Source organism: Mesorhizobium sp. Arg314 (genome assembly GCF_053714275.1).
On record NZ_JBSKBP010000042.1, the window covers coordinates 1 to 42,497 of the forward strand.

General features: G+C 58.0%; 31 protein-coding genes and 4 pseudogenes. 14 read left to right on the forward strand and 21 right to left on the reverse strand.

Annotation, left to right across the window (positions count from 1 at the left end; genetic code table 11):
- Nucleotides 1–26: 26 nt before the first annotated feature.
- From ACWGS9_RS28485 to ACWGS9_RS28515, 7 genes are all read right to left on the reverse strand, one after another.
- Nucleotides 27–1,154 (reverse strand): S-(hydroxymethyl)glutathione dehydrogenase/class III alcohol dehydrogenase, encoded by a 1,128-nt coding sequence (locus tag ACWGS9_RS28485; RefSeq protein ID WP_454508370.1) that lies wholly within the window; start codon nucleotides 1,152–1,154, stop codon nucleotides 27–29.
- 61 nt (nucleotides 1,155–1,215) lie between these two features.
- The gene (locus ACWGS9_RS28490) at nucleotides 1,216–2,031 is read right to left on the reverse strand and encodes an ABC transporter permease (RefSeq protein ID WP_454508371.1); all 816 of its coding nucleotides are present in this window, start codon (nucleotides 2,029–2,031) and stop codon (nucleotides 1,216–1,218) included.
- Nucleotides 2,024–2,872, reverse strand: a complete 849-nt coding sequence (locus ACWGS9_RS28495) for an ABC transporter permease (protein ID WP_454508399.1) — start codon at nucleotides 2,870–2,872, stop codon at nucleotides 2,024–2,026. The genes ACWGS9_RS28490 and ACWGS9_RS28495 overlap by 8 nt, the downstream gene beginning before the upstream one ends.
- Nucleotides 2,873–2,925: 53 nt before the next feature.
- Nucleotides 2,926–4,035: an ABC transporter ATP-binding protein gene (locus ACWGS9_RS28500; protein WP_454508372.1), complete on the reverse strand. Its 1,110-nt coding sequence runs from the start codon at nucleotides 4,033–4,035 to the stop codon at nucleotides 2,926–2,928.
- A 274-nt stretch (nucleotides 4,036–4,309) separates the two neighbouring features.
- A complete protein-coding gene (locus tag ACWGS9_RS28505) occupies nucleotides 4,310–4,726 on the reverse strand; it encodes an amidohydrolase family protein (protein ID WP_454508373.1) in 417 nt (138 codons plus the stop codon).
- Nucleotides 4,727–4,770: 44 nt separating this feature from the next.
- Nucleotides 4,771–5,676, reverse strand: coding sequence for an amidohydrolase family protein (locus ACWGS9_RS28510; RefSeq protein WP_454508374.1), 906 nt, complete (start codon nucleotides 5,674–5,676; stop codon nucleotides 4,771–4,773).
- 238 nt (nucleotides 5,677–5,914) lie between these two features.
- On the reverse strand, nucleotides 5,915–7,012 hold the full coding sequence (locus ACWGS9_RS28515; protein ID WP_454508375.1) for an ABC transporter substrate-binding protein: 1,098 nt from the start codon (nucleotides 7,010–7,012) through the stop codon (nucleotides 5,915–5,917).
- A gap of 252 nt (nucleotides 7,013–7,264) precedes the next feature.
- On the opposite strand from ACWGS9_RS28515, the gene ACWGS9_RS28520 reads away from it, so the two are divergent.
- The 6 genes from ACWGS9_RS28520 (at nucleotide 7,265) to ACWGS9_RS28545 (ending at nucleotide 14,134) form a co-directional block, all read left to right on the forward strand.
- On the forward strand, nucleotides 7,265–8,707 hold the full coding sequence (locus tag ACWGS9_RS28520) for an amidase (protein ID WP_454508376.1): 1,443 nt from the start codon (nucleotides 7,265–7,267) through the stop codon (nucleotides 8,705–8,707).
- A complete protein-coding gene (locus ACWGS9_RS28525; RefSeq protein ID WP_454508377.1) occupies nucleotides 8,668–9,933 on the forward strand; it encodes an ABC transporter substrate-binding protein in 1,266 nt (421 codons plus the stop codon). Before ACWGS9_RS28520 ends, ACWGS9_RS28525 begins: the two co-directional genes overlap by 40 nt.
- Nucleotides 9,934–10,073: 140 nt before the next feature.
- Nucleotides 10,074–11,459: an amidohydrolase family protein gene (locus ACWGS9_RS28530; protein ID WP_454508378.1), complete on the forward strand. Its 1,386-nt coding sequence runs from the start codon at nucleotides 10,074–10,076 to the stop codon at nucleotides 11,457–11,459.
- 187 nt (nucleotides 11,460–11,646) lie between these two features.
- The gene (locus ACWGS9_RS28535; RefSeq protein WP_454508379.1) at nucleotides 11,647–12,624 is read left to right on the forward strand and encodes a helix-turn-helix transcriptional regulator; all 978 of its coding nucleotides are present in this window, start codon (nucleotides 11,647–11,649) and stop codon (nucleotides 12,622–12,624) included.
- Between the two features lie 110 nt (nucleotides 12,625–12,734).
- The gene (locus ACWGS9_RS28540) at nucleotides 12,735–13,658 is read left to right on the forward strand and encodes a beta-keto acid cleavage family enzyme (protein WP_454508380.1); all 924 of its coding nucleotides are present in this window, start codon (nucleotides 12,735–12,737) and stop codon (nucleotides 13,656–13,658) included.
- A 92-nt stretch (nucleotides 13,659–13,750) separates the two neighbouring features.
- Complete coding sequence (locus ACWGS9_RS28545) at nucleotides 13,751–14,134, forward strand: PaaI family thioesterase (RefSeq protein WP_454508400.1); 384 nt, start codon at nucleotides 13,751–13,753, stop codon at nucleotides 14,132–14,134.
- On the opposite strand, the gene ACWGS9_RS28550 is transcribed toward ACWGS9_RS28545, so the two are convergent.
- Genes ACWGS9_RS28550 through ACWGS9_RS28560 form a run of 3 tightly spaced genes read right to left on the reverse strand, consistent with a single transcriptional unit; the run spans nucleotide 14,131 to nucleotide 18,087 of the window.
- Nucleotides 14,131–15,282, reverse strand: a complete 1,152-nt coding sequence (locus tag ACWGS9_RS28550; RefSeq protein WP_454508381.1) for a M20 aminoacylase family protein — start codon at nucleotides 15,280–15,282, stop codon at nucleotides 14,131–14,133. The genes ACWGS9_RS28545 and ACWGS9_RS28550 overlap by 4 nt on opposite strands.
- A gap of 30 nt (nucleotides 15,283–15,312) precedes the next feature.
- Complete coding sequence (locus ACWGS9_RS28555) at nucleotides 15,313–16,674, reverse strand: aminotransferase family protein (RefSeq protein ID WP_454508382.1); 1,362 nt, start codon at nucleotides 16,672–16,674, stop codon at nucleotides 15,313–15,315.
- Between the two features lie 39 nt (nucleotides 16,675–16,713).
- Nucleotides 16,714–18,087 (reverse strand): MmgE/PrpD family protein, encoded by a 1,374-nt coding sequence (locus ACWGS9_RS28560; RefSeq protein WP_454508383.1) that lies wholly within the window; start codon nucleotides 18,085–18,087, stop codon nucleotides 16,714–16,716.
- A gap of 268 nt (nucleotides 18,088–18,355) precedes the next feature.
- Between ACWGS9_RS28560 and ACWGS9_RS28565 the strand changes: the two genes are divergently transcribed.
- Nucleotides 18,356–18,808, forward strand: coding sequence for a tyrosine-type recombinase/integrase (locus ACWGS9_RS28565; protein ID WP_454508384.1), 453 nt, complete (start codon nucleotides 18,356–18,358; stop codon nucleotides 18,806–18,808).
- Nucleotides 18,809–18,812: 4 nt separating this feature from the next.
- Nucleotides 18,813–18,956, forward strand: a pseudogene (locus tag ACWGS9_RS28570) (IS630 family transposase); the annotation flags it as partial.
- A gap of 16 nt (nucleotides 18,957–18,972) precedes the next feature.
- Here ACWGS9_RS28570 and ACWGS9_RS28575 read toward each other — a convergent pair.
- Nucleotides 18,973–20,571 (reverse strand): phytoene desaturase family protein, encoded by a 1,599-nt coding sequence (locus ACWGS9_RS28575; protein ID WP_454508385.1) that lies wholly within the window; start codon nucleotides 20,569–20,571, stop codon nucleotides 18,973–18,975.
- Nucleotides 20,572–20,874: 303 nt separating this feature from the next.
- Nucleotides 20,875–21,555: a LuxR C-terminal-related transcriptional regulator gene (locus ACWGS9_RS28580; protein WP_454508386.1), complete on the reverse strand. Its 681-nt coding sequence runs from the start codon at nucleotides 21,553–21,555 to the stop codon at nucleotides 20,875–20,877.
- A gap of 127 nt (nucleotides 21,556–21,682) precedes the next feature.
- On the opposite strand from ACWGS9_RS28580, the pseudogene ACWGS9_RS28585 reads away from it, so the two are divergent.
- From ACWGS9_RS28585 to ACWGS9_RS28610, 6 genes and pseudogenes are all read left to right on the forward strand, one after another.
- Nucleotides 21,683–22,247: pseudogene (locus tag ACWGS9_RS28585) on the forward strand (CoA transferase subunit A); the annotation flags it as partial.
- A gap of 188 nt (nucleotides 22,248–22,435) precedes the next feature.
- A complete protein-coding gene (locus tag ACWGS9_RS28590) occupies nucleotides 22,436–22,813 on the forward strand; it encodes a transposase family protein (RefSeq protein WP_454508387.1) in 378 nt (125 codons plus the stop codon).
- A 25-nt stretch (nucleotides 22,814–22,838) separates the two neighbouring features.
- Entirely contained in the window at nucleotides 22,839–22,991 is a 153-nt protein-coding gene (locus ACWGS9_RS28595; protein WP_454508388.1) for a hypothetical protein, read from the forward strand.
- 97 nt (nucleotides 22,992–23,088) lie between these two features.
- Nucleotides 23,089–23,451 carry a site-specific integrase gene (locus ACWGS9_RS28600; protein ID WP_454508389.1) on the forward strand — a complete coding sequence of 121 codons (363 nt, stop codon included), beginning with the start codon at nucleotides 23,089–23,091 and terminating at the stop codon, nucleotides 23,449–23,451.
- A pseudogene (locus ACWGS9_RS28605) lies at nucleotides 23,400–24,167 on the forward strand (IS110 family RNA-guided transposase); the annotation flags it as partial. The gene ACWGS9_RS28600 and the pseudogene ACWGS9_RS28605, both read left to right, overlap by 52 nt.
- A 172-nt stretch (nucleotides 24,168–24,339) precedes the next feature.
- Nucleotides 24,340–24,815 (forward strand): annotated as a pseudogene (locus ACWGS9_RS28610) (IS5 family transposase); the annotation flags it as partial.
- Nucleotides 24,816–24,884: 69 nt separating this feature from the next.
- On the opposite strand, the gene ACWGS9_RS28615 reads toward ACWGS9_RS28610, so the two are convergent.
- From ACWGS9_RS28615 to ACWGS9_RS28655, 9 genes are all read right to left on the reverse strand, one after another.
- Nucleotides 24,885–31,952: an amino acid adenylation domain-containing protein gene (locus ACWGS9_RS28615; RefSeq protein WP_454508390.1), complete on the reverse strand. Its 7,068-nt coding sequence runs from the start codon at nucleotides 31,950–31,952 to the stop codon at nucleotides 24,885–24,887.
- A gap of 754 nt (nucleotides 31,953–32,706) precedes the next feature.
- Entirely contained in the window at nucleotides 32,707–34,080 is a 1,374-nt protein-coding gene (locus ACWGS9_RS28620) for an aminotransferase family protein (protein ID WP_454508391.1), read from the reverse strand.
- A gap of 80 nt (nucleotides 34,081–34,160) precedes the next feature.
- On the reverse strand, nucleotides 34,161–35,531 hold the full coding sequence (locus ACWGS9_RS28625; protein WP_454508392.1) for an MmgE/PrpD family protein: 1,371 nt from the start codon (nucleotides 35,529–35,531) through the stop codon (nucleotides 34,161–34,163).
- Nucleotides 35,522–36,442: an extracellular solute-binding protein gene (locus tag ACWGS9_RS28630; RefSeq protein ID WP_454508393.1), complete on the reverse strand. Its 921-nt coding sequence runs from the start codon at nucleotides 36,440–36,442 to the stop codon at nucleotides 35,522–35,524. The genes ACWGS9_RS28625 and ACWGS9_RS28630 overlap by 10 nt, the downstream gene beginning before the upstream one ends.
- Before the next feature lie 110 nt (nucleotides 36,443–36,552).
- Entirely contained in the window at nucleotides 36,553–37,140 is a 588-nt protein-coding gene (locus ACWGS9_RS28635; RefSeq protein ID WP_454508394.1) for a hypothetical protein, read from the reverse strand.
- Between the two features lie 54 nt (nucleotides 37,141–37,194).
- A complete protein-coding gene (gene asnB / locus ACWGS9_RS28640; protein WP_454508395.1) occupies nucleotides 37,195–39,027 on the reverse strand; it encodes an asparagine synthase (glutamine-hydrolyzing) in 1,833 nt (610 codons plus the stop codon).
- A 690-nt stretch (nucleotides 39,028–39,717) separates the two neighbouring features.
- Nucleotides 39,718–39,852 carry a hypothetical protein gene (locus ACWGS9_RS28645; RefSeq protein ID WP_454508396.1) on the reverse strand — a complete coding sequence of 45 codons (135 nt, stop codon included), beginning with the start codon at nucleotides 39,850–39,852 and terminating at the stop codon, nucleotides 39,718–39,720.
- A gap of 1,130 nt (nucleotides 39,853–40,982) precedes the next feature.
- Nucleotides 40,983–41,744, reverse strand: coding sequence for a class I SAM-dependent methyltransferase (locus ACWGS9_RS28650; protein ID WP_454508397.1), 762 nt, complete (start codon nucleotides 41,742–41,744; stop codon nucleotides 40,983–40,985).
- 438 nt (nucleotides 41,745–42,182) lie between these two features.
- Complete coding sequence (locus ACWGS9_RS28655; RefSeq protein ID WP_454508398.1) at nucleotides 42,183–42,335, reverse strand: hypothetical protein; 153 nt, start codon at nucleotides 42,333–42,335, stop codon at nucleotides 42,183–42,185.
- Nucleotides 42,336–42,497: the final 162 nt, after the last annotated feature.

Sequence of the window (42,497 nt, forward strand, 5' to 3'; positions counted from 1 at the left end):
TGGGTTCCTCTACCAGTGGTTTTGCTTCAGTAAACCACCACGCTGCGGATCGACTTGCCCTCATGCATGAGGTCAAAGCCCTTGTTGATGTCTTCGAGCTTCAGCGTGTGCGTGATCATCGGGTCGATCTGGATCTTGCCCTCCATGTACCAGTCGACGATCCTCGGCACGTCGGTGCGGCCGCGCGCGCCGCCGAAGGCGGTGCCCATCCAGCTACGGCCGGTGACCAACTGGAACGGGCGCGTCGAGATCTCCTGGCCAGCGCCGGCGACGCCGATGACGACGGACTTGCCCCAGCCGCGATGCGAGGCTTCCAGCGCCTGGCGCATCACCTTGGTGTTGCCGGTGCAGTCGAAGGTGTAGTCGGCGCCGCCGATCTGGTCGGCGCCGCGCTTGGTCATGTTGACGAGGTAAGGCACGATGTCGCCGTCGATCTCCTTCGGATTGACGAAATGCGTCATGCCGAATCTTTCGCCCCAGGGCTTCTTGTCGTTGTTGACGTCGACGCCGATGATCATGTCGGCGCCGGCAAGGCGAAGGCCCTGGATGACGTTCAAGCCAATGCCGCCGAGGCCGAAGACGACGGCAGTGGCGCCTTGCTCGACCTTGGCGGTGTTGATCACCGCGCCGATGCCGGTGGTGACGCCGCAGCCGATGTAGCAGATCTTGTCGAAAGGCGCGTCTGGGTTGACCTTGGCCAGCGCGATCTCGGGCAGCACGGTGAAGTTGGAGAAGGTCGAGCAGCCCATATAGTGGAACAGCTTGTCCTTCCCCATCGAGAAGCGCGAGGAACCATCCGGCATCAACCCCTGGCCCTGCGTGGCGCGGATGGCGGTGCACAGGTTGGTCTTGCGCGACAGGCAGGACGGGCACTGCCGGCATTCCGGCGTATAGAGCGGGATGACATGGTCGCCCTTCCTGACCGAGGTCACGCCCTTGCCGACATCGATCACCACGCCGGCGCCCTCATGGCCGAGGATCGCCGGGAACAGCCCTTCCGGATCGGCACCCGACAAGGTGAACTCGTCGGTGTGGCAGATGCCGGTCGCCTTCACCTCGACCAGCACCTCGCCTTCGCGCGGCCCTTCGAGGTCCACCTCCATGATCTCGAGCGGCTTTCCGGCTGCGACGGCAACGGCGGCACGCGTTTTCATCGTTTAGGTCCTTGATCTCGCTATGTTGAATGAGTTCGCCACTACCTCGTCATCATGACGGTCAACTGTTGCTTTCTGCTCTCTGGGATAACCGGACCGCACTCATCAAGAGGATCGAGATGCCGACGATCAGCGTTGAGACGACCGCAATTACTGGGGTAAGGTTATAATCGATGTCTTCAAACAGCTTTCGGGTGATGGTTTTGCCCTCTATGCCCGAGATGAAGAACGAGACGGTCGCCTCGTCAAAGGATGAGACAAACGCGAACACTGCACCTGTAACAATGGCTGGCGCAATCTGGGGCAGGATCACTGCGAAAAAGGCTCGCCAGCGTGATGCTCCGCAACTCAGGGCCGCCATCTCGAAGATAGGGTCGAACCTCTGTAAGGCCGCCGAGACGGTCAGCACCACGTACGGGACTGTCAGCATGGTGTGCGCCAAAAGGAAGGCGATGAAGCTGCCGGTCAGCTTGAGGGGCGCGAAAAACAGGTACAAAGCGATCGCGATGATAATGTGGGGAACAATCAGCGGGCTGAGGGCAAGTCCCAAAACAAGTGACTTGCCCGGCAGATCACCGCGGACAAGCGCGACGGAAGCGAGCGTTCCAATGATTGTCGCCGTGATAGTCGTGAACAGGGCTATACGCAGGCTGAAAAAGGTCGCAGCAAGCCAATCCGGATCAGTGAAAAACTCAGCATACCAGTGCAGCGTAAGCCCCTTAGGCGGAAACTCGATGTAAGGGGCATTCCCAAACGAAATCGGGATAACGATCAGCGTCGGTAGTAGCAGGAAGAAGAGGATCAGCGCGACGACGATCGCGAAGAGTGCCTTCCCGACCAAAAGCGACGGTTGCGCAGAATGACTTGTGTCAGACATTCCCGAAGCCTCCGGTGCGCGCAAGAACCCTGCGGAATGTGAACGTTAGCAGCAATGTCGCCGCAAGAAGCACTGTGGCGAGAGCCCCGGCAAACGGCCAATCAAGCACTACCGTGGTCTGCTGGGCAATCAGCGTCGCCATCGTCATCGTCTGTGGCCCGCCGACAAGGGCAGGGGTGACGTAGAACCCAAGGGCGAGGATAAACGTCATGAGCGAGCCCGCGAAAACACCGGGCAGGCTCAATGGCAGGGTGATCTGGTAGAAGGTGGTGGCTCGTCCGGCACCAAGGTTCGCAGCGGCCTGACCGAGCTCCTTAGGTATCGTCCGCAGGGTGCTGTAGATGGGCAAGATCATGAACGGCAGTAAGACGTGGGACATCGCCACGATTACGGCTCCTTCGGTATAGATCAATCGCAAGGGCTGTTCGAGAATACCGGTTTTCAGAAGTAGTTGGTTGACTACCCCCTGCCGCTGCAGAAGCAGGATCCACGCATACGATCGCACCAGGACGGAGGTCCACAACGGGATGAGTACACACGCGGCGATCCACAGAGTGTAGCGGCCTCGGGTATAAGCCATGGCATAGGCCACGGGATAACCGAGCAGGAACCCCACAACTGTTGCGACGAACGCCACCCAAAATGTCCGCAAGAGGATTTTGGCATAGATTGGCTCGGCAAACAGCCGCGCATAGTGTTTTAAGGTGAAATCGGGATCGACGAGGCTTCCCGCCAACATCTTGCCTACCGGGTAAAGAAAAGAGAATACCAGCAGCAGTAGTAGAGGCAGCAGAAGCAGAGCCGTCAGGCTGGCCGAATATTTGCCGCCACTGCCGATCATGAGGCGATTTTTCAGGCTGGGCATATGCGGAGGGAGAGGTCCAGAGGTGGCGCTCACTGATCGGTCCCCCGGGCGAAGAGATGGATAGCTTCTGGTCTAAACGAAAGGTCAACGCTCTCACCCCGCGCAAATGTTTGGCTCCCATGGCTGACTGGCAACTGGACATGGATCGGGGGACCTTCCCGGCCGTCAAGGTCAACAAGAAGGGTCTGGTGCGTACCAAGGTAAATCGAGGTGGCAACTTTGCCGGATACCCCGTCACCCGTGCCAGTACCCCGTTTTTGAACAGTGATGCTTTCAGGGCGCACGGCCGCGACTAACCGGGTACCTTCTGGGAACCTTCCTGTTTCGCTCGGCCGTCGCGCCACGGTAAAGCGCGCGGTGTCGAGAAGGCGGACTTCCGAGCCAGCGGCGCTTGCGCCAAGATAGTCGACCTCAAGGAAGTTCATCTTTCCGATGAATTCGGCGACGAACGGGGTCGACGGGTTCGCGTAAAGGTCTGACGGTGAGCCAATCTGGGCGATCCGGCCGTCATCCATGACGGCAATACGGTCTGACAGGGTCAGGGCTTCTTCCTGATCATGCGTAACGAAAATGACGGTTACGCCCAGGCGCTGCTGTAGTGTTTTTATTTCAATCTGAAGTTGTTCGCGGAGCTTCTTGTCAAGGGCGCCGAGCGGTTCATCCATCAAAAGCACCGGAGGTTCAAAAACGAGCGCTCGGGCCAAGGCGACGCGCTGCTGCTGACCACCCGACAGCTGCGATGGCCTTCGATCGCCATAAGAGCCCAAGTGGACCAGATCGAGGGCCTCACTCACACGGCGGTGAATCTCAGCTTTGGGCGTTTTCCGCATGCGAAGCGGGAAAGAGATGTTTTCCCGTACCGACATATGCGGGAACAGCGCGTATTTCTGAAAAACCATACCAACGTTGCGCTTGTTTGGCGCAACGCGCGTGACATCGGTCGCGCCGACCCGAATGACTCCCGATGTGGGTAACTCGAAACCCGCGATCATCATCAGCAACGTGGTCTTGCCCGAACCCGATGGGCCGAGCAGAGACAAGAACTCACCCGGCTGAACGTCGACCGAGACCCCGTCCACTGCCGTGACGGCCCCGTATTGCTTGACGATCTCGCTGACCGTCACACTCGAACCTTTCATGGAATTCCCCATTCCTTTTTGTTGTGGTGCCCATCCTTCCATACCGAGGGAACACTTATAAGGGATATTGGGGGCTGTGTGCCGGCTGGGAAAGCCTTTTCCGCGCGCGACGGATTATGAAGCCGGACTATTGGTTATGGCTGATGAGGTTGGAAGCGATCGGCCTGTGTGTTTCATCAATTGCGTGCTTTCGATAACATCGAATATCGTTGCCGTACTCGGGAGGCACTCGTTTTAATGGGTCGAGAGCACGGCTTCCACAGGGGCCTCATCTTCAGTTATACAATCTGTCAGTTAGAGTATCACGCTGCCGGAGTGCTTCGGCGAGGATCGCGTCTTGGTCCATGGTCGTGAGCCGACCTTTCTCCAGAACAATCCTTCCATCAATCATGACGGTATCAACCGGGATCATGGACGATGAAAGCGCCAATAGGATGCCCGTGTCATCACGCCAGGAGTGATGGGTTATGTCGCGGGCCTCTCGGATCACGACGTCCGCCCGCTTTCCGACCGTTAAGCTTCCAAGCCGATCGCCAAGGCCAAGATTGTTCGCCGCGTCGATCGTTTGCATGTAAAATGGATCTGCATCGTTCAGCCGTTCTCCGGAGGATGCAGAAAGGTAAAGACTGACGAGGCCTGCGATACCAATCGGATCACTTCCAATCGTATCGACGCCCAGCGAGACACTCACTCCATTTCGATAAAGATAGGGAAACCAGCATTTGTGCGGGGGCGTTACCCTAAACCGCAGAGATTATTTGGGCACCATGAAATGCCGGGCTTTTCGGAAATGATGAGCGCCACATCGGCTTCATCAAGAACGTTCATGTGGCCCAGCAAGGTACTAGGCCCCAATGCACCTAGTCTATGCATTCGGACAGCGCCGGTGTCTCCCCGCTTTTTTCTCTCGTCTGCAACGGCTTCTGGCAAAAATGACTGGTGTTGCCAAAGAATGACATTTGAGTCGGCAGCCAGTCTAACGGCTTCACGCGTCAAATCATCGGTTGCGGTCCCTTCGCCATAAAGACCAACGTATCCGCGCACCAGAGCGTCTTTGTCATTGTTGCGACCAATCTCACGCTTGCATTGGTCTATGACGCGTTTGGCATCAACCGGCGCTCGGCTCAACAGTGCGCCATTTACCAGCTCGGGCAAAATATCGGCAAATGACGACATATCATCCCAGCCGTACGGCGCCGATACCATAGCGCGAACCCCGCACGTCGTCATTGCCTCGGCAAAGGCATCCGTTTCAAACACCGTTCCCGGCTCGAAGAGCAGGGTGAAGCCGCGTTGGAGCATGGAGCAGGCAGCTGCTGCTGAGTAGGCCGCCGTAATCGATGGATCGGTTGCAGCCTTGAGTGTTGAGTAGTCGAGCTTCGTTGGCGAGAACGGCGCGCCATGATACGCCATGGCCGTCATATGCAAATGCGTTTCTATAAAGCCGGGATGTACTAAGTTTCCGGCGGCGTCGATTGACCTGTGACCCTGGTATGCGGACAGGATTTCAACCTCGGGGCCGACAGCAACAATGACGCCGTCTTTGACGGCAATTGCTCCCGGGCGGTAGTGGGGCTGATTGCGATCTCCTGTGAAGACATCGCCGTTGTAAATAATTGTGCCGACTATGATTTTTTGCACTTAATTGCTCCTGATGGCCGTCTATAAGACCCGCGCCCGCGGCTATTGGCGTGTCATGTGGGCTTTTGAGCATGGCGTGATGCCGCAACCTTAAACCGACTGTTCATCACAGTGGCCCGCCCTACACGGGGTCGCTCGGTCCGGTCGATAACGAATTGACAGGTGTGCGACCGTGGCTCAGAGGTTCCCGGAACGCGGCTCCTAGAAGGAGCCGCGCCTGCGGCTTGCACTACCTCGCTCACTGGGCGAGCCAGCTATTCCATCGTTCAAGGATTTTGGCGCGCGTGTCGCTATCCTGGGCAAGTTGATCCGCATCGACCATGCTTACCCAGTTCTCTGGATACGTCGCCCGCTGGATCCGTTCTGCCGGGGGAAGCGGATCATTCGCAAACCTGTTCGCTGAGTCAGCACCCACTTGCTTGTTATGAGCAAAATGTGCTTCGGGCCGAGTGATGAAGAAGTTGAGGAACGCCTTGGCCGCCTCGGGATGCGGAGCGTCTTTAAGTATTGACCAGTAGCCCACGTCTTTCGGTGCGCCTTTCCATACGATGTCAATCGGAAGCCCCTCATTTTTTAGGGGGATAGCGCGACTAACGTACATCATGGACATTACGACTTCGGAATTTCTCCATAGCTGCTGGCTCTGGTCACCGCTCGTCCACCAAACTTCAACATAGGGCTTGATCTGATCAAGCTTACGGAACGCACGATCCAGGTCGAGAGGCAGGAAATTTTCTGAAGTGACACCATCAGCGTACAGAGCGACTGCGAGTACCCAAAACGGGTCATTTGGTAGGGCCCGTCGACCCGGAAATTTTTTCAAGTCCCAGAAGTCGGCCCAAGTTTTTGGTGCGCTATCTGACGGAAACAGTTTGCTGTTGTAAGCGAGCACACCTCCGCCGATCCCCCTTAGAATGCCGTACTTGTGACAAGTGCCGGGAATTCCGTCGGTCAGGACATTGGGTAGTTCGCCGCAGTCGCCGAAGTCGTGGAGGTATTGGCTCTCTGAATAAAAATCAGACGGGTTTGCCGAGACGATATCCCAATCCATAGTTCCAGATTGAGTCATGGCCTTTACTTTGGTCCATTGTTCGCCTTGGCTGATTGCTACCGATCGGATTTTTACCCTAGTCAATTCTGTAAATGGATCATAAAAATTTTTCTTGAGCGACTTTTCGAATGACCCGCCTGACGCAACAATCACAAGTTCTTTTTGGAGTGATTGTGAGCCCCCCGGGGTCTGGGCGGCCGAATGGGCCGGTGATCGTGCGCTTTGTGCCAAAAGCAAGGCTGATGTCCCTGCAAGAAAGACACGGCGGGTAGTTTTCACCTTCATAAAAGTTCCCCCTGGTTATTAGGCACGCATCATATTCGGCCAAATAGCGCCCTTTAACTCTTGTGATTCGTTATGCTCGGCACGCAACTGTTATTGTTATGATCGAGCGCCGCCCCAATCCGAAGGCTCGAGAGGGGCACAAAACCTGCGGTGGAGATAACAATCGAAGGTGCCCCATAATAAATGAGACTTGGCCGCCGGATGGTGAGTTGGGAGTGTTAGAGGGTTCGCCCCAGTCGTAAAGAGCTTCCCTTGAGAATCGATGAATACGTCACTCTCGACGCCGTCGAGTTAGCCTCCCTGGTCAAGGTGGGGGACATTACACCCCGCGAGCTGGCGCAGTTGGCGCGCCGAGCGTGTGAACAGGTCAATCCCACCCTAAATGCCGTAGTCGAGTTTTATGAAGATGCGGAAACGGTTGCCGGGGCCGATGCAGGACATTTCCAGGGCGTCCCTTTTCTGCGCAAGGATATTGGCCCGGCAGAGGCGAACCGCCTCCAGGAAAAAGGATCCCGATTGTTTCAAGGTCATCGGCCGGTAGCTGACGGGTTCTTCTTTCAGCAGGCACGGAAAGTCGGTCTGCGAACGGTGGGCAGAACCGCTATATCTGAGCTCGCAATGTCCGGAGCGACCGAAACCCTCCTTCACGGCATCACACGCAACCCGTGGAACCCAGATCTTACCGCCGGTGGTTCTTCCGGTGGGGCAGCAGCAGCTGTCGCTGCGGGGATCGTTCCCATAGCGCACGCCAGCGATGGTGGTGGCTCGATCCGTGGACCTGCGTCTTGGTGCGGCCTGGTTGGGTTGCTCCCCTCCCGAGGGCGTATTTCCTCGGATGGGAATGAAGACCAAAGGGGAGGCCGGTCTCGCGATTTTGTTCTGTGCCGGAGTGTTCGCGACATGGCCGCCGCCCTTGACGCCTTTTCCGGATACCACGCGGGCGATGCTTTCGTGATCGTGAAACCGGAACGACCCTACATAGACGAGCTTGAGCGTCCTACCGGACCCCTAAAGATTGGAGTAGCCCGCAGGACCTGGGGACATTTGCCCGTTGAGCCCGAGGTTGTCCAGGCAGTCGATGATGTGGCAAAGCTGCTTGAAGGTATGGGGCATCAACTGACGGGAATCCCGGCACCCTTTGATTTTGAAGAGTTCCTTGGCCTCGCCCTGTCAGAGGCGGGAACTTACATGCTCTGGGTTGAAAATGTGGCGAAGGAAATGGGGCGTAGGCTTGATCTTGACGGCCTCGAGCCGATCAATCTTCGATATTATGAATATGGTCAGAGAGAACTCGCCGCCAGTCCAAATGTTCTTGCAATACTGGCACGGCAGGATGCAACGGTTCGCCGCATTCGCAGGCAAGTGGCTGCGGCAACCGGCGCCTTTGATGTTCTTCTGACGCCCACGCAACCGTTCGTCGCACACTCTCACGGAGTTCACAGTTTGTTGGACGCGGAAAGTTCCGCCGAAGAGTGGACAGCACAAGGTTACAAGGGCTGCCATCTGCCGATCTTCAACGTCACCGGGCAACCGGCGGTCTCGCTCCCGCTTGCGACTAGCTCGAGCGGCATGCCAATTGGCGTTCAGCTTGTAGCTCACTTCGGCGACGAAGCCACACTAGTGAGGATCGCGCGCGACTTGGAAGAGGCGTTGCCGTGGAATGGACGGCGCCCGCCGGTTCTTGCGACTGGCTGAAAATTGGCAAATTCCTGGGAGCCCATAACAAACCCAGCATCCGCATAACGTTTCGCCCATTAACAAAATTAGCCGTGTGGCAGAGCTTTCAACCGGAAAAGAAAAGCAAAAGGGGAATATGCATGTTTAGCAGACGCGATATTCTAACAATCGGGGCGGCAGCGGCAACGTCGGTTATCATGCCCCGGATCTCCCTTGCGCAGTCGACAGCGTCGCTGGTCGAGACAGCCAAGGCGGCCGGCGAAGACCAGGTTATCATTTCGATGGGAAGCGGGGTCTATCTCGACCTGATGAACGAACTGTTCTTCGCGCCCTTCACCAAAGAATCTGGCATCAAGGTCGTTCCGACCGGAGGCGGTCAGTCAGAAGGATTGGCTCAACTCAAAGCAATGACGGCAGCCAATACGGTCGAATGGGACCTGATCGGCTTGAGCTATGAAGTGGCACAATCGAAAGAGTTCAAGCCATTCCTCGAAGACTTGGGTGACCACTGCAGCAAGCTCCCCAATGTCGTCTCCAATGGCATTAAAGGGTCATGCTTCGGTACGGCTGTCCTCTGGGATCCAGGTGGATCGGTCCTCACGTACGACGAGCAGGCTTTTCCGAACGGAGGCCCGCAGAACTGGGCTGATTTCTGGGATGTCGAAAAATTCCCCGGGCCGCGCTCACTTCCAAACTTCAGCCCCTGGGTCGTGCTGATGGCGGCCCTGATGGCCGACGGCGTTCCCGCGGATAAGCTATATCCCTTGGATGTGGATCGCGCCTTCGCCAAGCTTGACAAACTGAAGCCGAACATTGCGGCGTGGTGGACAAGCGGCGACCAGAGCCAGCAGTTGCTCCGAACCAAGGAAGTGGTCGCCTCTATGCTCTGGAACGGGCGAGCTGCCCGCCTGAAGGAAGAAGGCGCCTCGATCAAGTATACATGGGACGGCGCCATATTCGAAGCACAGCTCTTTGGTGTGATCAAGGGTGGCCCTCACCCGAATGCTGCCAAGGCCCTTCTGGATTTTATGTACACCCGCCCCGAAGCGCATGCAGCCTTCATCAAGAAGATGCATTACTCGCTCCCAAACAAGGACGCGGCCGCACTACTCGATCCTGCCGTTGCGGCGGACTTGGTGACCGCACCACAGAACTGGCCGAAAGTTGCCCGTATGGACGGCGACTGGATTGACGCAAACCGCGCAGCGGTGACCGAACGCTGGACCAAATGGATCACGGGATGATCTGAGCGGCCGGTGTGAGATAATCCGCTTATACTCGACCGCGGCTGCGCCGACCGGCGTGTCGCGGTCGCTGGCGGCCGGTTTCAAATGACACAATCGACCCCGATGCCGCTTAAGCGAACTCAATCGACAAGAAGCACATGATGCAAAAGATAACAGCCGACATCCTAGTCATCAACGGTGACATTTTCAGCGGAAACCGGGCGATGCCCCATTTCAAGCCTGGCGCCATCGCCATCAAGGATGGTGCGATCCTAGCGGTAGGGCCGGAGCAGAACATTCTGGCTGCCTATGATGCCGCGAAGAAGATTGATGCCCGGGGCGCGCTTGTGCATCCGGGTCTGATCGAGACCCACATGCACATGACCGGCATGGCCTATCATGGCGCGCCTTTTTCACCCCAGAGCGGGCAGGGCACGAAGTTGAATTACGCCGCTCTCAAGGTGGCCACGACTCCGGAAATTATGTCCGCTTATTCGGCAGCGGCCGCCTGTTCGATGCTGCAGCGCGGTTTCACGCTTCATTTTGAACCGGGAACGGTATTTGAAACGGATGCATATGCTGACGCCATGACGCGCGTCGGTATGCGTGCGATGGTATCCGCCCCGTTCGCCTGGGATGACATTTCGTCATTCCGCTCCATTTTTCCCCAGCTTCACAACGATGCCCTCGAAGAGCGCGCCCCTGCGGGAGCCAAGCGGGCCGTCGACGAATGGACCTACGAGCTCAAACGGAACAAGGACGAAAATGCGCTCGTTCGCGGGTACGTCTGCCTGTACGGCGAGGGAACCGCCACGGACGAGCTGACAATAGAAGCGGCAAAAATCGCCGCGGACAATAATGTCATCCTGTGGCAACACCAGTCTTTCTTGGCCGAGTTTGTTGCTGACGAAAAGCGCAAGCGCGGCGATTCCGGGGCAGTACGCATGCACCGTCTTGGCGCCCTGCGGCCGTCCACGATGTTAGCACACATGAACGTCCTTGATCAGGAAGACGTGGACCTGATCATCTCGGAAAAACCCGGCTTGTCCTGGTGTCCGAACAACGCCCTCGGTTACCGCGTGACGCCGCCCAACAAGTGCTGGTTCCCCTATCTTTACAATCAAGGTGTGAGCGTGTGCCTGGGGGTCGATACGACGATTGTCCATCCAATAGGCATAGCCGGGTTGCTGAGCCTTTACCTGTCGGCGTCGTTTGGCGAACGCTTGAACGACGCAGATCCCTTCTACATGCAGTCCATGGACGCGGCCCGAAACATCGGCTTAGGAGACCGGATCGGCAGTCTCGAAGTTGGCAAGCGGGCCGATATTGTGATTCGAGAGGCGCGCGACATTACGCACCACTCGTGGCGTGATGACACGGGCATCCTGTTGGCGCTTTCATCGTCCATGATCCCGGTTGATACCGTCCTTGTTGATGGCAGAGTCATCCTCGAGAAAGGACGCCTTGTTTCTGCGGACCAAGATGCGATTTTGGCTGAAGCGGTGAGCCAACGGGACGCGCTCGCAAACCGCTTTAGTTCCTAGCGTAAGGCCAAACGGCTTGCTCCAGCGAGTGCGACAGTTCGCCTGCAAGCCGACAGGGCAACACACCCGGCGCGATGCGGTTGCCTGCGCTATTGACAGCCCTCCATGCCCGACCCATAGTTGGCTTACGACTAGGGAACGCTAGCTAGAGGTCTGGTCTCCTCCGAGAATGACGAGCCCGGTTGCCATGGCGCAAAGCCTCACGAATACCGATGAGTTCCTCCAGAATCTGAGCCGCGGCAGCCGGTTTGTGGTCCAGCGAACGGAGGACAGCGACGTTTCCGGAGAATATCGCGTCCTGCCTCCTAACGAATATGCGTCGGGTCACGTAATGGGGTACTATGACGCCCGCAATCCTAGCCTGACGATTCGTAACGTCGAAGCCCGGTATGGGTTCTCCGACGACGAGCCGGGACTTGGTCGGTTGGTTTTCCTGCTTCACCTGGCGGGTTCACGGTGCATCGAGCTTGGTGGGGTACATCGGGTTGAACTTAACGGCCCGACCCTTGGGGTCTATTATCAACCACGCGGTGTGGGCAAGCGCAGTACTTGGATACGGGGAACCAATGAGACATCGCTGACCGTTGGTATCTGGCCGGAGACCCTGTCTGAGATTTTCGGGTTTTATCCAGGTTGTCTCCCGGATTTCTCGAGTACGGGGGCGGCGAGGGGAGAGGCGTTCCTCTACTCGCGGCCACTGCCTTTTACCCTCATGTCGGCCGCGGAACAGCTGCTCCACCCGCGTATCCACCCGATTCTAGCCCGCAATTACATCGCGACAAAGTCCAGCGAGCTTCTCTACCTAAGTTTGAGCACGCTTCTGACCGACCACGAACAGGTGAGCCGACCCGGTACAGCACTTGATCGGGTACAGCAGGTCAAAACACTGGTCGACGCCAGCTTGCGGAATCCGCCGTCATTGACTGAACTGGCCGCAAGGGTAGGGGTCTCGGCGCAGGAGCTGTCCAATGAGCTTCGCGCCGAAACCCGAGTGGGGTACGCGCAGTACGTGACGGATCGGAGGATGAAGCGCGCGCGATTGCTGCTTGAAGGAGGGGATACTCCGCTCAAGCAAGTTGCCTTCGAGGTCGGCTACGGCCACACCTCAAACTTCTGCGCTTCCTTCAAGCGACATTTCGGTATGACGCCGAAGCATGCGCGGTGACGCTGAGCAATCGTTCGCGCGCATAATCAATTCGATCCGAGGATAATTCATCAGCCTCGCGCCGCGTCGCAGGGCGGGCCATGGTTCCGATACTAAGTACGGAGCATCCCATGGCGACCACCCGCAAGGTTATTATCACTTGTGCCGTGACAGGCGCAGCTCACACACCGACCATGTCGCCCCATCTGCCGATTACTCCTGACGAGATCGCGGACCAGGCTATCGATGCGGTAACCGCCGGAGCTGCGATTGTCCACTTCCATGCACGCAATCCGGAGGATGGCCGGCCGACGCCGGACCCGGATGTCTACGCGCCTGTTATAGAACGCGTTTCCGCAGAAACCGATGTTGTCATCAACATTACGACCAGTGGCGGGGCAAAGACCACCGTGGCCGATCGTATGGCGGCGGCCTTGCGGTTTAAGCCTGAGCTCGCCTCCCTCAACATGGGATCGCTTTCCCCCTATGGTCGCCAACGCATCCTAGAAAAGTTTGACGCATGGCAGCACGAGTGGGAACGCGAGCTTTTCACGGCGGCGCCGTCGCGCGTGTATCCGAACACCGAGGAAATGATTTCAGAGACGATCCGTCAGGTCGGCGCCGGCGGCACCAGGTTTGAATGTGAATGTTATGACGTCGGCCATCTTTACAATGTTGCCTATTTCGCGGAGATCGACCTACTCAAGCCGCCGTTCATCATCCAGACGGTGTTCGGCTTCAGTGGCGGCATCGGTCTCGCAGCTGACCATGTGACCCATATGCGGACGGTCGCCGACAGGCTTTTTGGCCAGGACTATCATTGGTCGGTGCTTGCTCCAGGCAAGCACCAGTTCCGGTTATGCACCATGGGTGCGACAATGGGCTCGAACGTCCGCGTCGGCATGGAGGACAACCTCTACCTTGAGCGGGGGAGATTGGCCCGATCCAACGCCGAGCAGGTCGCCCGAATGCGGGACATCCTGACACTACTGGGCCTGGATGTTGCAACCCCCGACGAGGCCCGCCAGATCCTTGGGCTGAAGGGCCGGAGCTGAGAGACCTCATGGTAGACGCACCGACACCAGGAGGGGAACGCAAGCCTGTCCGCGCGGAAGCGGGTCCATGGTCGGTCGAAGATATCCGCCGGATGCCCCTGCAGGGGTTCCAACGCTCTCTAGGGATCGTAATTGACGACGTGGCGCCTGACGTCGTCACCGCCCACATTGACATTGATGAGCGGCATATGAACTCGGGGAGTGCAGTGCACGGGGGAGTCCTGATGGCCCTTGCGGACAGCGTCGGAGCCATGGGTGGCTTACAGAATCTCCAAGCCGGGCAGCAAACCGCAACGCTCGAATCGAAGTCCAATTTCGTTAGGGGATGCGTGGGATCACGTCTTTGTGCAGAGTGCCGGCCCGTACACCTGGGGCGGAAAACGTCGGTCTGGCACACGGTTCTGCGCGATGATCAGGGGCGCATTTGCGCTCACGTGTGGCAGACACAGCTGCATTTCGAAGCAGACAAGGGCTAGCTCGCGGCGCCCTTCATAAGCTCAATCCAGAGCCGCATGCCTACGGGCAGCGCATCATCGTTGAAGTCGTAAGCGGGGTGATGCAGCCCTTGCGTCGGCCCGTTACCCATGAAAATGAATGCGCCCGGTGAGGCTTCCAGCATGTACGAGAAGTCCTCAGCGCCCATGACCGGTGTAAACGTCCTGTCGACGGCCCGTTCTCCAAAAACACGCGCAGCTGCATCGCCGAGTTTGCGGGCCTGGGCAGCGTGATTGCGCGTCGAAGGGTAGCCCCGCCGGTAATCTATCTCAACCTCGGCGCCAAACGCGCGGGCCACCAAAGGGACAATCTCTTGGACCCGCCTTTCAAGAAGATCGCGGTTTGCCGTTGAAAGTGTCCGAACCGTGCCCTTGAGAACCATCTCGGGGGAAATCACGTTGTAAGCCTCCCCCGCGTGCATGGAGGTCACCGAAAGGACCGCGGGGTCGACAGGATCAACTTCACGGGAGACAATGGCCTGCAGGGCAACGACGATGTGGCTGCCGACCACGATCGGGTCAATCGATTCATGAGGCCTGGCCGCGTGTCCACCGCGACCTCGCACAAGAATGTCAAAGCGATCCGAAGCGGCAAGCATAGCGTTGTCGCAAATAGAAAATCGGCCGACGTCCAGCCCCGGCCAGTTGTGCAGTGCATAAACCTCTTCGAGGCCGAAATCCTTGATGAGGCCGGCGTCAACCATTACCTTGGCGCCGGCACCACCTTCCTCGGCCGGCTGAAAGACTGCGATCAGTCGTCCTGGAAACGTTCGGTTCGCGGCGAGATGGCTGACTGCCCCAAGGAGAACGGCCATATGGCCGTCGTGGCCACAAGCGTGCATCATGCCGTTTTGCGTCGAGGCGTAAGGTAGTCCCGTGGCTTCGATTATTGGCAATGCGTCCATGTCCGCGCGGATGGCAATGCTTGGACCCGGTCCAGCCGCACCTTCAACAACGGCAACCACGCCGCTCTTCCCATAGTCGGTAACAACCCTGTCGCACCCGAATGCGCGTAGCCGTTCGGCTACAATTCTCGCTGTATGAGGCAGGTCGAAGAGCAGCTCTGGATGACGATGAAAGTCATGGCGCCACTGGCGCACGACCGGGAGAATATCATCACCAGGAAACATGAACCACCTTGGGAGTTGGAGAGCCGAGTTCTAGGAATTTTCACTCTCGAAGATACGGAATGTCTCGGTGGTGAGCTCCATAAACAGGTCAAGCTCTTGCTCGGTGATCGTGAGGGGTGGCGCCGCCATGAACCATTCGCCGAATTTGCCACTCGCAGCACGTCGCGAATAAAGGTGAAGCCCGAGGTTCCTGGCGATATCGGAAATCTGGTACGAGGCCTGCTTCGATCCCGGGAACATGGTCTTGGTTGCTTTGTCCTGAACGATTTCAACGGCATTCAAGAGTCCGAGCCCTCGGACATCCCCAATGGTCCTGCTCTTGTCCTTGAGGGCGTTGAGCCTCTCCCGGAGCAGGTGGCCCATACGCGTCGCGGTGGCCATCAAGTCATTGTCCAGCAACTCCCGCAGCACGGCCACTCCGATCGCCGAAGACAGCGGATTGCCCGAATACGTATGGCCATGAAGGAACCCGCCAGATTCCACAACCTTGTCGACGATCCGGTTGGGGGCGATCATTGCCCCGAGGGGCGTATAGCCGGCACTCAGTCCCTTGGCGCAAACAACCAGGTCCGGCAGCGCGTCCGGCCAATGGTGCGCCGCAAGGAACGTGCCGGTGCGACCTGCACCGCACATTACTTCATCAAATATCAGGAGGACGCCATGGCGGTCACAGATCTGGCGGACTTTCGTATAATAACTGTCTGGGGCTACCAGAGCACCGGTCGCGATGCCACCGACTGGCTCCATGATAAAGGCGAGCACGGTTTCCGGGCCCTCTGCCAGGATCTGCTTCTCCAAAGCGTCGGCACAATGGTCTGCATAGCTTTCGACTGTAAAACCTTCCGGCACTCGGTAACTCAGGGGTGACGGGACCTTTGGCATGATCTGCATGATCGGCCCGAACATGGCATCGCGGTCAGGATCACCGGTTACGGCAGCGGCGCCAAGCGTGGCACCGTGATAGCCGGGGAGGCGGGCAAGTACCTTCCAGCGGTCGCGTTCGCCGTTCACATAGGCGTACTGGCGGGCGAGCTTAAGAGCCGATTCAACGGCCTCCGAGCCGCCTGAAACAAGAAAAGTCTGGTCGAAGCCCGGCCCTGCCAGCTGCGCGATGAGCTTGCAGAGCTCATCCGTAGCGTCGCATGTGAATGCGGTCCGGATCACATAGCTGATGCGGTTTGCCTGGTCTAACATGGCATCTCGGACCCGTTCGTTGCCGTGTCCGATGTTTGCCGCAACTGCCCCGGAAGATCCGTCCAGGTAACGCTTGCCATTAGCGTCCCAGAAGAAGATGCCTTTCGCGTGCGAGACGGTAAGAGTCTCTGAAACCCCCCGGCCGGCGTAGAATGCTTTGGCCGAGGATTCTTTCTGAACCGCACTTTGGGATTGCATCATTCTGTTCCTGACTTCTGAAGGTTGTAAGCGGACGCCTTAGGCAGCGGCCGAAACTCGTTGGAGAACGTCTCGAACCCGTAGGCTCTCAATCTCGAGGACCGCGTCACGGATCGTTTCCGCGACTGTTAGCCCGAGGACAGGTGCAGTGATGGTTAAGAATTTGGATTCAACTTCGGGCCGATCGAACGCTGGCCCCCCAGGAGCGCCGGTTGGGACCTCGGCGTCGGCAAGCACCTTAGTTCCGTCATTCAATGTGACGGTCACCCTGGCGGGCAAAAGCCGCTTGGAATAAAATTTGTCATCCGCACCTTCAAGGACTGACAACTTCACGCGGGAAGCAGTCTCCTTCAGCGCGGGGTCGAGCAGGTCGCCGTCGCGCAAACCGGTTGTTGAAGACTTGTCGTGTAGTTCAAGGGCTACGGCATAGGGAATATGGAATGCGGCCTCGACCGTTGAGCCGGGCCAGGGACCATTGAATTCCCGGACAAATTCGCCAACCGTCTCCACGCGCACTTCCTTGACTTCCGGGGCCCAGAACGGTTGGTCGCCCTGAAGCCTTCTGAGTGCGTCAACGGTTGTGTGGATCCACCTGCACACACCGTATGGCTTGAAACCGGTTTCAAGGATGAAGAAGCGGTTTCCCCACGCGGCCGTGAGCGCGCTCTCGTCAAACCGGTCGGACCCAGCCATGGCCCAAAAACCGTCGTCGCCGTCGAAGATTGTCCGGTTTCCATGGAAACCGGCACGCACCAGCTCGACGGCGGTGATTGCGCCTTTGTTCGCCCACCCATAGTTGTTCTTGAGCAGGCTCATAGGCCGCGAATGGAATTTGCGCAGGTAGGGGAGGGGAGCGTGCATCGCTGTCAACCCGAAGGCATCGGCAACTTCGACATTGTTGAAACCGTGAAGCCGGCTTGCGGCGCTGCAGGCACCAAATATCTGCCATGACGCGAGACCCTTCACCTGCCGGTCTCGCTCCTCACTGGGCCGGAGTGCCGTGCCAAGCCGGAGCGACATTTCATATCCGCAAACCACCGCCGCGATGAGCTGTTCGCCCGTAGCGCCGGTCTGTTCCGCCACCGCAAGAGCGGCAGGTATGATCGATGCGCCCGGATGACCGAACAGTACGAAGGAATCGTCCAGGCTGAGCATGCTCGCGCTGGTCGCGTTGGCGTGAGCGGCATTGGCTACCGTCATGCGATTCATGGTGCCAAAAACCGTGCTAGGCCCGCCGCCATCCGTTCCGGCAAGGTATCCTCTCATCATCCGAGCGCCTTGTGTCGCGCTCCCAGCGATCATGCACCCGATATGGTCCAAGAGCAGGAGCTTCGCCTTGTCGCGGACGTCACCAGGCAGGGCGTTGAAGGTTGTGCCGGCGACCAGGCCGGCAATATGTTCGGTCAGCAACATGAACCGGCCTCCGTGCTCGCGGTCCGATCCAGATCGGCAGGAAACTTGGCCGGCTGATGAGCCCGCCGCGGTCATATTTATTGTCATGACCGTCACTTTAACTGCCCTGTGTTCCGGGGGGCAGCGCCACTTCGTTATGGGGACTTCCGCATTGTTATTCGATGCCGACCCGTCAGTTCCTCGGCGTCGACCGAATCCGAGACCCCGAAAGGAGGTGGCCCGGCAGTGGCGAAAGCCTCATATCTACTCTCCTGCCGACGTACGGCGAATGCTCGACACTGCCCGTTCGTATCCCTCGCCGCGGGCAACACTTCGTCCGTTGAGCATCTACACCATGCTGTTGCTGGCCTACTGTGCGGGTCTGCGGCGCGGAGAGTTGGCCAGGCTGGATCTTGGTGATGACGTTAAACCCGGTGACGGCACCATCACGGTTCGACAGACCAAGTTCTTCAAGACCCGAATCCTGCCACTCCCCGACAGTGTGATGGCCGAACTCCTGACCTACATCGCTGCACGGCGTCGGGCTGGCGCACCGCAGGATCCACACTCCGCCCTGTTCTGGCACGTCCACGGCAGATCCCACTACACGCCCGAAATGATCACCTGGATGCTTACAGACATTATACGTCGCGCCGGGTTGAAGCCGTTGCAAGGGCAACTCGGGCCTCGCGTTCATGATCTTCGGCACTCGATGGTCGTGACCCGTATCCTTGAATGGTGACTTCAATTTCGCCAAACTCAACGCGCTGCTGCGAGCAAAGGCCGAGAGAACCATCAAAGCTCTGTGGGACGGGGCCGGCGCGGTCGTCGACCTCTTCACCCCAGCCGAATGTGCCAGCTACTTCAAAGCCGCAGGATATGAACCGGATCAAATAGGACGTGCTCTTAGTAGGCGTTGCGTTTTCCGAGGTCCGCGAGGATTTCGCGTGCGGCATTGTGGCCCGGGACACCCGAAACGCCGCCACCAGGATGGGACGACGCGCCGCACTGGTAAAGCCCGCGTATCGGTGACCGGTAGTCGGAGTAGTGGGCGGCTGGCCGTTTGAAGAACATCTGGTTGATGCTCATGTCGCCATGGTTGATATGGCCGTTTGGAATATTGAGTTGATCTTCAATATCTTTCGGCAGCAACAACTGGGTGTCGATGATGCCATTGGAAAACCCGGGTGCAAACTGGTCTAGGGTGTCGAGCACGGATTTCAAGAATCGTGGCCTCTCCTGGCCCCAGGATCCGTATGTCAGTTCATAGGAGGTGTGGCCACCATAAATCTGAATGATGTGCTTGCCTTTCGGCGCAAGACCGGGCTCCAGCACAGTTGGCTGGGTGATGATCATCGAGGGCTGGGAGGAGTACCAGCCAGGCGCGGCTTCGACGTAGGCCCGTTCAAGGTACTCCATATTCGGTGCGATTTGGACGATCGCCGGATTATCCATCCGGGCCTCCGCCTTGTTGTAAGAGGCATAGTTCGGCAAAGCCTCGCAGGCGATATTTAACTTGAATGCCGCACCCTTCGTCTTGAAACGCTGGATTTCGGCCACGAACTCGGCGGGCAACTCGGACTCTGAAACAAGCCTTCCGAAGAGGAGCTTGGCGTTGAGGTTGCCCACGATTGTTTTGGCGTGATATTCGGTCCCGTCCTTGGTAACAACAGCTCTCGCGCGCCCCTCACGGACATCGACCTTGACGACATCCTGTTCGGTCAGGATTTCGACACCGTGGGCGCGCGCACAGTCTGCCATTGCCCGGGTAATCGCCCCCATGCCCCCGACAATCTGACCCTTGATCGCGTCCGCCTCAACCCGACCGGTGCTCCCACCATGGAGCGCCAGCCACGCAGATCCAGCCGACCGCGGACCGATCAGGCTGCCACCTACCGCAAAAGCGAAAGCTGCCTTGACTTCGCTGCTCTCGAACCAGCGGCTGAGATATTCCTCGGAACTTTGCGTGAAGAGATCAATCAGCTTATAAAAGTCGTTGCCGACCATACGGTTTGCCCATAGGAACTTGGCGGTCTTCATGCGCCCGGGGAAGGACTCCGCGACAAGGTCCACGGGAGTTTGAAGCTTCAAGTCATGGATGAACTCGGCAACACCTGCCAGGTGAGCACGGAATTCGGGGTAACGGGCAGCATCGGACTTGGAAAAGCGTGAGAGGTTGGCCTGTGTCTCGGCTATGTCGCCGCCGACCATCATTGAGCGCGTATCATCAACCGGTCTAAACACGCGGTAATCGGCCTTGAATGACTTCAGGCCATACTTTTTGAGTTCAAGATCCGAAACCACTTTGGGATGGATCTGGGCCCCCACGTACGAGTATACCGAAAAAGTGAAGCCCGGAAACACCTCCTGGGAGAGTGCTGCACCGCCGATCACATCGCGTCGTTCGAGTACCAGTACCTTGAGGCCGGCCTTGGCAAGGTAGCAAGCGCAAGCCAGCCCATTGTTTCCACTGCCGATGACGATTGCATCATAATTCTTGCGCATTTCCTGCCCGTACCTGACTTGCGCCTGCGAGGTGAGCGGCCGCACCCGTTGGCTGGTTGTTATCGATCCGTGCATCACGCACTGGCGCGAGGTGGAGCGAGCGCACGAACACTGCCTAAGCTTGTGACATAAGCGGGCGGCGGGTGATCCGTTGTTTTATTATGGCTTGGCCGGCGTTGTTATGAGCAGGGCCATGGAGGATGACCCGTAGTGTCAACCGGCGGTGCTTTCCAGCCGAGCAAATCCCACGGCAACTATTCCACAGGCGAGTGCCCTGACCAAAATCGAAAATACGGCCGCCGCTCATTGGAGATACTGGATACTGTTCATCGGATGCGGGCTATCTAAGCAATGGGCAGTAGAAGCATAACAGATCGTGGCGACATAAGGTTTCCACTCAGCGCACATTTCGCGGAGCCTGTCTATCGGGCGGGCAAGTAACCGCGCCACCAGCTCGGACGTGTTGCGCACCCTGAATTTCGCAATCATGTTCGCCCGATGGACTTCTACAGTCCTCAGGGAGCAACCTATCGACCGGGCCATTTCCTTGCTGGTGAAGCCGTTAACAAGATACCGCGCAATCCGAACCTCTGCCGCGGTCAGGCTGTGACCCTGAGTTTGTTCGACAGCAACCGGGCGATAAGACCAGATTGCCAGTTCCTGAGGATTATCTCGATCAAGCGCGGCACCATGCGCCTCCATCCAAACTGTCTCGCCATCCTTGCGGCGCATGAAACGCGTATCGCGGTGGACGGGATCGTTTTGCATAGCGCGGCGAGCCTTTTCGCCGATCACCTCATAATCGGTTTGACCGGGGTAAAGCACCCTCATCGACTCGCCCTCTACCTCCCGGATAGACCAACCAAAGACGAATTGGACCCGATAGCTTGCCCGCAGGATGACTCGATTTGAAAGCACCAGAGTCGCGTTTGGCGCATTCAGGAAGCCAATGCGATCAAGATTGCCTAGGTTTGAACTTGGCACATTAAGCCTCCACGTAGGGACTACGTATTCTTACCAATGGTCGCCTGCGACGCAATCCGCAAAGTTGCCGCGAAAGTGGAGGGCGAGGTGAGTAAGGTTTTTCCCAGTGCAGCAATTGCGCTGGGCGGCTGGCACCAAGGATCTGACAATCGCGTCGAACAACTGCGGTGTCGACGATTTTGGGCTTGGCGTACTGCTGAAGACGAAGCAGAGATGATCTCTTCTTATGTTGGCGAGAACGCCGAGTTCATGCGGCAGTATCTCAGTGGTGAGCTGGAGCTCGAATTTAACGCTCAGGGCACACTCGCCGAACGCATGCGCGCCGGCGGCGCCGGAATCGCTGGCTTTTACACGAAGACTGGCGTTGGCACAGTCGTCGCCCAGGGAAAAGAGCACAAGACGTTCAAAGGTGAGACCTATGTGCTCGAGATCGGCATTGTAGCGGACGTGGCGATCGTCAAAGCCTGGAAGGCTGACACCTCAGGCAACCTCGTATTCCGCAAGACGGCCCGCAACTTCATCCCCCGGCGGCAACGTGTGGCAAGATCTGTGTCGCAGAGGTTGAAGAGATCGTGCCGGTCGGCAGTCTCGAACCCGATCAGATTCATCTGCCCGGGATTTACGTGCATCGCTTAATTCAGGGCGAACACGAGAAACGCGTCGAACAGCGTACGACACGCGTCGCAGCTTAGACGGAGGGAATGTGGCTGGATCGGGACCAGATGGCGTAACCGAAAGCGATTTGCGCAGCGCTACCGAAGCGGCAATCGTAAATCAACCCGGGGTTATCGTGACCCACGGCATTGAACTCGGGTTAACGGCGGTTTCGGGATTGCGACGGTCCTGATTCTGTTGGTGGCGTTGTTCGGAGAGCACCGCCATGCATGAGACTGCCGAGAAGCCGCGTCTGCGGCTGTTGCTGGACCATTTCGCCCTGATTGAGGATGACCGGGAGGGGTGGCGGGTGGCGCATCCTCTGTCTGAGGTTCTGCTGCTGGTTGTCTGCGGCACGATCGCGGCGGTCGATGATTTCGAGGACATCGCCGATTGGGGCGAGGACAATCTGGCCTTCCTGCGCCGTTTCCTGCCATATTATCACGGCATTCCCGGCGCGCCGCTGCGGTTGCTGGTGAACCGGATTGATCCGGGCTGTTTGCGAACTGCCTCCCGTCCTAGGTGGCGGCGAGGCGTCCGGACGCGCGACGGCGATGGTGGCAATAGACGGCAAGACTTCGCGCGGCAGCCACGATCGTCCTAGGGGGCGGGCCGCCCTGCATCTGGTAATGGCATTCGCCACGCGCGAGGTCTCGTCACCGGTCAGGAGGCGGTCGCCGAGGGAAAAAGTCGCCGCGGCGATCACGCAAGCCGGCACCGACTATCTTCTCGCCGTCAAGGCCAACCAGCCGGGCTTGATGGGCGAGATCGAGCACTTCTAGACGACCCCGCCACCTGCTCCGTCGACCGCTGCGAGGACACTGACAAGGGCCACGGCCGCATCGAGCAGCGCCGCGTCGCCGTCTCTACCCAGGTCGATTGGCTCGCCTGCCCGGCGTCGCCGCCAAGCTGCATTGGAGCGGTCGCATTCCCGTCGATCTCAGCGAAGCCGTGATCGCGCCGGTGCAACTGCGCCTCGAGCGACCGCGGCGGGCGCTCGCCTGGGAGGATGTGCAGCGCCTGCTGAAGGCGGTGGATCGGTCGACACCGATGGGACTGCGCGATTACGCGCTCCTGTTGATGATGAGCACCTACGATCTTGGAGCGGGCGAGGCTATCCGCTTGCGGTTCGAAGACATCGATTGGGAAGCCGACGCTCTGTCGGTCGTTCCGCCGAGGACGCGCGGGCCGCGCAGCCGAACAAGACCGACCGCAATGATGCGCGCGGGATCGCGCAGATGATGCGGGTCAATCTGTTCCGCCCGGTGCATGTCAAGACTCTGACGAGCCAGAAGCACCGGACGCTGCTGACGGCGCGCAAGCTCTTAAAGGACAGGGCGATTGCCATCGAGAACGACATCCGCGGGCTGTTGCGCAACTTCGGTCTCAAGGTTGGCAAGGTCGGTGCGGTCAAGTTTGAGGAGCGGATCCGCGAGCTCACCGAAGGCATGCCCGATCTGGCCGAGATCGTCGAACCGTTGCTCGACGCGCGCCGCAAGCTGCGGCAGAACTATGCCGCCCTGCACCGCAAGCTTCTGGCGATCGTCCGGGATGATGAGGTTTGCCGCCGGTTGATGTCGATCCCCGGTGTCGGCCGCGTCGTGTCGCTGGCCTACACCGCGACGATCGATATCCCCGCCCGCTTCCGCAACTCCAAGGCGGTCGGCCTGACGCCGGCGCTCCATGAATCGGGCGAAAGCCGCCGGATGGGCGGGATCTCGTTATGCGGCGACGGCATGATGCGAACGTTGCTCTACGAGGCCGTGCAGACCCTGCTGACGCGGGTGACGAAATGGTCCTGGCTAAAGACCTGGGCGATGGACATCGCCAAGCGGCGCGGCCAGCAGAAAGCCATCGTTGCGCTCGCCCGCCGGCTGGCGGTGATCATGCATCGCATCTGGAGCGACGGCACACAGTTCCCCTGGCCCAGGACGGAAAGCATGCCGGTTGCCGGCTGAACAATTGACATCGCCCCCGATAGACGGGGTCATAAGAGTTCCACCCATTCTTCTGAATCCCCATAGAGGGCAGGGCCAGAGCGCCGATCCCGGAGAGAAGCAAGGCCCCGCGAAAGACGTCCAATGCCGGCAAAGCGAAAAGAGAAGGAGGCGCTTGACTTCAAACCGCCGAATAGAGAACCAGTCGGTGAAGACCACCGAAAGTGGCGGAGTTCGTGGCTTCGACGTTTCGGCGCCGGCAAGGAGGTCAAGGGCCGCAAGCGGCACATCGTCGTCGACACGCTGGGCCTGCCGGTCCGTTCACGCCGCCGACATCCAGGACCGCGACGGCGCGCCGGCCGTCCTGAAATCCATACTCGAGCGCTAGTCGTGGCTGCCCCATGTCTTTGCCGATGGCGGCTATGCAGGGCCGAAACTGCGGGGCGCCATGCAAAAGATCGGCAAGTTCACGATGGAGATCGTCAAGCGGTCGGACAGCGCCAAAGGCTTCGAAGTCCTGCCGCGCCGATGGGTCGTCGAGCGGACCTTCGCATGGCTGGGGCAGATGCCGAAGGCTGGCCAAGGACTTCGAGATCCATCGAATCCGCACAGGCCTGGGTCTTCATCGCAAACATCCGCATGCTCACCCGACGGCTCGCAAGGACATGAAAACACGGCGGCCATTCCGATTCAGATACTAATGCTTTGGCCCAGATGCTGCCGGTGCGATGCAATCGCTTAGTCGTTTCCATTGAGAAATTTATTGAGCTTTTTTGCCATGACGTTCACATGCGGCCGAGCGACCATCGTGTAATGGTCACCTGGCACCTCATGAATTTCCAGACGGCCTCGCGCGAATTGCTTCCATCCAAGATCGCCATCAGGTTGATTGGTGGATATGCGCAGTCCCTTCTTGGCCGCAAAAAGAACGGACCTGCTGTCGTTGGGCCGAGGCGTATAATGATGCAGCGCAGTCCTATTTGCCTCGGCTACCGTCAGGATATGATCGAGCTGCGTGTCACTCATGTCGGGGACTTTGCCTGCTTGTGTCCCGAATTCGAGCAAGGCAGTGACCTGACGCTCCCTCTTGATGGATTTCAGCTTTCGCCAATATTTCTTCAGCGCGGGAAAAAGCACTGTCAATATGACAGCTTGCTCGCTGAGCCAGTCAGGAATCGGGTTGTCGCCGAGCAGGCGGTGGTACCGGCCGCTTGTGTCCTCTTCAGGCTTGTGAAGCGCTTTGGCATCGAGCAGCGCAAGGATTGCCACCTCGTCACCAGTATCACGCAATTGGCAGGCCATTTCCCAAGCAATGCTGCCGCCCATTGATAAGCCGGCGAGCTGATAAGGCCCGCGTGGTTGTATGCTCTTGATGGCCTCAACATATGCCCCTGCCATCTCTGGAATGCTTAGGTGAGGTCTCGCCCTACCGTCCAGACCGCGCGCCTGGAGGCCGAAGACCGGCTGCTCCGCGCCCAGCGCATTAGCGAGAGGCGTATATAGGAGTACATGTCCCCCAAAAGGGTGGGGACAAAACAGAGGCGTCCGTGAACCGCCGGTTTGTATCGGCACCAATGCGTCCGGACGCGTGCTTCCAACCGTCTTCGACAGGGCCATCGCGAGCCCTCTTGGAGTCTGGTGTTCCAGCAGCAGGGAGACAGCCAATCTCTCTCCCGTGAGCTGCTCGATGCGATCGACGGCGCTTAAGGCGCTCAACGAATCGCCACCAAGATCAAAGAAGCTGTCGGTCGGGGCAACGTCATCCAAACCCAAAATGTCCCGATAGACCGCCGCAATTTGGCTGTCCAAAGCTGCGTCAGCGGACATCTCAACCACAGTCGGACTGCGCACTGCTTCGTTCCCAGACGGGCGATCGACGGATCTGGCTGCAATATCATGCCGATTCAAATCGGCATTTTGTACCTGCTCCTCAGGGGCGACCGCATCGAGCCAGTAACGCTTGCGATCAAAAGGATAAGGCGGGAGGGGGTTACGCTGCGGGGGCTTACGTTCGTGCAAGCCAGACCAATCAATGGGAACGCCACAGGTCCAAAGCTTACCCAATGTCTGTAACAGTCTCAGGCGATCGCCTTGCCCATGATCGCCTCCTTGTAAGGCCGCAAAGGCGATGGGGCTGCGCAGGTTGATCTTTGACCTGGACCGCTTGGAATGTCCCATGAGGGCTGCGCCAGGCCCCATCTCGATGAACAACTCGTGGCCCGAGTGCACCAGCCGATGGAAAGCCCGATGGAACTGCACCGTCTCTCGTAGATTGCGGATCCAATAGCTGCCATCAAGCCGCACGTCCGCCTCAAGCCAGTCACCAAGCACCGTCGACATGAAAGGTATATGCGGGGCGTGCAGCTCGATTTGTTCTGCATGGATCCCAAACTCCGGTAGGATTGGATCGAGCAGCGATGAATGCACAGCATGGCTTGCGCGTATCTGTTTGCTCGCTATGGATTTCGACTGCAATTTCTCATGAAATGCCGCGATCTCGGATGCAGCCCCCGAAATAACGCACTGGTGCGGCCGATTTATTGCCGCCAATGAAAGGCTTTCGTTCCAATGCGGCTGGAGCCCTTCGGGCGACAGGCCGACCACAACGACGCCGCCAGCAGGCACACGGGACGTAAGCTGTCCCCTTATAAATGTCAGTCGAATGGCATCGGGCAACGAGATGATGCCCGCAAAATAAGCGGCGGCGTATTCTCCGATGCTATGGCCGATTACAGCTGCAGGGAAAATGCCCCACGACATGAAGAGCTTCGCCATTGCGTATTGTGTAGCGAAGATGACGGGCTGTATGACGGCTTCCAGCTGAGTCTCAAGCGTGCTAACGGATTTGCCTTCTCTATAGAGCAGGGGCCGGAAATCAACATGTGCGAACTCGTTAAGCCACTTTGAGCATTCATCGATGGCGCTACGGAATACCGGCTCTTCTTCATAGAGCTCCCGACCCATTCCGATCTGCTGCCCGCCCTGGCCGGAGAACATGAACACGATGCGGTGTTCATTGCTTGACGCCTCTCTCGACGCGCCTGCATTCAGTGCCTCCTGATCGAGTTGATCGGCTAGTTGCGCCAGATCGGATCCGACGAAACTTGAGCGATATCTGAGAGCAGCTCGACCCTTTTGCAGTGTGTATGCGATATTTGCTGCGCTGTGCTGAACATCGCTTCGACGCATAAAGTCGGCCAGTCGCCGGAGCATTTCGGTCTGTGCCGGCCTGCTCGCTCCCGATACAGGAAAGACGTGCAGCCTGCGACCGCCTTGCTCACTGCTCCGCGGCGGAGCCTCCTCGAGAATCGTGTGCGCGTTCGTGCCGCCAATGCCAAATGAGCTGACGCCGCCGCGCCGCGGTTCACTACCCCTGGGCCAAGCGGTGCAGGTCTTGTTTACGAACACCGGGCTCTCCTGAAAGTCGACATTAGGGTTGGGCTTGTCGAAATGTAGGCTAGCGGGAATGACGCTCTTCTTCAGCATTATGGCGAGCTTGATCAATCCCGTTACACCTGCTGCGGTGTCGAGATGGCCGATATTTGTCTTCACCGAGCCTATGGCGCAGAATTGTTTCTTTGCTGTGTGGAAACGGAAAGCCTTGGTCAGGCCAGAGATTTCGATGGGGTCTCCAAGATAGGTTCCCGTACCATGCGCCTCCACATAACCAATGGTGTCGGCAGAGACGTCAGCATCGGTGAGAGCAGCTTGAATTACCGCAGCCTGTCCGTCGGCGCTGGGGGCGGTGAAGCCTACCTTGCCAGCGCCATCATTGTTGATGGCAGAACCCTTTATGACTGCCCAGACATAATCGCCGTCTTTCCAGGCGTCGCTTAGCCGTTTGAGAACGACGACCGCGGCTCCACTGCCTTTCACCGTTCCTTGCGCTTTAGCATCGAACGCGCGGCAATGGCCGTCAGGGGACAAGATATGGCCCTGTTGGTGGAGATAGCCTTTTCCCTGGGGCAGGGAAATCGATGCGCCGCCGGCCAGGGCCATGTCGCACTCATTGCTGCGCAGGCTCTGGCAAGCGAGGTGGACGGCAACTAGCGAAGTGGAGCAGGCCGTCTGAACAGACACGCAGGGACCGCTCAAGTTAAGTTTATATGCGATGCGCGTCGCCGTGAAATCGTGGCCATTAAGAATGCGGACCTGCAACTTCTCTGAATCCAGCAGGTCGCGGCCTGCTTCACGTTCAGCGAGATAGTGGTTGGGGCCCACGCCGGCAAAGACACCGACGCGGCCTTCTGCGTTCTCGCGCGATCCGCATCCCGCATGGTCGAGCGCCTGATACGCGGTTTCCAGCAGGATTCGCTGTTGCGGGTCCATCCACGCTGCTTCCTTAGGTGAGAGACCGAAAAACGCTGCATCAAACAAATCAACTCCGCTGATAACGGCTTCGCGCCTCACATAATTAGGCTTGCCAAAGGTATTGGGATCAACGCTTGCTTCCCGCAACGTCTGTTCATCCAAGTCTGCGATGGACTCTATGCCTTCGACCAGATTGTTCCAGAATTGATCGACGTTCTCCGCCCCCGGGAACCTGCCCGCCATGCCTATGATTGCAATAGAATTGCGATCCTGTTTGGGCTCGTTTCCGCTTCCGGCCAAACAAATTGTGTTCTTTAAATCTTCAGTGGAGGGAGGAGCATTTGGAGTTGCGGCCAAGTGCGCAGCCAGGGTTCTTATGGTGGGGTGCTCGAAAAAATCCAGAATCTTGCAATCAATGCCCAAACGGTCGTGGATACGAGCCTGAACCTGGACAACGGCCAGGGAATGTCCGCCTACATCGAAGAAATTGTCTTCAACGCCAACGGAGTCCAACTTCAGCACGCCTTTCCAGATCTCTGCCAGTTCCGTCTGCAACCCAGCGGTCGGCAAAGTTGCGACCTTCAAATTGACGTTGCTCGGCTGGGGAAGAGCGCGCCGGTCGATCTTGCCGCTACGATTGGTCGGTAACTCGGGAAGGAATACGAAATGTGAGGGAATCATGTAGCCAGGCAGCGCGGCGCGCAGAAAAAACTGAAGTTCATTGGTATCCCTCGAATTCTCTCGTCGCCTCACCACATAGGCTGTCAGGCTCGCATTTCGATCGAGACTGTCTGTCAGCGTAACGCAGCAAGCTTCGACGTTTTCGTGCTCCATCAGGCAATGCTCGATTTCGGCAAGCTCAACCCGCATGCCGCGAATCTTGATCTGTTCGTCTTTTCGGCCCAGGAAATCAATCGTGCCATCTGACCGATACTGGGCCCGATCTCCAGTCCTATAGAGCCTGGACTGCGGCTCATCATCAAACGGGTTTGGCCGGAAAAGCTCGCGCGTGAGTTCATCGTGATTGATGTAGCCGCGAGCCAGGCCGACGCCCCCGATGTAGAGCTCACCAATTGCGCCAACCGGTGCCGGATTACCATAGCGATCGAGGATGTAGGCCTTGGTATTTGTGGCGGGGCGCCCGATGGGGGGCCGTTGCTCCTCGGCCTTCACCTCGGTCCTTATGCAGTAAACGGTCGTTTCGGTGGGTCCATAAGAATTGAAGATGCGGCGCTTCTCACCCCACCGCTCAATGAGGCTCGTCGGCAAGGGCTCTCCACCTGATTTGATCACGGCGAGATCAGGAAGGTCAGTCGACGGCAAGGAGGACCATCCTGTCGGCGTAAGACCGGCAGCGGTAATGCGTTCACGGCGCATGAACTCGACAAGTTCTTCTCCAGGCAGCGACGCTGATGGGGGTGCCATGCACAATCGACCACCAGAAGTTAAGGCCAGCATGAAATCAAACAGCGATGCATCAAATCCGCAGGAAGCGAACTGCAATACCCGGCTATCCGGCCCCAACTGATAAGTGCGTCTTAGATCTTCCGCCATGTTGCAGGCGCTGCGATGTTCAACCATCACGCCTTTCGGCTGACCCGTGGAACCAGACGTATAGATCACGTAAGCCAGATCAGAGGGGCCAGAGGGGGAGCGCGGAGGCGTGCCTTTATGCAGAGCAATTTCGGTGCGTTCTTTGTCGAGGAGAACCACCGCGCATCTGTTCTCACCTTCAAAGTTTAGCCCTGAGAGGTCTCTCCCGAACGTCTGTTCGTTAAGCTCCGTTTTGCTGATGATCGTAACAGCGCCTGCATCCCGCAACATGAAACGAAGGCGCTGGCCTGGGAGTCGTGAATCGAGAGGAAGATAGACGGCCCCCGCCTTCAAGATTGCTAGAAAGCCGACAATGAGATCGCACGAGCGCTCAAGGAGAACGCCGACGACGTCTCCACGGCGGACACCTTTTGAAATTAGGTGGCGGGCAAGCCTGTTTGACCTTTGCTCTAGTACCGCATAGCTGAGCGCCTCCAGTGGGCAGCTGACAGCGATATTGTCTGGATAAGTGTCAGCCTGCGCTTCAATCAGGTTGTGCAGGCAAATGTCGGACGGAAAAGGTGCGGCTGTCTTGTTCCAACTATGCAGAATCTGATGTTCTTCCTCTGGCGTCAGAAGGCTATAGTCGCCTATCCGTCGCGCCGGAGCATCTGCAATCGCCTCAAGCAACAACTGATAGTGTTTCGCCAGCCGCTCGATGGTGCTGCGATCCCACAAATCGGCATTGTACACGACGTAAAGGCGGGCGCCTTCTTTTCCGGCCAGAATTCGGAAATCAAGATCGATCCAGATATCGGTTTCGCAAAGGCGCATTTGCGCAGGCAAGCCGGAGAGGTCGACGTCGCACGGTATGAAGGCAAGAGAACTCACCGACTCCGGAATGAAATTGAAAACCGCTTGCGCAAGTGGATTGCGATCAGTCGCAGGAGAAAGCTTGAGCTTCTTCAGCAGCAGGGGAAGAGGAAAATACTCGTGACTGCGCGCGCATCGCATCAGGTGACGGACCCGCTGCAAATGTTCGAGGAAAATGGGATTTCCAGAAAGATCCTGCCGTAGGGCCCCTAGGGTCACAAAGTAGCCGAAAGTCTCCGAAAAACTTCTTTCCGGACGACCGAGGCGTGGCACATAGAGGGTGATATCGTCCTGGTCACCATAGCGATGCAGGAGGACGTAATAGGCAGCGAGTAGGACCGTGGCAATCGTCACTTTTTCTTTGCGCGCCAACCGCTCCAAGCGTGTGACCAGCGGCACCTCAATATCCAGGGAGAAAACCGATCCGGTATGCGTGGCAAGCGCAGTTCGTGGTCTATCGGTCGGAAGGACCAACTCCGGCTCATGTTCGTCAAACTGGTTGCGCCAGTAGGCCCACATGCGTTCTCCGTCGTCGCTCGCAAGGAGGCGTTCCTGCCAAGCTACGAAGTCCCCGTAAGAAGCCGCCGTGGTCAGATCCGGCATGTCTGTGTTGCCGCAGCACGCCTGGTAGAGCCTGCCGAACTCGCTCAGGAAGGTGCGAATGCTATAACCGTCGGAAATGATGTGATGGAAATTGAGGAGGAGGATCTCCTCCGTAGAAATGCCAATGAACAGGTGAGCGCGAAACACCGGTCCATGTTCCAGATCGAAAGGCGAGCGAGCTTCCGCCGCGATCGATTGGTGGAAGGCCGCTTCGTCTGCTTTTTGCTGCCGAACGACATGAAAGCTCAGGGACCCCTTCTCAGGTATCCGCTGAACGACATGCTCGCCCTCTTGGTGAAAGGTCGTGCGCAGCATTTCATGGCGGTCGATCAATAGTTGGAGCGCGCACCGCAAGGCAGCAATGTCGAACGGTGCCTTTATGCGCAGCTCGACTGGCAGATTGTATTCGCTACCGGTTGGTCTTTTTTGATGATGTAGCCAAAGACCCATTTGGGCATGCGAGAGCGGACGGGTTAGGTAATCCATTGGTTGCTCCAACCACTTGCAATGCGGAGAAGCTACACTCTTTTTTTGGATCTGACTTAAGTATTTTCATAATGTATTACAAACGTTTTGTTACTTATACGTGACAATTATTCGGCGATTAACATAATTAAGCGTGTTGAATATGAATAAAATACTAAAAAAGAATGCAAATATTTTGCATACATGTCACGATTAATAGAGGTCACATACGAATTCGCCGTCATCGACAGGTAAGTGACGTGCACGCAACGCGCTTCTTTCCGGCACCTTGGTCGCGAGTTCCCCTGCAGAAGAAGGCGGTATCGGCGCAGATGATAGGCCGCGCCCGTTGCTTCGAGCAATAGCGTGTAGCTGGCAAGGTGCTTCGCTGAGCCAAGCAAGATCGTCATATGCCCGTCAAGCCCGCATGCATGCTCACGCCTCAATGATAAGGAGCATCCCTGTCGGCGCGGATGCCATGGTCCGGCTCGCCGGTGCAGTTCCGCACGCTGCAACGACCTGGCTTCGTCCGATGCCGGTCGCGACCTCGTCGCATCCGAAGCTGCGGAGGAAGTTAACAACGCGTGCGCTCGTCATCCTTCGGATGGACATCAGACAAAAGCTCGGGATAGCGATGGAAAATCGCGGTACCAAGCCGTCGCTGTCGTGATGAGTTCTTTTTCCGGCGTGTCAAAGGCAACACCTCTATATGCCGACACCTTACCCATCAAAGACAAACCCTTGAAGGCATCAGTCAGGGTTGATACGCGCCCCCTCATCGGGTCTCACCCTCAAAAATCCGGAACGTCTCAGTGAGAAGCTCGATGAAGAGGTCGATTTCCGGCTCGGTTATGATGAGCGGCGGAGCCGCCATTAACCATTCACCGAACTTTCCGCTAGCGGCGCGGCGTGCGTAGAGATGTAGCCCAAGTTCGCGAGCGATCTCCGAGACGCGATAGGACGCTTGCTTAGCGGCCGAGAAAATCGCTTTGTTGGCCTTATTCTCAACAACTTCCACTGCGTTCAGGAGGCCCATCCCTCGCACGTCGCCAATGGTGGTGCTGAGATCCTTCAGCGAGTTGAGCTTTCGCCGCAGCATCGCGCCCATTCGCTCGGCATTACCCATAAGATCACGCTCAAGCATCTCCGTAAGGACTGCAACACAGATCGCCGAGGAGAGCGGGTTGCCGGAATAGGTGTGGCCGTGCAGAAACCCGCCGGACTCGACCACCTTATCGACGATCTTGTTGGGAGCGATCATCGCTCCAAGCGGGGTGTATCCAGCGCTCAAACCTTTAGCGCAAACGACGAGGTCGGGGAGAGCGTTCGGCCAGTGATGGGCGGCCAGAAACTTTCCGGTTCGACCAGCGCCACACATCACCTCGTCGAAAATCAGAAGGACGCCGTATCGATCACAAATCTTCCGCACTTTCGAATAGTAATGGACCGGCGCGACCAAAGCGCCGGTCGCAATGCCGCCGACCGGTTCCATAATGAATGCGAGCACCGTGTCCTCGCCTTCGGCGAGAATCTGCCTTTCGAGCTCGTCCGCGCAATGGTCGGCATAAGAATCGACGTCAAAGCTCGTGGGGATGCGGTAGCTCAGCGGTGCCGCCACCTTGGGCATTATCTGCATGATCGGGCCGAACATCTCGTCCCGATCCGGATCGCCGGTGACCGAGGCGGCGCCGAGCGTCGCGCCATGATATCCTGGCATGCGCGCAAGGATCTTGGAGCGCTTCGGTTGACCGGTTACCACGGCGTATTGACGTGCGAGCTTGAGTGCGGATTCGACGGCTTCGGAGCCGCCAGAAACAAGAAAAGTCTGATCGAACCCGGGGCCTGCCAGATCCGAGATCATTGTGCAGAGCGTATCGGTAGATTCGCTGGTAAATGCCGTGCGAACGACGTAGCTAATACGATTGGCCTGTTCGATCATTGCGTCCCGGACGCGCTCGTTGCCATGGCCGATGTTGGCGGCGACCGCGCCGGACGACCCGTCGAGATAGCGCTTGCCATTGGTATCCCAAAAGAAAATGCCCTTGCCAAGCGATACTTTGAAGGTTTCGGTGGCGCCCCGCCCGGCGTAGAACGCCTTGCCGGAGGGTTCTTTGTGAGTGGTTTTAGCATGTGTGCTTTGAGTGGCCATCTTACGAGGTGATCCTGATCTGTTTGGTTGATGGGAAAGGTTTGTGGCCTCGTTAGCAGCGGCGGATTGGTACGATTACCTTACGTCATCGCGCAGGATTTCAGTGCTTCACGGACAGAGAGGGCCTCCAATTCGAGGAGAGCCGCCTTGAGATGCCTGGCATTCGATTCGCCAATAACGGGACTTGCGAGAGTGAAGAACTTGGCCTCCACCTCTGGCTGCCCAAAAGCAGGCCCGCCGGGGGCGCCGGTCGGAATCTCTGCCTCGGCCGAAAACGTCTCGCCATTCTGGAGTGTGACGCTGACGCGGGCAGGAAGCAGCTTTTCCGCATGAAACTTGTCATCTGCGCCGGCGAGGGTCGAAAGACTGACCCGTGCTGCGGTTGGTTTGAGATCCACATCAGTCAGATCGCCCTCGCGCAGGCCCGTCACGGAGGACTTGTCGTGCAGTTCAAGCGCTAACGCGTAAGGGATGTGGAACGCAGCCTCGAGCGTGGCCCGCGGCCAAGGACCGTTGAAATCGCGGACAAACTCGCTCACGGTCTCCACGTGGATGCCCTTAATCTCGCTGCGAGCGAAATTGTGACGGGTCAGCAGAGTACGCAGGCAGTCAATCGGCGTGTGGATCCAGCGGCAGACACCAAACGGCTTGAAGCCAGTGTCGAGGATGAAATAGCGGTCGCCCCACCGGTCGAGCATCTCCTGAGGTTCAAAGCGGTCGGACCCGGCCATGGCCCAAAACCCGTCCTCGCCATCAAAGATCGTGCGGTTGCCATGAAAGCCGGCGCATACAAGATCCACCACTGTGATGGCGCCCTTGTTCGCCCATCCGTAATTGTTCTTCAAAAGGCTCATTGGCCGGGAATGAAATTTGCGCAAATAGGGGAGCGGCGCATGCATCGGGATCAGCCCGTAGGCATCTGCGATCTGCTCAATGCTGAACCGGTGCAGCAGGCTTGCAGCGGTGCAAGCGCCGAAAATTTGCCAGGTTGCAAGGCCCTTAATTTGGCGGTCGCGGTCTTCGCTGGGCCGAATAGCGGTGCCAAGACGCAACGACATTTCGTATCCGCCGACAATTGCTGCAATCAGCTCCTTGCCGGAGCTGTCGACCTCTTCGGCGACCGCGAGAGCAGCCGGGATAATCGATGCGCCGGGATGGCCGAAGAGAACAAAGGAATCGTCCAGGCTCAGCATACTGACGCTATGCGCATTGGCATGGGCGGCATTCGCGGGATGAAAGCGCAATGACGTTCCGAAAACAGTGCTTGGGCCGCCGGAATCGATGCGCGCGAGATAGGGCGTCATTTGACCCGCCCCATGCGTGGCGCTTCCCGCGATCATGCAGCCGACATGATCAAGGATGAGAAGCTTCGCCTTATCGCACACATACCTCGGAAGCTCATCATAAGTGAGATTGGCGACCACAGTGGCGACGTCTTGTGTCAGGGACATGTTTTAAACCCGCAATACGAGTTAAACCAAGGCAGCCCGCTTGTCGGCCGCCGGAGCGGCTGGCGGCCCCATTCCCTGGGAGGGTGCCTATTTCTGGATCCAGTGCGGTCGATCAGCATCGCTTTGTTGGCGTTGATCCACTCGGCGTCCGGAACCACCATATCGGAACTGATCTGCTCGGCGGACGGCAAGTTGGTGCGCACTCCCGCCGTCATGTATTGAAGCGCATCCGCGCTCGGCGGAGTACAAGCCAATGCCGCGCAAATCTTCCCCTTGATTTCGGGCGAATCCAGGAAGAATTTCAGCATTTCAAGTGCTTCCGTTTTGTGGCGCGCGCGCTTCACAACGGCGTAGCGGTCACCCACCAAAAGCGCGCCGTCATAGTAGCAGGCGATGCGCTGCCCTTGATTCTTGAGGGCCGCGGGGCGGGTCATCCAAATGAAGCCCGCATCATATTCTCCATTGCGGAATCCGTGGGTCGTCTGGTCACCCGTCGTCCACCACAGGCTGATATGTGGTTTCAACTCATCGAGCTTCTTGAAAGCGCGATCGATGTCCATCGGATAGAGGTCCTTGACAGCAACGTCGTCGGCCACGAGTGCCACGATCAATTGCCGCCAGGTGTCCGCCCGGGCGGGCATGGCACGCGCGCCGGGAAAGTCCTTCGTGTCCCAGAATTCGTGCCAGTTCGTGGGGCCGCCATTGGAGAAATGCTCCTTGTTGTCAGTCAGAAGCGTAGCTCCGCGGCCGAAGAGAACGCCTGGTGACTTGCAAGAGCCGAACGGCTGATTACTGCGGTTGCTGAATTGGGCGCAGAAGTCTGAAATGTCCTCTGCCCTATCCAATTGGTCCGGCGCCTCCGCGTACGTTTCGCCTTCGATGAAGGTATCCCAAGGGTCGGACGCGATCATGGCCTGCACCTGGCCACGGCGTTCGGCGGTTGAGCCGGACGGGACGACGACAACCTTTGATGCCGGTGGCCTTTTTCGAACGGTCGAGCCAATTCTCGCGAATGACTTTCTCATAGGCGACGACCTGGCGGTACTGCGCCATTGCCGGGGCCGCGGAAAGCGACAGTACCGCGAATCCATAAAAGGCCAATCAAGAACTGGATGTCATTTCCGTTTCTCGACGATGTGCCAGCGGCATCAGCCAATTTCCGGGATGACCTTCTGGCCAAGCGGTTGAGCGGGAGCTGAAAACCGCCCCCGCGCTGCCTTGCGCGGGCGATCCGGAGCAATTTGCCGAACACCCGGATGCTGATTCGGGCCGACAGCCATCGCTGCAGTCCCCAGGTCATCGACTGGTACCGCACAAAGACGTCGACTTCATCTTTGGCGTGATGCCCACCACGATCCTGCGCAAGCATGTCGCGGATCTGGAAGCCAGGACAACGGCACGGTTTGAAGCGTCGGCAAAGATGGCCAAGGTCCGCCTCGTCAACGGGTTCTTTGGCGGCGCCGCCAGCTAAAGCCGCGTTGAGCGCGTCATCGCTTGCGTCGAGGTCGGCGCCTCGAGCGCCGATAGCGCTAGAAGCTCCGTGTTTAGCGCTTTGCAACGCTGTATAGTGATGTGTGATCTTGAAAGTTCCGAAAGGGGGCTTGGCCATGGAGCCCAACTCCGTATCTAATGTCCTTTGCGGTCCTATGCGTGTTCCGCTGTCTCAGACCGTGAGGCTCACGTTGTAATCGGTCAGGAAATCCTGGAGGGTCAAGATATGCTCCACCCCCCTGAGGTTGTCGTTCGCATTGAGCAATGCGCGGGAGCCGTCGACGGACAGCAGCGGTGCCACTGCCGCATTGCGGTCATTCAGCAGCGCGGTGAACCGGGCGCGTAGCATTCTGTCGTAGGTCGGATCCTGGATAGCCGGATACGCGCTCTTGACACGCCGTACTACCGACTGCGGCAGCAGGTCCGCGATGGCAGCCCGCAGCAGGCTCTTTTCGCGCCTGTCGAACGTCTTGTGGTCCCATGGGGTACCGAAAACGTACTCAACGAGGCGGTGGTCGCAGTAGGGGACCCGCACTTCGAGACCCAAAGCCATGCTCAGCCGGTCCTTGCGGTCGAGCAGCGGCGGCAGGTAACGCGTGAGGAAGAGATAGCAAATCTCGCGCATGCGACGCTCGTGCGGATCGGCCGAGGCCGGCCCGGTCAGGGCGGGCACTTCCGCAAGTGCCCTGCGGTACTGCTCGTCGAGGTAGCCGGGGAGGTCGAGTTTTTCGACGAGGCCGGGGTCTAGGGACTGCAGCGCGATGCCGTCGCTGATTTCGAACCAAGGAAACCTGTCGGCCTGGACGCGGGCGGGATCATTGAAGAACCTGTAGCCGCCAAAAAGCTCGTCGGCCGCCTCCCCGGACAGGGCCACCGTCGAGTGTTGCCTGACCGCCCGGAATAGAAGGTAGAGCGAGCTATCAAGGTCGCCCATGGTCAACGGCAGATCGCGAGCGTGGAGGGTGGCGGCCCGCACGTTCGGGTCCATGAGTTCGTCTGCAGACAACGTGATGTCGGTGTGGTCGGTACCAACGAATTTCGCAACATCCTGCACGTACGGCCCGTCGGGTGTGCCGCACGCCGGGCCGGGGGTAAAGTTGTCGGTGTAGCCGACGAAGTCGAGGGCGAAGGACCGGATCCGTTCGTCGCTGAAGCGCGCGGCTAGTGCGGTCATGGCCGAAGAATCAAGCCCGCCCGACAGAAGCGTGCTCAGCGGTACATCGGCGATCAGCTGGCGCTGGATCGTGTCCTCGAGCAACTCGCGGACGCGCCGAACGGTGCTGGGCACGTCGTCGGTGTGCCCGCTGTCGATGAGCTGCCAATAGCTCATCTGCTGGATGCCGTCGCGGGTCACGCGGACGATATGGCCGGGCCGTACCTCACACATGCCTCGGAAGACGGTGCTATACGGATCCGCGAAGTAGCATAGGGTGCGACGAAGCCCCTCGGCGTCCATGGCCCGTTCTGCGAGCCTATTGGCGAGGATCGCCTTTGGCTCGGAGCCGAACAACACTCCGTGCTCGGTGGGGTAGTAGTAAAGCGGCTTGATGCCGAGCCGGTCGCGTATGAGAAGCAGTTCGCGCTTGACGGTGTCCCAGAGTGCGTAGGCGAACATCCCGTTGAGTTCGCTCACGGCAATGCGGGGATCGCTGTGGCCCCACTGGCGGTGGGCGTGCAGCACCACCTCGGTGTCACTGCGCGTGTCGAATCGATGACCTAGAGCGGCGAGGCGTTGACGCAGCTCGCGGTAGTTGTAAGTCTCGCCCGTGTAAACGAGCACCAACGCCGGTCGGCCGTCCTCCTGGAGCGTCATCGGCTGGTGACCGCCCTGGATGTCGATGATCGCCAGGCGACGGTGTCCCAGTGCCGCAGGCCCGTCGATCCAAATGCCCCCGTCGTCCGGACCACGACAAGCCATGGTGGCCGTCATGTCGGCAAGCTCCCGTCGCGCGTCGAGACCTCCTAGGTTACGATCGAAATCAATCCATCCACAGATGCCGCACATATTTTGGATCCCTTTCCTAGGTAACTGTCGCGCAACTTCGGGGCCCACGCGGGGGCACCGCACCCCGCGAACAAGCGATGAATCTTCCGCCCGCCTCCTCGACTCCACTTGGGCCGAGCGCGAGAAAGTCACGTTGCCAAAGCCTGCAAGATGCTCAATCCAAGCCTCGTGATGGTCCTTCGTCAGATTCGCGCCGATATCGTCCAGCTGCTGCGGCCTTCCGGCGAGGGAGTTTCAAAAATCATGCCAATGCATCCAGGGGAGCCTCAGAAGAAATCTTCTGCATACGAGCCAATGGCTTGTATGAGAGTGGAAGATGGAACTCGAACACCGCCGTGTCGCAGACTCGACAATCCGACCATGGGTGTGTCGGTTGACCGGCTTTTGCCAGTATGGCGGACAGGATTGCTTCGCAGGGGAAGCGCGGAACTCACGCCCTAGGATGGGGGAGCAACTGCAAGACCCGCTGATGCGAATTTGAAATCTTCCGAAAGGGAGCGAGCGAAGGATCCGCACATTTCCAAATCACAGGCGCGTCGCCGTTTAGGAACTTGCCATGGCGCGCTTCAAGAGACGGCACCTTTGCGCCAGAGCGTGATGCAATATCTCGCCTTGGTCGATCCTGGTCAGTTGACCGCCTTTCATAGCGACCTGATCAACGGGAAGTGCGAAGAGGAGAGTGCGAGCAATCTACTCCAGGGCGGTATGCGTGATGTCCTCCACCGTCCGCACCACGATATCCGCGCGCTTGCCGACGAAAAGCGTTCCCAACTCATCACCAAGTCCGAAATTACGCTGCCTACATGTAAAAGGGATCAGCGTCATTCAACCGAGTTCAGATGCCGTCAACAGCAGCAGGCCTACGATGCCTTAAGGTTCCGAGGGGATGGTACATTTGCTCAACCACGACCAGCCCTTGGCGCCGCCAGGTCGGCATGCGGACAAGACGGATCAGGTGGCTATGAAGGATTGACTGGATGGTGTTCTTCAGGCGCGATCTTGCCTCTGCCGCACGAGCGGATTGCGCATTGTCACCTGCCGTCAAGACCGCGCCGTCGGCGCAGAAACTCCTTGCCGCTCCGCGGTCACGGAGCGGGTTAGTCAAAAGCGAGTAATGTGCAGCGCAACATTACTCGAGGACTGGCGTTGCCAATGCCGCCGAGCGCCGCGATCACTTGGAAATCATCGATGGCTGTCGTGGCCGCCCGTCGCACGGTGCTCGGTATGATGCCTCGAGATGGAATTTAAGTTTATCAAGGAACGGCGGAAGGCCGAAGGGGTATCCACCGCGCGAACTGTCGTGAACGCTGGCTGGCGGCGCTAGTTTCGGCGGTGGCGCCATAGCGCTTCCATGCGGACAGCGGCTTGTAGCTGGGATGATCGGCGCTCCAAAGATGTATGAAGGCCTCCAAAGAGCGATTTGCGATGGCCCACTCTGCAGACCATGGATTCTACCGGCATTGAGGCCGCAACTGAGAGAACACGCCGACGGCCGATCTAGGTATGGTCGTCGCCGATGCTGGCTATCGCGGCCAAGACGCGCCAAAGGACTAGCTGTTCCAAAATCCGTCGCCGGCTGGAGGCGCGAACTCATCAAGGCCATTAAGCGGATACTGCGACGCCGGCTGCCGTCGAACCCGTCACGGCCATCTCAAGAACGACCCTGGCATGGGCCGCAACGTTCTTGGCCTTCTCCGAAGGCGGCCCCAACAACGCCATACTCGCCACTTCGGCTCCAACTTCAGCCTTTTTTGCCTCCTTCCTGGCGCTGCTTGCAACCGCTCCAGCGTCACCGGTCCAGCCACGAGCAGCCTAACAGCTCAACCAGAATAGCCTCTGAAACGGGGCTCGCCATCAAAGCCGGTGCCGAAATGGCGTTCTTCACGGGCGACTACTTCACAGCCGCCGGATGGACTTACTTGAATGCCCGATGCTCTAAGGTGATGAATGCCAATTTACTTGTACGCGACAACCACCAGGCGGGGGCCATACGGTGTGAACTCTTCCCCTTCCTGCCCATAGGCTTCAACAGTCTCAAACCCCGCGCCGCGTAACATGCGAACATATTCAGAAAATCCATAATGTCTGACGGAAAAACGCGTTCGCCTGACGCACCCGTTGCGGACAACAATCCTTTCAGAGTTTCTGCGGTCAGTTAAAGCGTCATAGCTTATGATGTCGATTCTTACATCGTCGTTGTGCTGCACGAACTCGTAAGTAGGTGACTTGTCGCGTAGCAAAGCGAAGCGATTGAGCTGATCGATGAGCAGGCGGCCGCCCTTTCGAAGCGAAGAAGCGGCCTCATGAAGAACTTTCTCGTTATCGGCTTCATCGAAATAACCAAACGTTGTGTACCAAAGATAAGCCGCGTCAAAACGATCTTGCCACGGAAGCGAGCACATATCACCGGGAACATACTCAACATCTACCAGCAGTTCTGAAGCATTCGCTTTCGCCTTTTCTAGAAGGATCGGCGAGGCATCTAGTCCGGTTACCTGCGCTCCTTTTTTGGCTAATCGGTTAGAAATCCGCCCATAACCGCATCCGAGTTCAAGAACTGAGCTGCCTTGTCCAAGTGAAAGAAGATCCCAAATAACCCCCGCTTCCCTGTCGCTCTTTTCGGGCGAATTAACCGTATCGCTAAAATACAAATAATCTTCGCTGAAATATTCATTACGCTCCGTCGAGGAAATAGGGCCACTTGTTTCGTTCCTCATGTAACTCTCCGCTCGCCTACCTGCGTTGATGTGCGATGATTATGTACAGACGTAAAGCGTTTTGAAAGTTAACATTTTGCAAATTTATGTTATAAGTCTTTGAACATCGGGCAACAGTCATTTGAACCCTCGAACTACCGGCGTTTCGCGGACCGTAGGGCCGCACTGATGTTTTGCGTGGACTGATGAACGGCGATTGCTTCGGCTGGTCGTTGAGACTGGTACGGTTTGCCAATTTCGGCATCGTGGCGGCGGTTTGCGCCGCCTTCGCCGTCATGTCAGTTCGCCCTGGTGCCACACGAAACGGGGAGATTGTAGGCGAGGTGGGCCATGCGATCTTGATCCTGGCCCGCGCAATGCTGATCTTGCGCATGAGCAGAACCTATGCGGGGTTTTTCCTGCGCGAAGAGGATCGAAAAAGGCACGGATTTTGGAGCGTCAACCGTTGTGCGACGTCGCCTCGAGCGTACGCGCGCCCTGCGGCCTCTTCTGGTGAATGTCGCAGACGTAGCCGTTCCGCTCGAGCCGCTCCTCGTTCCGTTGCTGCGCCTTTCCCTCTTCGACGATCTTGGCTTTCGAGAACTTCACCATCCGGCGCGTGCATGCGGTCCTTCTAGCGAAGCGTCGCGGGCTTGTTGCTCCACAACTAGCTAGTCACCTGGAACCAAAATAAGCCTCATTTTGTTCGGCTTCTGTCACAAGAGCAGGAGTTTGATCGATGGTTGGCAGGCAGGCGGACGTCGTCGTTCTGAG

Bases quoted from the DNA above. Each gene is read 5' to 3' on its own strand.
- ACWGS9_RS28620 (WP_454508391.1), bottom strand. From the start codon at position 34,080: ATGGCCACTCAAAGCACACATGCTAAAACCACTCACAAAGAACCCTCC.
- asnB (WP_454508395.1), bottom strand. From the start codon at position 39,027: ATGTGCGGCATCTGTGGATGGATTGATTTCGATCGTAACCTAGGAGGT.
- ACWGS9_RS28515 (WP_454508375.1), bottom strand. From the start codon at position 7,012: ATGAAGGTGAAAACTACCCGCCGTGTCTTTCTTGCAGGGACATCAGCC.
- ACWGS9_RS28615 (WP_454508390.1), bottom strand. From the start codon at position 31,952: ATGGATTACCTAACCCGTCCGCTCTCGCATGCCCAAATGGGTCTTTGG.
- ACWGS9_RS28500 (WP_454508372.1), bottom strand. From the start codon at position 4,035: ATGAAAGGTTCGAGTGTGACGGTCAGCGAGATCGTCAAGCAATACGGG.
- ACWGS9_RS28540 (WP_454508380.1), top strand. From the start codon at position 12,735: ATGGCGACCACCCGCAAGGTTATTATCACTTGTGCCGTGACAGGCGCA.
- ACWGS9_RS28560 (WP_454508383.1), bottom strand. From the start codon at position 18,087: ATGTTGCTGACCGAACATATTGCCGGCCTGGTCGCCGGCACAACCTTC.
- ACWGS9_RS28545 (WP_454508400.1), top strand. From the start codon at position 13,751: ATGCCCCTGCAGGGGTTCCAACGCTCTCTAGGGATCGTAATTGACGAC.
- ACWGS9_RS28645 (WP_454508396.1), bottom strand. From the start codon at position 39,852: ATGACGCTGATCCCTTTTACATGTAGGCAGCGTAATTTCGGACTTGGT.
- ACWGS9_RS28535 (WP_454508379.1), top strand. From the start codon at position 11,647: ATGGCGCAAAGCCTCACGAATACCGATGAGTTCCTCCAGAATCTGAGC.
- ACWGS9_RS28555 (WP_454508382.1), bottom strand. From the start codon at position 16,674: ATGCAATCCCAAAGTGCGGTTCAGAAAGAATCCTCGGCCAAAGCATTC.
- ACWGS9_RS28490 (WP_454508371.1), bottom strand. From the start codon at position 2,031: ATGTCTGACACAAGTCATTCTGCGCAACCGTCGCTTTTGGTCGGGAAG.
- ACWGS9_RS28630 (WP_454508393.1), bottom strand. From the start codon at position 36,442: ATGATCGCGTCCGACCCTTGGGATACCTTCATCGAAGGCGAAACGTAC.
- ACWGS9_RS28590 (WP_454508387.1), top strand. From the start codon at position 22,436: ATGCATGAGACTGCCGAGAAGCCGCGTCTGCGGCTGTTGCTGGACCAT.
- ACWGS9_RS28565 (WP_454508384.1), top strand. From the start codon at position 18,356: ATGCTCGACACTGCCCGTTCGTATCCCTCGCCGCGGGCAACACTTCGT.
- ACWGS9_RS28635 (WP_454508394.1), bottom strand. From the start codon at position 37,140: ATGGCCAAGCCCCCTTTCGGAACTTTCAAGATCACACATCACTATACA.
- ACWGS9_RS28550 (WP_454508381.1), bottom strand. From the start codon at position 15,282: ATGTTTCCTGGTGATGATATTCTCCCGGTCGTGCGCCAGTGGCGCCAT.
- ACWGS9_RS28485 (WP_454508370.1), bottom strand. From the start codon at position 1,154: ATGAAAACGCGTGCCGCCGTTGCCGTCGCAGCCGGAAAGCCGCTCGAG.
- ACWGS9_RS28650 (WP_454508397.1), bottom strand. From the start codon at position 41,744: ATGAGGAACGAAACAAGTGGCCCTATTTCCTCGACGGAGCGTAATGAA.
- ACWGS9_RS28595 (WP_454508388.1), top strand. From the start codon at position 22,839: ATGGCATTCGCCACGCGCGAGGTCTCGTCACCGGTCAGGAGGCGGTCG.
- ACWGS9_RS28575 (WP_454508385.1), bottom strand. From the start codon at position 20,571: ATGCGCAAGAATTATGATGCAATCGTCATCGGCAGTGGAAACAATGGG.
- ACWGS9_RS28655 (WP_454508398.1), bottom strand. From the start codon at position 42,335: ATGGTGAAGTTCTCGAAAGCCAAGATCGTCGAAGAGGGAAAGGCGCAG.
- ACWGS9_RS28495 (WP_454508399.1), bottom strand. From the start codon at position 2,872: ATGATCGGCAGTGGCGGCAAATATTCGGCCAGCCTGACGGCTCTGCTT.
- ACWGS9_RS28530 (WP_454508378.1), top strand. From the start codon at position 10,074: ATGATGCAAAAGATAACAGCCGACATCCTAGTCATCAACGGTGACATT.
- ACWGS9_RS28625 (WP_454508392.1), bottom strand. From the start codon at position 35,531: ATGTCCCTGACACAAGACGTCGCCACTGTGGTCGCCAATCTCACTTAT.